The organism is Haloarcula sp. Atlit-7R, from assembly GCF_003666065.1.
Taxonomy (GTDB): Archaea; Halobacteriota; Halobacteria; order Halobacteriales; family Haloarculaceae; genus Haloarcula; species Haloarcula taiwanensis.
Window position 1 is genome coordinate 164,927 of the sequence record NZ_QXIK01000001.1, and the last position, 55,388, is coordinate 220,314.

Sequence of the window (55,388 nt, forward strand, 5' to 3'; positions counted from 1 at the left end):
ACCAGCGCGGCGTGGAATCGGTGTACCAGCCCGCGGAGGACTCGGACCTGCTGGCCCGGACGGCCCGCGAGCGAGTCGGGGCGGGCGATACCGTCCTCGACGTGGGGACGGGGTCGGGCTACGTCGCCGCGACGCTCGCCGAGGCCGGCGCGCGGGCGGTCGGGGTCGACGTGAGCCCGCTCGCGTGTCGGGAGGCCGCCGGCAACGGCGTCCCGGTCGTCCGCGGGGACCTCGTCGAACCGTTCCGGGCGGACGCCTTCGACCTCGTGGCGTTCAATCCCCCGTATCTGCCGACGCCGCCCGAGAAGGAGTGGGACGACTGGATGGAACACGCGCTTTCGGGCGGCGAGGACGGCCGCCGGCTGGTCGACCCGTTCCTCGAAACCGTCGAGCGCGTGCTGGCCCCGGGCGGCGAGGCGCTCGTGCTCGTTAGCAGCCTCACGGACCCGGATGCGGTGCGAGCGTACGCGAGCGACCACGGACTGGCAAGCGAACGCGTGGCGAGTGAGAAACATCCGTATGAAGTGCTCGTCGTCCTGCGGTTCTCCGCCGAGTAATTACCGTTGGGCATTTAATCGAATAGGAAATATTAAAGCCCGTCATTTCATAGCCCAGGGCAATGACACAGGTAATCGCCACGACACCTGGGCTCTTTCCGCTCCCGGACTGGGCCAAGGACGAACTGGCAGATCTGAAAGGTCATCAGAAGACCGACCTCATCTCGGGCGACGAGTCCGGTGAGGTCGTTGCGGCCTACGACGAGGCCCGCGAGGAAGTCATCGGCGTCCAGCAGGACGCCGGCCTTGACCGCGTTGTCGAGGGCCAGTTCCGCTGGGACGACATGCTCGCGCACCCGCTGGCCGTCCACGACAGCGTGGAGACGAAAGGCATCGTCCGCTACTACGACAACAACAACTTCTATCGGGAGCCAGTCGTGCAGGGCGACCTCTCCGCCGACGGCGGCGACGTGGCCGCGGACCTCGATGCCGCCGCCGACGTCGTCGACTCGGGCCTGCAGGCGGTCCTCCCCGGACCGTACTCGCTCGCGGACCTCGCCACGGACGAACACTACGGCGACGACGCCGAGTTCCTCGATGCGGTCGCCGACTTCCTCGTCGAGGAAGTGAAGTCGTTCCCCGAGGTAGAGACCCTGTTCCTGCTTGAACCGTCGCTGGTCGAGAACACGCCAGAGGACGGCGAGGACAAACGCGCCGCCGAGGCAATCGATGCCATCGCCTCGGCTGCCGACGCTGAAGTCGTCGCCCACACCTACTGGGGCGCAATCGAAGAGAAGGCCTACGCGCATCTGATGGACGCTGACGTGGATGCCATCGGCTTCGACCTCGTGGCGAACCACGATCAGACGGTCTACAACGTACAGGAGTACGGCACCAAGGACGACGTGGCACTTGGCGTCGTCGACGGCCAGAACACGCTCGTCGAGTCGCCCCAGACCATCCGCGACCGCATCGACTGGTTCGAACAGCAGACCAACACCGCCTACGACACCGTCTACGCGACGGCGAACACGGAAACGTTCTATCTCCCGGTGAACAAGTTCGAAGACAAGCTCGAAGCGCTCGCAAACGCCGCGGACCTGGAGGCGGCGGAGGCATAAGACGATGACAGGACCACGAGACCAGTTCAAACCGGCGGATCACCCGAACGACCACTTCCTGCTGACGACCGTCGTCGGCTCCTACCCTAAGCCCAAATGGCACGACCGCGCCCGCGAGCTGTTCGAGGACGAGGACGCCGACTTCGGCGAGGACGAGTGGGAAGAATCGAAAGACGACGCCTCGCGGCTCATCACCCACGAACACGAGCGTGCGGGCCTCGACGTCATCTGTGACGGCGAGATGCGCCGCAACGAGATGGTCGAGTACTTCGCCCACCGCATCGACGGCTACGAGTTCAACGGCCGCGTGAAGGTGTGGGGCCACAACTACTTCGACAAGCCCTCGGTCGCTGACGAGGTCGAGTACGGCGAGCAGTGGCTCGTCGAGGAGTTCGAGTTCACCGACGAGGTGGCCGAGCGACCGGTCAAGGTCCCGATCACCGGCCCGTACACGCTCGCCAACTGGTCGTTCAACGAGGTCTACGACAGCGAGGAGCAACTGGCCTACGAGCTGGCCGAACTCGTCAACGAGGAAATCGAGGCGCTGGTCGAGGCCGGCGCGCGCTACATCCAGATCGACGAGCCCGCCCTCGCCACGACGCCGGACGACCACGCCATCGTCGGCGAGTGTCTGGAACGCATCGTCGACGAGATCCCCGACGACGTGCGCCTCGGGCTACACGTCTGTTACGGCGACTACTCGCGTATCTACCCCGAAATTCTGGACTACCCCGTCCACGAGTACGACCTCGAACTGGCCAACGGCGACTACGACCAGCTCGACGTCTTCAAAGAGCACGAGTTCACGAAGGACTTCGCGATGGGCGTCGTCGACGCACACGTCGCCGAAGTCGAACCTGTCGAGGAAATCAAGGAGAACATCAAGAAGGGACTGGAGGTCGTCCCGCCGGAGCGACTCACCGTCTCCCCGGACTGTGGCGTGAAGCTCCTGCCGCGCGAGGTCGCCTACGGCAAGATGGAGAACATGGTGCAGGCGGCCCGCGAAATCGAAGAAGAGCTGGACGCCGGCGAGATCGATATTGTTGCGAGTGGTGCACAAGCGCACGCAGACGACTAAATCGGCGGGAAGACCCGGCCACGAGTTGTCAACCGTTTTTGTAGCGGACGAGTAGCGAGTATCCGAACGCAGCAAGGGGCTCTCGGATTGTGGTATGACTGACCGTATTTCGACGAGAGTTGGCTACGATTTCGTCAACTATCGAATTCTCTCGGGCGCACCGCACCCGAATCCGGCAAATGTCGCAGACAGGTACAGCGGCTATCCGGAACTGGAATCAGACGAGACCTGTGGAACCGCTGGCTAGCAGTATCTCGAACAGGCCATCACGAGGTTTCCTGAGCACAAAAGCTCCCGGCATAAAGTAATTAATTTTCTTATGTATCCTCGAATCCATCAGCTAAACTGGAAGCTATTTGCCAGTAGTTTGTTCGACAACTATCGAACCTAACATCGACCTAAGGGGAAAACAATTATTATTGAACTAATAATATAGGGGGATGCTGTATTCAGGTAAATATTCTATATTATGGATATAGAGCTCCTCATACTACTAATTTCCGCTTCCAGGTTCGTGTGGTGTGTTGGCACGCAAATCTGGGAAAGAGTTTTGAGGGTCTCTGGAGAAGCTAGCGATGAGAAAGCTATGACAGGGGACACACATCTTCGGGCGGAACTGTATCTTCGCGGAGATACCTACGGCACGTTCGACGCACAACAGCAGGTGCTCAATCGCGTGAAGCGGCTGGAGGCCAACGGCGTGTTCAGCGAGTCGATGGTCGCTGGTGAGTGGCAACGGATCAGGACGATGGCGGAGGACAAACGGTCGGAAGCCATCCAGACCTACGAGGAGTTCACGGGCTGGGCGGCCCGGAACTGTCACTCGCTCGAACCGGCATTCGAGCGACGGAACCGGAGCTACGTCGGGATGGACCGCATCGACGATGTGGTCGTGTTCCCGGTCGTCTCGCTGGCGATCTACGACGGCGACGACCTGGAAGGCGTGTTCCCGTGCTCGGACGAGGAACGGACTTACACGGTTGGCGACGCGCTAGAAGCCTTCGAGCGCGGCGACAAGGATTGGCTTGCACAGTTCGACTCGCTCTCGGTCGACCGGACCGACCCGCTGCTGGAACCGGGCGTCGACGCGACGATTTAACCGCGCAGCGCTTCGACCGGTTCCTCGCTCGCTGCTTTCCAGGCCGGATACAGCCCGCTGACGATGCTCGTCAGCACCCCAAAGGAGAACGCTGCACCGACGTACCAGGCGTTTGGCAGCCTGAAGACAGCCATGGCATCGCCGACGGCGTAGTGGTTTATCGCCAACCCGGCACCGAGACTCAGAATGACACCAGCGATGCCACCGAGGAAGCCGAGCAGCGTCGCTTCCATCAACATCACTTTGAGGACATCCCGCTTCTGGTAGCCCACCGCTCTGAGGACGCCAATCTCCTCCCGTCGTTCGACGGTGGACATCAGCATGACGTTGAGAATGGAGATGCCAGCCACGAGCAGCGAAATCGATGCGATGCCGGCGAGGACAGTGTTGATGATCTGGAACTGCTCTTCGATAGTGTCGACGAGCGAGCCGAGTTCCTGAACGAAGACTCGCTGCTCGCGGTCGTTGAGCGCGTCGCGGATCCCGATCGCCGTTTCATTGGCCTGTGTCCCGGTCGACTCGATAATGTACACTTCTGAGTAACCGCGCTGGTTGAACGAAGTAGCCGGCATGATGATTCGGTTATCGGGGTTTGTCGAGGAGAACGGGTCGCCTTCTTCGAGGACGGCCCGGACGCGGACGCTGGTCCCGTTGACGGTAATCTGGCTCCCGGGATGCAGTTCGTGCTCTTCCGCGACATCTGAACCGACGAGTGCACCAGACCGGAACGGCGATACCCGTCCCTCCTTGGCCTCGTACAACGCTGCAGGGTCTTCCACGCCGTAGATCGTTTCCCTGACCGCGTCCTCACGGTTGTACGACACCGGCTCTACGCGCGTCTTTACCGGCGACACAGTCGCTGTCGGACTTGCCTCTCTGCGAATCGTACGGATATCGCGTTCGGTGAGTTCAGTGATGTTTTCGCCGGAGTTCGGGTATACCGTGAGCTGGTTGCCGACGTTACCGAGGTTCTGGGTAAACGAGTACTGGAGTGCGACGCCGAACATTCCCAGTGAAGCGATGGCAACGACACCGATGACGATACCCAGCGACGCCAGCAATGACCGCATCTTCGTCCGCGTGAGGTTGCGCCGCGCCATCAGCGCGGCCGGGAAGAACCTACCCGCCATTCTTCCGCTCCCTCCCGATGGTGCCGTCGACCAGATGGACGGTTCGGTCGACGTACTCGTTGACGAGGTCGTCGTGGGTGACCGCGACGATTGCCACGTCGTCCTCGTCGGCGATGCGGCGGAACTCATCGAGTATCTGTCGGCCCGTCTCGCTGTCTAGGTTGCCCGTCGGCTCGTCGGCGAGAACGACCTTCGGGCTGTTGATGAGCGAGCGTGCGATAGCGACGCGCTGCTTCTGGCCGCCGGAGAGTTCGTCGGGCTTGTGATCCAGTCGGTCACCGAGCCCAAGCCGCTCCAGGAGCGCTCTGGCCCGCTTTTTGACTTTCGGATCACTGTCCAACAGCAGCGGTACCTCGACGTTCTCGACAGCAGTCAGTGTCGGCAGGAGATAGAAGTGCTGGAACACGAACCCGATTGTTTGCTTCCGGAGGCGCGTCCGCTTGCTGTCGCCGAGTCCGGTCACATCCTGTCCCTCCAGCAAGACGGTTCCCTCCGTCGGCGTATCCAGCAGCCCGAGGATGTTCAACAGAGTTGTCTTGCCACTGCCACTGGGGCCCATAATCGAGACGAACTCACCGGCTTCGAGTGCGAAGTCGATGCCCGCCAGTGCGTAGAGGGTCTGGCCGCCGGTCCGGTAGCGCTTGACCAGTCCCTGTGCGTCGATGACCGTCATACCTCGATATCGTCATCACTGCGGCGGTAGCGGCGTACGAGGACACCGACGACGACCAGTAGCGCCAGGCCGCCGGCGATGAACACCGGCAGCATACTGTTCTGGTTTCCACCCTCGCTGCCGCCGTCCTGCTCCGGCTGCTGTGCCGCACTGCCCATCTGGTTGATGTCCACGTCGAAGCGCTGTGTCTTGCGCGTGTCGTCGACGAGGTAGGTCACCTCCAGCGGCACCGACGTGACGTTCCCCGTCGTCCGGGCATACACGTCGAAGGAGACGAAGTCACTGGCCGGGACCGTGCCGACAAAGTAATCGCGGTTCGGAGTTGCCGGGGTGATGCGCTCGGTATCGACGACGCTGACGAGGACGCTGTCCGCATCCGTCGACCCGACGTTGCTCGCGCTCCCTGAAATCTGGAGGCGCCCACCCTGTCGGACCACGTCAAGACCGGTGAGGTCTATCGTTCCCGGGACGGATCGAAGCGTCGTTTCGGTTGTTGTCTGTTCCGTTTCAGTCCCGAGTTCGTAGGTGGCCGTGACAGTAACGTCAGCGCGGGGTTCGTTCATCGTGGCGTTCAGTCGCACCTGCCGGGTCGTGCTGGCTGAGATGTTCTCAAGCAGGACGCGCTGGAACGACGCGTTCTCCGACGTTGCACTGACCATGACATCCGAAAGCGGAGCGTTGGCCCCGTTAGAGACCGCGACCCGCAACGCGCGGTCAGTGCCGCTACCGACCGCAGTCGTATCGAGTTCCACGCTGTTTCGGAGCGGGTCCGACTCGATGACTTTTGACCGGGTTGTGGTGCGCGTGGTGTCACCAGCGACTGTGTAGCTGACCGTTGCGGTCAGCGAGTGTTCGCCGGCAGATTCAGGTCGGAACCGGAACGGTGCGGTTATTGACCCGTTCTGGGCGATGCTTGACCGTACCGTCCGGCTCTTTGTCATCTCGACGCCATCGCCCTCGACGACGACTTCGACGTTCGTTATCTGGGAATCGAGTCCGTTTGCGACGGTGACTTGGCCGGTCGATTCAACGCCGGCGACGGAGTCGTTAGCCGTGATATCCATCTGCGGGTGACGCTCTTCGACGTTTAGCTTCACCGGGTATCTGAGCTCGACGTTGTCGCCTGTGCCACGGTCACGGCCGTACACGATGACGCGGAGGTCCTTGCTTCCGGACGAATCAAACGAGGCGGTCAAGGGTACCTCCAGTGTGCTGCCCGGGGAAATCGAGCCCAGATTCGAAACGCGTTCGTACTCGGTGATTCCTCTCCCACCCGATTTCCGAATTGCAATGTCGTTGATTTCGAGCGGTGAATCGCTGCTCTGGAGATTCCGGACAGTCGTGTCGAACGTGACGGTTTCACCCGGTGCTGGTGATGACGGCGATACCTCGACGTTCGAGATCGACGCGTTGACGCTCGCGCCGGCGACTGACAGCGGAAGCGAGCCGATGACGACTAAGCAGGCCAGTACAGCCACACTGTGACGCATCAGGCGGTCACCTCTGGCTGTGGTACTCGTATGCCGGTCCGACAACTCATCGGGAGGACGCTATCGGGGACCGTTGCCATGTGCGCCGGTCCGTTCCGGTCAATGTTAAACATGCTGCATATATCTGAGTGGGAAACTGATATCATAGCGCCCCTCCCAGCGGTGGATATGCGCGTCATCTGTGCCGGCCACGTCAACTGGGACGTGACGCTCCACGTCGACCACCTCCCGGAACCCGACGGCGAGGGGCGTATCACCGACCGGTCACAGTCTAGCGGGGGGAGCGCATCGAACGCGGCCGTCGCGCTGGCCGGGCTCGATGCGGAGCCGCTAGTTCTCGGTAGCGTCGGGCGGGACGACCACGGAACCATGGCTCGGCGCGAACTGTCGGCCACCGGTGTCGAGACGGTGTTGATCGAATCGGACAAGCCGACGGCCGTGAAGTACCTCATCGTGGACGAGAGCGGCGACGTTGCAGTGCTTGGAAACGACGGGGCCAACGAGGCGTTTGGCGCGTCGGACCTCCCAGCCGAGGCCCTGGCCGAGGCGGACCATCTCCACCTGACCGGACAGGATCCGACGACGGCTACAGCGCTCGCACGCGATGCCACGGCTGCGGATGTTCCGGTGAGCTTCGACCCCGGCCGCCGGCTCCCGTACCGCGATTACTCGTCGGTACTCTCACATGCGGATATCCTGTTTTGCAACGACCGGGAGGCCGACCACGCCAGAGACAGCGGGCTCTTCGAAACAGTGCCGACAGTTGTTGTCAAACACGGGGACTGCGGCGCGACCGCACATGTCGGTGACCGAACAGTCACGAACGCCGGGTATCCGATAGACTCTGTGGACACTGCAGGCGCGGGCGACGCGTTCGCTGCCGGGTATCTGCTCGCCAGCGCACAGGAGAGCGGCCCAGAGCGCGCGCTCGCAGTCGCCAATGCCTGTGGCGCACTCGCGGCGCAGTCACCCGGCGCACAGACGACGCTCGACTGGGAGTCGGTGTGGGCCCTCGTCGACAGCGGGCACTCACCGGACCCAGTTTAGTTCGCCTGTATTTCTTCGACGAGCCGCTCAAACTGCTGGCGGTACTGGGCTTCGGCACGAGCGGTGGCGAGGCCGGACTCGTCAGCGAAGGCTGCCTCGAAGCCGGCCATCCGCCACAGGAGCGTCGAGAGCTGATAGAGGGGGCGTCGCTGCTCGTACCCCTCGTCGAACTCCATCGTGCGCATCTCTTGATACCCCTCGTGAAACACCGTCCGGAGCGAGTCGCGCAGTTCCGGGTCCTGAAACGACGAGTCGATAAAGAGAAACTCCGTCTGTGCGAGGTTGTACTCCGGCAGTGCCGCGAGCACATCCTGCCAGTCGAGGACCGCCGTGATCGGCGCGTCCGCCGTTTGCTCGAACATCAGATTCGCCGGCCTGAAATCGTCGTGAACCAGTCGCGGAACGCCGTCCTCGGGCACCATACTCAGTGCCGGTTCGATACAGTCCCACGCTCGGTCTGTCATGTCCTCGAAGGGCGTCCCGGCAAGGTGCGACAGATGTGATCTGGTGAGACTCTCGAAGTACTCCCGCCAGTTGCCCATCCAGTCACTCACGATGATCCGGTCGTCGTGGAGCGTGAGTCGGCCGAACGCCTCGAATCCGATCTCGGAGTGCATATCTCCGAGGATCCGACCGGACTGTGCCAGCACCCGCTGTCGGTCGTCAGTGGAAAGCCCGGCGAACTCCTCGGCGAGATTCTCGCCGTGGATGCGCTCGGTGACGAAATACGGCGGGACATCGGCGTCGGGGTTGTCCTCGTAGACAAGGATGCGTGGAACAGGGACATCGGTCCGGGCGGCGACGAAATCGTGGAGACAGGGTTCGACGGCGAACGGGACATCGCCCTGTGGCTTGAACTTCACGACGACCTCATACGCCTCACCGTTGTGGCGCAGCGTTACCATGTAGACATCGCTCTGGTGGCCCCCACCCGGAGTCTCGAACTGGAACCCCTCGTAGTCCGGGCCTGACTCTTTCAGCACGGCTTCGATGTCCTGTTCCGGGGTCTGCACTGCCATACCATCTAGTGGGCGAGCAAATAAATCTGTCAATCCCGCCACGGACAGCACTGGCACCCGGTTCAAGCGCCGTCGGTGGCCATCTCTACGCTACGAGGAGTGAAACGGTGAGACCGGTTTCGTCCCGTCGGTCACTTCGAATCGTGCGCCGCCGGCCCTGCTCTCGGTCACAGAGATGTCCCAGCCGTGGGCATCAGTGATCTGTGCGACGATAGACAGGCCGAGGCCGCTGTCACTGCCTGAGAGAGCGTCGACCGAGAGCAGGTCGTTCAGTTTGTCGGGCGGGATTCCTGGTCCGTCGTCGGCGACGTAGAAGCCGATTACTCGGCCTTCGTTCCGCGCATCCGCACTGCCTATGTCGGCTGCCCCGCTGTCGACAAGTGGGCCGACCCAGACGGTCACGTCGTCGCCCGCGTGGTCCGCCGCATTCCGAAAGAGATTCTCGAACACCTGTTTGAGGCGGTTCTGATCACCGAACACCGGGGCGGACCCTTCGATCTGCAACGTCGCGTCGGCTGTTCGGGCCATCTCCCATGTCTGTTCGACAATGGTGTCAAGCGATATGGCAGTGCGGTCTTCGACTGCATACCCCTCTTTGGCAAGTGTTAGCAAGTCGTTGATGAGTGATTCCATGCGAGCCACGCCTTCCGCCGCGTCGTCAAGGTGGGACAGGTCACCGCTCTCTCGGACGAGTTCAATGCGTCCCTCGACAACGTGAAGCGGGTTTCTGAGGTCGTGTGAGACGACACCGATGAACTGTTCCATCCGGTCGCGCTGGACGCGGAGGTCATGCTCGCGCTCGGCTTTCTGTAGTGCCGCCTGAACGTGCGTCGCGTACATCCTCGCGAGTCGAACCGTTTCATCGTCGAACGTAACGGGGGTTAGCGACCCAATGTTGATAACGCCGTACTCGGTAAGCGGGAGGATGATCTCGCTGCTGACGGGGGAGTTTTCGTTGTACTGGCGCTGCTCGTCGTCGAGTTCCGAGTACGTCCGCACTTCGTCCTGCTCGAACGCCTCCCACGAGAGGCTGTTGCCGGGTCGGTAGGTAACCGGCCAGTCGAACACCTCGTCCGCCCGCTCCGTCGACGCGGCCAGCTGTAGCTCCGTCGCGTCGCTGTCATACAGCCACAGTGCTCCGAGTGGCAGGTCAAACACAGACGAAATCTCCGACATTGCGATTTCGCAGATCTCTCGCTCGGACTCCGCAGCCATCAGCTGTCGTGTTACAGCCTCGAACGAATCGAGATCGAATGTAACGGTTAACTCCCCACCCATCCCGTACAAATCATGCAACTCAGTATATAAAACTCGGTGATTCTGTGTCAGTGATACGTTACACGGCGTCGCCAGTCCGCCGATGTCGCGGGACCTATGTATGCACAGTCCTCAGGAAGCAGTATGCGAACGGTCGAAATCGACGGCCTCCCGGTGGGTGATGGCCACCCAACGCGCGTCATGAGCGTGCTGAATATGAGTTCGAACTCCGGGTACAAACCGAGCGTGTATCTGGACCCAGCCGAAGCCGCCGACGCTATCGAGGAGAACCTCGTCCCCGCTGGGGCAGATATCATTGATGTCGGTCTTCAGTCGGCGAACCCCAAATACGAGTCCAAACCGGTCGAGATGGAGAAAGACCGGCTCGAAGAGGTCGCGCCGCTGGTCGACGAACTCGACGCCGATGTGCCGCTGTCGCTCGAAACGCGCTACGCTGAGGTGGCCGAAGAGGCCATCGGCCACGGTTTCGACCTCATCAACGACGTGTGTGGCTTCGCCGACCCGGAGATGAAAGGCGTCGTCGAGGACCACGATATGCCGGTCGTCAAGATGGCCAGCCCGCCGGACCTCTCCCGGCCCGGCGCACTGAAAACTATCGACGACATCTTCGAGGCGCTCCTGCGAGACGGGTTCACGGATAGAACCATCATCGACCCGGCCTTCGGCGGCTGGTACGACGGCAAGGAGTTCGAGGACAACTGGGAGATGTTCCGTCGGCTGCGGGAGTTCCGTGCCTTCGACCGGCCGATGCTCACCGCGACCAACCGTGAGGACTTCCTCGGCGATCTGGCCGACCAGCCCGAGACGGAGAACCAGCTCGCCGTTTCGCTGGCCGCAGCGACGATGGAAGTCGAACGCGGCGCACACATCATCCGAACACACGATACGCAAGAGACACATGACGTGGTCAAAGTGGCCGACGCGCTCGGTGACGAGCGGACGACGCGGGCTGAGACCGACTCCGGCCCCACCGTGTCGGAACTGACAGACGTGTCTCTGCGTGAGGTCGCGCGCCATCAGGCCCTCGGTGAGACGGTCGCCGGCGGCACCGACAACGGCGCGACGCTCACGTTCCTGCTCGGCGACCTGACCGACGACGCCCGCTCGAGTATCCGGGCTGTCGCCGAGGTGACTGACGTAGTGGTGGTCGAGAAAGACAGCGGCAGCCTCTACGTCGGTGGTGCCGCGGCTGCGCTGAAGGTCGTCACCGACAGCCTCGCCGAGGACGGACACCGGGAGCTTGCCGGCGAACTACGGGCCTCGCTGTCCCGGCGTGTGTAGGCACCGCGGCTGGTCCGTACTTGCAATGACGGGATTTTCACAGACTACTCCGGAGCGGTCCCACAGTGGCTGTCCGTGGAGACGAGCGAATTACGCGGAGCGGTCTGCGAGTCGAAAAAGTCACTAGCCGCGCATCAAATTCAAGACCTCATCGACGACATCAGGTTCAACCGCGATAACGTAGCGGCTTCCTGGCGTCAAGGTCGTGTCGGCACGGGCGATCCGCTCACCGTTATCGTCGGAAACAACCAGCGTCCCCTCGGGAAAGCGTACGTCTGTGAGTGCTTTTCCGGCGGCTGGAGCGCCGTCAGCGACGCGGACGAGCATGATATCGAGGTTGCCTGTCACGTCGGCAAGCGTCTGGACATCACTCCCAAGGATTTCGTTCGCTGCCACCCTCGCACCAGCCCGTTCGGGAAAGACCACCGCATCGACAAATCGGGTGTACGCTTTACCGGCTGTGCGGTCGATTCGTGCGACCGTCCGAATATCTGGTGTCAATTCCGACGCAGCTAAACACACCGCGAGGTTCAGCCCGGTTTCACCCGTGAGCGCGGCAATCGCGTCCGCTCGGTCGATGCCTGCCTGTTCGATGATCTCCGGATTCGTCGCGTCGCCTCGGATAACCGTCGCGACCCACTGATCGGCGATTTCCGAGACCATCTGTTCGTCCCGTTCGATGATCGTCACGTCGTGCCCGCGGTCGGCAAGTATCTCGGCTGTCTGGAAGCCGACGCGGCCACCGCCTGCGATGATAATGTCAAGTGTTCGGGTCATGAGTTAGTCTTCAGCCTCAGGTGTTATTTCGCTGGCGGCAGTCGCCTGCTCGCGGTCCGATTGCTGTTTTACCCGTTTGAGGGCGAAATACACGACTGCGCCGAGCACGATCCATGCGACGCTGAGTGCCAATGCCAGTGGGTCCGTCCGGAGCAGAAACTCTATCAGCACCCCGGTCAGAATTAGATTGAGTGCGATACCGATTATCGGTGGTGCCGGGTAGTATGGCATCTCATACGGCCGATTCATGTTCGGTCGTTCCCGGCGGAGCCTGATGACCGCGACGTTGACAATGATAAACGAGAGCAGGAAGAACAGGCTCGACATATTGCCGGCGCTCTGTGTCGGCAGTGCAACTGAGCCAAGCATCACGACGGCACTGGTGAGGATAGCAACGAAGGGCGTCCCGTAGCGGTGGTGTATCTGGCCAATCGAAGGGAGTAACTGCCCTTCGCGCCCCATCGAGAACGCGACGCGCGACGACGCGATGACGACGGCGTTGAGGGCGGTAAGCGTCGAGAACACAGCCCCGAAGACGATGAGTGCCCCACCGTTCTGAATAACCGGGAGCCCGGTCGGCATGAACGACGTCGCGGCCGCGGCGATACCGGCTTCGCCAGCGTCGGCGAGTCCCTCGGCTCCGAGCGTTCCGATAGCGACTGTCACAACTGCCAGATAGACGACGACAGTCACAGCGAGGCTAATAAAGATCGCTTTCGGGATGTTTTCCCGCGGGTTCTGTACTTCCTCCGTGACAGTGGTGATGAGGTCGTACCCCTCAAAGGCGATGAAGGTGAGCCCCATCGCCGGCAAGACGGCAGCCGCTCCGCTCCCCTCCGGGAACAGTGGCTGGAATTCGGCTCCCGAAAACATCGGTGACGCGAACCCGAACGCGACGAATACCACCAGAATAGACACTTTGATTATTGTGAAAATCGTCTCGACACTACCGCTGGCGGCCGTCGAGACGGCGTTGAGCGCCACGAGACCAAGAACTGCAATAAACGCCAGCAAAAAGGCCGGCGGGAGCGCTGTATCAATGACCGGAACTGCAACGGCGCCGACCTCGTCCGGTGACGGGACCACGCCGTAGACGTGCAACAGTTCGAGAAAGTTCGGCGCAAATCCCAGTGCATACAGCGCTCCCGCAATCATGTAGGCGAACCAGAGCATCCAGCCCATGATGAACGAGGCGAAGTCGTCGAATATCTCCCGCACGAACGCGTATCCACCGCCGCTCTTTGGAATCGAAGCGGCGAGTTCCGCGTACGAAAGTCCTGTGAACGCCGTCACGACGCCGTTCAGTGCGAAGACGAGAATCGCGGCTGGGCCAGCGATTTCGGCGGCCAGTCCCGTTAACACGAAAATACCGGCCCCAATCATCGCACCCATCCCGATCATCGTCGCGTCGAGGAGTCCGAGTTCAGCCTCGGGCGACCGCGTCTGGCTCTTGCTCATTGCGTTCTGGTTGTAACTGGCGCGCTGTCCATCGTACGCTGTATGTGCTTCGCTCGGTCCATTTGAGTACCGGGGGGAGTTCTCCTATTGTAAGAACTGTGATGGGATTTCATTAAGCCTTCTGCCGCGTGACCGCCGATTCAGCCAGTTGCGTTCCCGCTCGGTTAGAACTGGCGGGGCATTGAAGATAACACATCGATAACAGTACAACAATGGCCCGGACAAAGCGATTCGTCATCGCCGGCGGCGGCCGCGTCGGGAAACAAACCGCCGAAAACCTCGTTGAACAGGGGCACGACGTCCTACTGATCGAGGCCGATGCGGAACGCGTCGAGGCGCTATCGGATGCGTATATCGGCCCAGTTATCCACGGGGACGCCACGCGACCGTCAATTTTGGAACAGGCAGACCTGTCAGAGGCTGACGCTATCGCCGCACTCACTGACGAACCGGGCACGAATCTCGCCATCTGTATGGAGGCACAGCAGTACGCACCCTCGATTCGGACCATCGCGAGAGCAGAGACGGAGACGGACCAGGAGTACGGTGAAGTCGTCGACGCAACGCTACTTCCCGAATATCTCGGTGGAGACTACGCGGCCGATATACTGACCGGTGAGGATATCCGAACGCTCGTCTACCCAACCGCTGACCTCGATATCATCGAGGTGAGTGTTGCTCCGTCGGCCCCCGTTGCAGGGCGTCGTCTCGACGAGATCGCGCTTCCGGCTGGCAGTCTCCTGATTTCGACGGCCGATCGAACGGAACTCGCAGGCGCTGAAACGGTACTGGAGCCTGACGAGCAGTATATTCTCGCCGTCGAAACCGATGTCGTCGACGAAGTGTTGAATCTCATGCGCGGGTAACAGACCGAGTTGTCAGCCTGATAGTCAGCATCTCTTATTATTTATTCGTATGCGAGAAAACGGATACACACGCTTAACAGCGAGTAGGTTCTCCCACCACTATGACCAGTGAGCCCACGGACGAGGGTCTCCTCGGCCACGTACTTCTTCCCGTCACCGACGAGGATGACGCGCTGGCGACGGCGCAGGCGCTCGAACCGTACGAACCAAGGAGCGTGACCGCCTTGCATGTCGTGGAAAAGGGCGGTGGCGTTCCGGACAAGACACCGGTCGAACAGTCCGAAGAACTGGCCACAGAGGCGTACGCTGCCGTCCGGACAGTGTTCCCTGACGCCAGCGAACACACCGCGTACGGCCGAGATGTCGCGGAGACAATATTCGAGGCCGCTGCGGAAGTGGACGCCAGCGCTATTGCCTATCGGTCCCGTGGCGGGAACCGACTCATGCAGTTTCTCTCCGGTGACGTCTCCCTGAAACTGGTGACAAATTCGGACCGGCCCGTCATTGCACTCCCCCGAGAGGATGGAACATGAGCGAGGAAGACCTTGCCAAGGACCTCGGACCGCTGGCGGCGCTGACTATCGGCGTCGGGACGATGATCGGCGCGGGGATCTTCGTCCTCCCGGGCGAGGCCATCCTCAAGGCTGGGTCGCTGGCGTCCGTGGCGTTCATTCTGGGCGGCGTTATCGCCATGTTCACGGCGTTGTCGGCTAGCGAACTCGGCACAGCGATGCCGCGTTCGGGCGGGGCCTATTACTACGTCAACCACGCGCTCGGGCCGATGTTTGGCTCGGTCGCCGGCTGGGCCAACTGGCTCGGTCTGGCCTTCGCGAGCGCGTTCTACATGGTCGGGTTTGGCCGGTACATCGCCCGCATCTTCGGTCTCTCCGGCAGCGTCGGCGTCGATCCGATATCGCTCACCGTCGTGAAACTTATCGCACTCGTCGGCGGGGCCTTCTTCGTCCTCATCAACTACGTCGGCGCGAAGGAAACCGGGCGACTGCAGAACATCATCGTCGTCCTGCTTATCGCCATTCTCTCCGTGTTCACACTCCTCGGAACGCTCCGGGCCGAGCCGTCCAACCTGCCGGCCGCTACTGACGTGGTTACGACTCTGGAGACGACGGGACTCATCTTCGTCTCCTATCTCGGCTTCGTCCAGATTACGAGCGTGGCCGAGGAGATCAAAGACCCCGGAAAGAACCTTCCGCGTGCAGTTATCGGCAGCGTCGTCATCGTGACTGTCATCTACGCGCTCGTCCTCGTGATCATGAGCGCGGCCGTTCCGCAGGGGTTCATCGCGGACATCATCAGCTCCGACGCCGAGAACCCGATCGCCGTCGTCGAGGTCGGGAGCTACATTCAGGGGGCTGTAATGGGGGGTGCGCTCCTGTTCGGCGGCTTGCTCGCCACAGCGTCCAGCGCGAACGCCTCCATCCTCGCGTCGTCACGCATCAATTTCGCGATGGGCCGTGACCGGATCGTCACGCCGGCCCTCAACGAGATACATCCCCGCTACGGGACGCCGTACAGGGCAATCGGCATTACCGGCGGCCTGATTCTCCTGTTTATCATCATCGGGGACCTGACGCTGCTCTCGGGCGCTGCGTCGGGCCTGCATCTCATCATCTACGGATTACTCAACGTCGCACTCATCGTCATGCGGTACGTGAATCCGGAGGAGTACGCACCGGATTTCGTGGTGCCGTTGTATCCTCTACTGCCGATTCTGGGAGTCGTGCTCTCCTTTGCCCTACTGGTGTTCGTTGCCAGCGACGCCCTGTTGCTCTCCTTTGGCATCGCCGCCGCAGCGATACTGTGGTACGGGTTCTACGCTCGGTCGCGCACCGAAAAACAGGGCATCCTGTCGAAACACATCATCTCGCGGTCCGACGAAATGCCGGACGCGGCCGTCAGCGCGGCCGCCGGCGTCCAGCCCGATGGCGGGCAGTACCGCGTGATGGTCCCACTAGCCAATCCTGCACACGAACAGGACCTCATTACGCTCGCCAGCGCCATCGCCAAACAGCGCGGCGGAACCGTAATCGCGACCCACATCGTCACCGTCCCCGACCAGACGGCGCTTTCGGCTGCCGCCGACCGATCCGATGAGATCGACAAGAGCTCACAGCAACTGCTCGATAAAGCTCGCGAGGACGCCGAGACGTTCGGCGTCGATGTCGAAACACACACCGTCCTCTCGCACAAGTCCTACGAGGCTATCTTCGACGCCGCCCGCACGCAGACGGCGGACCTCGTCGTGATGGGATGGGGGCCAGACGCGCACGGCTCGCCCGGGCGGGCGGAGTCTGCCATGGACGAACTCACAGAGACAGTTCCCTGTGACTTCCTCGTGCTCCGTGACCGCGGGTTCGACCCCTCGCGTATCCTGCTTCCGACAGCCGGTGGGCCGGACTCCGAGCTGTCGGCCGCCATCGCGAAACTGTTACAGTCCGAATATGGTTCCGACGTGACGCTGCTTAACGTCGACGACGACCGCGAGGCAGGCAAGCAATTCTTGCGGGAATGGGCGGCCGAGCAGGGGCTTGAAGACGCGGAGCGCCTCGTCAAATCCGGCGATGTCGAGACCGCGATCCGGAACGCTGCCACCGATTCGACGCTGCTCCTCATCGGCGCGACCGAGGAGGGTCTACTTCGCCGGCTCGTCTCCAAGTCGCTCGTGCTGGACGTTGTCGACGACGTGGAGTGTTCCGTCCTGCTGGCGGAGAAACGCCGCGACCGCGGCCTGCTTGAGCGGCTGTTCTGAGTAGCTGGTACGTCTGCCCGCTGACTACCCGCTCTCCTGGCTCACTCGACGAACCCGCTACACCGGCACCGCTGCATACCGTTTCGACGCCTCACAGTAGTCTCTCGTGAAGGTCATAGAACGATCCGATGGTGAGATGGGGCTCGCCGGCGAACGAGTCCCAGGGGCCGTCATCGCGATTGACCCAGACGCCCTGCATCCCGGCGTGCATCGCCCCGTACACGTCGAAATACCCTGCAGTGACGTGGGCGATTTCCTCGATCTCAGTCGACGTCCGGTCCGATGCGTGACGGTACAGTTCCGCCGCCGGCTTGAACGTCTGGATCTCGTCGGCACTGACAGTGTCTTCGAGCAGGCCGCCGATACCGGCGAAATCAACCATGGAGTCGAGCATCTCGGGGTTCCCGTTCGAGACGACATAGAGGTCGTAGCCGGCGTCGTAGAGTTTGTTCATGCCGTCACGAACGTCGTCGAACACGTCGAGTTCGTGGTAGACGGCGAGAATCTCGTCGCGCTCCTCGGTAGTGATGTCGACGCCGTGGACATCGAGGGCGTACTGGAGCGCGTCGCGGTTCATCTCGTAGAACGGCTTGTAGGCGTCGATCTGGTTAGCGAGGAACGTGTACGCCAGTGAACGAGAGCGCCAGAGCCGGGATACCGGTTTGGGGTCATCTACCCGGTCGGCGAGGGCTTTCTGAGCCGCCTCAACGTCGACGATGGTGCTGTACGAGTCGAACGTAATCGTCGTTACGCGGTCCGGGTCGAACGGCATAGGCCCCCGTAGAACCGGGTGCCTCATATAGCCGGTCGCCGAGCCGGACGCACAGCTGTTCGGCACGGGCAGACTCACGACGCTGGGCGTGTTGTGGCCGGTTCCCGCTCAGTGCGCAGACGTCTCCGAGAGGACGGTGACACAGTACACGCCGATGATGATGCGCAATATCCCGACGGCACCGGGGAGGTCGATAGGCCGGTCGAACACGACAGTCCCGATCGCCACGACACCGACGATTCCCAGCGCGGCCCAGGTGCCGTAGACGACGCCGAGACGGGGAACGGGACGTGGGAACCCTTCTGAGAGTTTCAGCGACGTTGTCCCGAGCAGTTCGGACACAATCACGGCTCCGAGGAAGGCGTATGGGTTCACTCGTCGAGAATTGTGGACAGATACGATACATTTCGACTGTCGTCACCTCACCAGTCCCCTTTCCGAGACGCTCCCGGCCCAGTTGACCGTCCTGTGAATAAACCGCGGACAACGGGCGACACTCCCCCTCTCATGTGGCTTTATCTCCCGTGCGGCCGCACTGCGAGCCATGTTTCAGGTACATACGTTCCAGCCGACAGGAGTACGGCCGGTCGCCGCTCGACGCGTGGAGGGCGACAGATGACAGCGCGAGACGTGTATCTCCCGGTCGCAGCCCAGCCGTCGGTCGACACGCTTGTCGGGATGAGCCAGCAGGCCGAGGACAGCGGCTACGACCGGGTCTGGCTCCCGGAGACGTGGGGGCGGGACGCAGTGACGACGCTGACCAGCATCGCCGAACACACGTCGGCGGTCGGCCTCGGCTCATCGATTCTGAACGTGTACTCGCGGTCGCCGGCGCTGCTCGGCCAGACCGCAGCGACACTGCAGGAGGTCTCAGACGGCCGCTTCCGCGCTGGCGTCGGCCCGTCCGGGCCCATCGTCATCGAAGGCTGGCACGGCCGTGAGTTCGAGAGCCCCCTCAAGTACACCCGAGAGACAGTCGACATCATGAAACTGGTACTCTCCGGGGAGACCGTCGACTACGACGGAGACATCTTTTCGCTGTCCGGGTTCCGGCTGCGCTGTGAACCGCCCGAACCCGCGCCCCCCGTGGATGCCGGCGGTCTTGGACCGAAATCAGTCGAACTCGCCGGTCGCTTCGCCGACGGCTGGCATGCGCTCATGCTGACCGCTGACGGCCTTCGGGACCGGCTCGAAGACTTCGAGCACGGCGCGGACCTCGGCGACCGCGACCGCGCCGACCAGCGGGTAACGCTGTCGCTGACGTGCTGTGCGATGGACGACCGGGAGCAGGCCCGCGAACTGGCCCGTCAGCACGTCGCGTTCTACATCGGCGGGATGGGGACGTTCTACCGCGACGCGCTGGCCCGGCAGGGGTACGAGGACACCGCCTACGAGATCGCCGAGCAATGGGGGTCGGGCAACAAAGCGGCCGCCGTCGACGCGATCAGTGACGAGCTACTGGACAGCATTGCCGTTGCCGGGACACCTGAAGAATGTCGTGACCGTATCGCACAGTTCGAGGCTATCGATGGCGTGGACGCGATTAACATCTCGTTCCCCCGCGCTGCAGAACGGGACACTATCGACGCGACCATCGACGTGTTAGCACCCTGAAGTGGGGAGTGGCTTTCAGTCGGTCACTACCGGCTCGATGGCGTCGCGACGGCCATCGAGAACGTTGAAGCGCTCGCCACGGCGCTGTTCTAGCCAGCGAAGCAGGCGCTCGGCCCAGCGGAGCTTCTGCCGCTTTTCAGCAGTGACGGACGGATCCTCGAAGTCCCATCCGGGGAATACCAGCGAGGCAGCGCCGAAGTGGTCCGCGAGGAACGCGGCGCGGTCGCCGTCGGTGAAGCCGCCGTAGTTGCGGACCGGCGGGGCGGGTGTCGCCTGCGTCGTCGGTACAACGAACTCACTGTCGTAGGCCGGAATGTGTGTCTCCAGTGCGGGGATGTTGTCACCGTGGGCGTGGGCGACAACCGGCGTCCCGGCGGCAGTCAGTTTCCGCCCGGTATCGGCGTTCTTGTCCAGGTCCGTAACCATACAGTCGACGGCGACGCCTGCCGCCTGGAGACGGTCGGCAGCAGTGGACGCCGCGAGGACCACGTCGGCGTCGGCTGCACGGTCGGCCTCGGTTTCCAGTGACGGGCCGGCTCCGGCGATAGCCACCGATGCACCGTCGAGTCCGAGGGTCGTCGGGTCGTATGTGCTATCGTCGCCGAGCAGTTCGACGAAGCGGTCACAGGCGAGCTCGTCGCCGTCACGAGGGTACCCGAAGTCGTCGAGAATGTCCGAATACACTGGCTCCCAGGTGTGAAATTCCATCTGTTATCAGACGCCACGAAGTGGACATGCTTCTGTCTTGTTTCCCCGGTCAGTCACACTGCACGACGCTGTCACTGGCCCGGAGCGTTGCTGTCGCTACCGGATTCGTGGCCAGATAAACCGAGTTGAGCCGAAATGGCACGTCCGTGTACCCCTACCCGGGTGCCCTTTCGGCTTTCACCCCTTTCTTTCGAGGCCTCCGGTATAAGTTTTCTCTTACCGTCAGACACGAATGGCAGACCTCACGGGCAGCGATAACTTGTTCCACCCCGTAGCTACGCCAGCACTCCGCGACAGCCTCAAGACGGGGCAGTCCTTACGGAGGACAAATGGTCCCGGAACTGTCGGTGAGTGCGCAAGACGGTGCAGTTCCGGATTCGCTGGTGATCGTCTCGAACCGCGAACCGTATAGCCACGAGCGGGGCGACGACGGCGAGATACGGGTCCAGTCCGCCGCGGGTGGCCTGACGAGCGCACTCGACCCGGTGATGCAGTCACGGGGTGGCACCTGGGTCGCCTGGGGCAGCGGCGACGCCGATATGGCTGTCGCCCACGAAGGTATTGTCAAAGTGCCGCCGTCGGACCCGGCCTACGACCTGAAACGCGTCCCGCTCTCCGACGCGGCGGTCCAGGGCTACTACTACGGCTACGCCAATCAAGTGCTCTGGCCCCTCTGTCACGAGGATACGGGCCGGATGTGGGCCGAACCAGCCTACTGGGAGCAGTACCGCGCCGTCAACGAGCAGTTCGCCGAGGCCGTCGACACGGTCGCTGACGCGGGCCAGCCGGTCTGGTTCCAGGACTATCATCTGGCGCTCGCCCCTAAACTGCTCCGGGAGCGACGGCCGGAGGCAAGGCTACTGCAGTTCTGGCACATCCCCTGGCCCGCGCCGTCGGTGTTCCAGCACTGTCCCCACAGCGACGCGCTACTCGACGGACTGCTGGCGTGTGACGTCATCGGCTTTCACACAGCAGGGTACGCCGAGCAGTTCCTGCACTGCGTCGATAGTGCGTTCTCCGCGGCAACCATCGACACGGACACCGGGACAGTCACCCGGAACGACGAGCGGACGCGAGTCGTCGCGAACCCCCTAGGTATCGATGCCGAGGGGGTCCGGGACCGAGCGCGTGCTGCCGGCGTGGGCAGTGTCCGCGATACCGTGCTGGGCGGCAGTCGCTCGGACACGTCCATCCGCCTCGCGCTCGGCGTCGAACGGCTCGACTACTCGAAGGGCATCCCCGAGCGGATTGAGGCGCTGGCGCACCTCTGGGACCGGCGGCCGGACCTGCGAGGGGAGTTCACGTACGTGCAGAAGGCAAGTCGAACGCGGGAGGGGATTGCCGCCTACCGACGGTACCGAGCGGACGTCGTCGATGCCGTCGAACGCGTCAACGACCGCTTCGGGACCGATGACTGGCAGCCCATCGTCTACACCGAAGCCACCCTCGACAACGAGACGTTGGCCGGGCTGTACCGGGCTGCCGAGGTCATGGTCGTGACGCCACACCGCGACGGGATGAATCTCGTCGCCCACGAGTATCCGGTCGCCTGTGTTGATGGTGACGGCGCACTCGTACTGAGTGAACTGGCCGGCGCGGCGACCCATCTCGACGGCGCGCTAACAGTCAATCCGCACGATATCGGTGCGATTGCGGACACCATCGAGCGGGCGCTGGAACTGGAGGAAGCGGACAGAGCAGACCGGCTGGCGCGCTTGCAGCAAAGCGCCGAAGCGCTCGACAGTTCACAGTGGGTCGCCAGACAGTTCAGCCCCGGGCAGTCACCGTAGGGGGCCGTCAGTTACCGGCGCTACGCGTTCGACAGCCAGTCCGGCTCCGCGACGGTGGTATCGTCGACCTGCGAAACGGAAAGCGACAGCGTCACCGTCACCGGCTGGCCGTCCCGCTCAGTGGTCACCCGGTACTGGAACGACCGGATGACGCCATCCTCGTCAACAAGGACGGTTGCACTGGCCGAGTCCGTCGTCCCGTTGGCCGAGACGGTCGTCGAGACAGCGTCGTCGGCCGCGAAGCCAGTAACGTTACCCCCGGTCGCTTCGAACCGCGAGACCCTGTCACCGTCGACCGTCTCGGTACCGGCGTACGTCCAGTTGATGTCCGACCCCAGTGACTGGAGCAACGAGCGGTCGATGACACTGCTCTCGTTGACCGGCTGGACCGACCCGTCGTACGGCGGTGACGCAGCCCGGATCTCCGTCATCGCCTCCTCACCGCGGGTGAGGACACGGCGCTGTGTGGTGGTTCCATCGGCGGTGTACGTCGTTGTCACCAGCGTGTCGCCGCCGGCCTGAACCAGTTCGCCCTGCGCTAGCGACCGGTCGTTCGCACGGTCGATAGCAACGGTCCGGTTGATGAACACCGACCGGTTCTCGCCGTCGCGGACCGTCGAAAGTTGGAACGACAGCGACGTGGTAAACGACGAGTTCGACAGCCGCTCGAAGTGTCCGCGTTCGATAGCCGCCGCATCGAAGCCGGACGAGCCGGGTGCGGGGCCGTTGACGTCAGCCGAGGTCGATGTTATTTCGGTGTCTGTTCCAGCTGTACCCGATTCAGTGCCCAACAGCCCGCTACAGCCAGCGGACGCTATCAGTAGCACCGCAAGTGCAAGCGAGAGATGACGGCGTTCGAGAGACATATCGGTGCCACTGTATCAGTGGGTTAGTTCGTTATGGCCGTTCAGCTGTCAGATTCCGTCCGGCTTCAGGGTATACACGGACTCGATGACCGTCCCGCTGCCGTCGCGAGACTGCGGCGATGCCGGTCCCGTCCGACCCGCGTCAGACGCCCGTCATGCACGTCATGAGGGTTTAATACGAACGAAAACGCTATAGGAACCGTGCCACTCGGCTCCGACCCGCTGTCCGAACTCGACATTCCCGACGGAACAACCGTCGAGGAACACGACCTGGTGACCGACGGTGATGTCATCGTCGGCGGCCAGTCCACCGTGGAGTTCGGCGTGCGCGGGCGGACGGTCATCGCCGACGAGCGAGTCCGCTTTGGCGGCCACATCGAAGCCGAAGGTGACTGTCGGCTGGATATGTGGTGTGACGTGGCGGACAACGTGCTGGTCGGCGAGGACGCCTACATCGGCGAACGAGTACACATCGGCGGCGAACTCCGTGTCGCGGGCGACCTTGATATCGGCGACGACGTGGACATCGAGAACGGGTTCGAGGCGAACGGCTGGATCGTCATCCGCAATCCGATGCCGACCATCGTCTTCCTGTTCGTCTACCTCTCACAACTCCTCCGCATCGGCGAGGAAGACGCGGCCGAGGAAGTAATCGACGAGATGCTAGACGACGGCAGTGACGAGCACGACCCGGTTCTGATTCCACGCGGCGCGAGCGTCTCGGATGACGCCTGGCGCGTGTCGACGCCAGCGACGGTCGGCGACGACTGCCGGCTCCACGGAAATATCCGTGCAAAATCACTCGAAGTCGGCCGTGACACGGTTGTCTTCGGAAGCCTCCGCGCGAAAGCCGACATCGTGGTCGGCCGGGGCACAGAGATCAAAGGGGACGTAACGACCCGCAACGGGACCGTCCGCGTCGGCCCGGGCGCGAAGGTCTGGGGCGACATCTCGGGGACGACCGTCGAACTCCACGAGAACGCGACGGTCGACGGGACGATCCGGGCCAGCGAAGAGATGCGAATGCACACCGAAGCGGTTCTGGACCGGCCGGACGAGTCCGCTGCGGCGATGGCGGAAATGGCCGAATCGCTTGAAGCTGATACTGACACTACGGAGCCAGCCACCGAAGAGAGCGAGTCCAACGATACCGATCCGGCGGTTGATGTAACAGCGGACGATACCGCTGCCACTGCGGACAGCGCGGCAACCGACGGCGGCGATGGGACTGGCGCAACGACTGGCAGCGATGCTTCAGAAGCCGATTCCGACGTCGAAGAGGCGGCGGAGTCCGCAGAGTAACTGCCCGGACGCTATTTTGCGTGAGAACCGTCCCGCCACAGCATCAGCTCTGAGTCGCACCACTCACAGCCGCCGGCAGCGAAACTCCGTGGCCCGGCCCGTCGATATCGATGCCCGGACCGAACGCCATCGATGGCGGCGTTTCGTCGAGCAACAGGTGGCCATCTAGGTCGACGTAGTCGAAGGCACCGAGCCCAGCGGCGAGGTGAGCGCTCGTCGCAATCCCGGTCGCGCCTTCGAGCATACAGCCGAGCATACAATCGAGCGAGGCGGCCTCGGCGATTGTCGCAATTGCCGCTGCCCCGAGGAGCCCGGACTTCCCGAGTTTGACGTTGATCACGTCGGCAGCCCCGTCGCGAACCACGGTAGTTGCGTCCGCGGGCGTGAATACGGCCTCGTCCGCGGCGACGGGGACCGAGAGTCTGTCGCGGGTCCTCGCAAGACCGCGGACATCGTCCTTCGGCGTCGGCTGTTCGACCAGAGCGAGGTCGACCCCAGCCGTCGCCACCTCGTCGACAAACTGCTCTGTAGCCTTCGGCGTCCAGCCCTGGTTCGCGTCCACGGTAATCGTTGCGTTGGGTGCGGCGTCTGCGACCGCAACGGTTCGGGCCACGTCGTCGTCAATCGCGCCGCCGGTTTTGACCTTTATATGGTCGAAGCCCGCGGCCGCGGCACGGGTGGCTCGCTCGGCTGCCGCGTCGGGCGCGACTATCGGAACGGTAATATCGGTGGTAACTGGGGTCGGCGCTCCGCCGAACAGCTCCGAGAGCGGGATACCGCGGTCGCGACAGTACGCGTCGAGCAGCGCCGTCTCGACGGCGAACAGTGCCGTAACCGCTCCGGGTACTGCGGCCCGCACCTCACCGGCGAGTTCGCGGTAGTCGGCGAGGGACGCTCCCTCAAGCATCGACGTTACCGACCGGGCAGTCGCCACGGCAGCCGGCTGCGTCTCGCCGGTCACTGGCGGTAACGGGGACCCCTCCCCGTGGCCGACGACGCCCGAGTCCGTCTCGACCAGAACGACCAGATTCCGCGCTTTCTCACGAGTTCCGAGCGAGATCTCGAACGGCTCGCGGAGTTCGCGATCGAGCGATTCGACAGAGACACGGTCGATACGGGTCATAGCGCCTCCAGAACAGCTGTGAGGAGTGTCTCCGGGCCGTCATCGTCGTAGATGTTCGCCGCCGGAAGCCCTGTTCTGGCGGTTTCCGCCTCCGGGTCCCCCCAGGTCGAGAGGGCGGCGACTGTCGTCTCTGTGAGGGCGGTAATCGCGCGGCATTCGGCCTCGACACCGGCTACAGTGAGGTCATCGAAGTGGGACCGGGCCTCCCGAGAAGGGTCATCGGCCAGTACGACTGCGTCGGGGGCCGCTCCGTGGAGCAGTCCGAGCGTCACCCCGCCGTATGCGGTGTGCGTGAGGGCGGCCTGCCCTTCGACGAACACGATGTCGTGGTCCGTCGCAACGTCGAGCACCATGTCCTCGACGACGCCCGAGACGAAGTCAGCCGGGACCCGGTCGATGACGACGCCGCGGTCCGCGCCGACGAGGATGCCGGTCTGTCCCGTCGCGACCCAGCCGGCGTCGAGTCCGGCATCGGTCGCGGCCCGGTACAGTTCAAAGGTCGTCGTTCGCTTCCCGACTGCACAGTCAGTCCCCATCGTCAGGACGACGTCTGCGTCGGCCGCAGCCCCGCGGCCGTCACCGAGCGTCAGATCGGTGACGGCTGGAGGTTTCCGAACGTCAACGAGGTCGACACCGTGTTGCTGTGCGCGCTCGGTCCAGGCCGGGCGCTCGCTCAGAAAGACGTGCAAGCCGGAGACGATATCACAGCCCCGCTCCATCGCGTGCTTGATTGCCTCGGCCCATGACTCCGGGAGGTCACCACCAGCGGGCGCGACGCCGATGACAAGGACGGCCGCGTCCGGGGCCCGATCCAGCGCTTCGGTGACGGTTTCGACGACCGGGACGCTGTCGGCAGCAGGCCACTCAAGAGCCGCTCCGGCGTGAGGGCTCGGACACGTCGAGTCCACGACGGCCTGCGCGTCGAACAGCTCTCCGTGCATAACGATACCGTTGGCCGTCTTACCTTCCGGCTGTCCGAACTCCCCCTCTGCGAGCACAACGGCGGGCGTGCCTTCGTCGTATTTTCGCCGCAAGTCCATACTGAAGGACACTGCGGGCGTGACTGACAATCCAGAGCCTTACATGTGTGGCCTCCACTGAGAGTACTGGAGGACGACAACCGGTAATGAAAGCAAGAACAGGCGAGCGCTATCGCGTCACAGAACCCGGAGAGAACGATGGCCACTGACGGCTCCGATATGGCCGCGTCCCCGTCCAGCGGCGGTCTCCAGTTGACACTCAAACTGGAGCATCCCGACTGCTGGATGCGGGAAGTGACGGCGGCCACTGCAGCCAAACTGCTGGTCAACGCGGCGTATCTGGTCGACGGGAAGGTCAAAGCCCACGTCGTCGCATACGCTGAGTCGGCGGCCGCGGTCGAGGCGCTCGTTGCGGCGACCCGGGCATCCGACCACACCCATGCAGTCACAGAAATGGATACTCGTCGTAGCTTCGGCGGGATATCGGCACCGGTAAACAAAGCGACGCGCACGCTTCTCGTCGAATACGGCCCCGAAGAGAGCATCCACGACGCGCTGGTCTCACACGGGTTCATGAATCAAGAGCCGATCCGAATCCGCGACGGGACCGAGTACTGGACGGTCGCTATCGACGAATCGCGGACGACAATACAGGAGAAGCTCGACGCCGTGTGCGCACAGAAAGACGCGACGATCACCGTGACCCAGATTACGTCCGCGACCACCGGAAGCAGGGAGCGGGACGAACTGGCGGTCCGACAGCTTTCCGACAGACAGCGCGACGTGTTCGAACTGGCCCGCGAACGCGGCTATTACGACTACCCGAGAGAGGTAAGCGGGAGCGAGCTAGCCGACGAGCTCGGTATCGCGAAGACGACGTTTCACGAACACCTCCAGAAAGTCGAGGCCACGCTTCTCGGTCCGAGAGACGCCGACCGGGGCTGACGACAACACAGGGTCTCGGCTCACCGGCCAGTTGTCGTGTCTCCTGTCACAGAGCAGGTGGCAGCGTTCCAAGCTTGCGACGACAGGCGCGACAGAGCGCTACTGGGCTCCGAGTTCCGATTCCAGCTCCTCAACGACGTCTTGCAACATCGATGCGAGTTCCTCGTTCGGTGGGAGCCGATACAGTGGGCCGGAGATGTCGAGCGCGCCGAGGACGCCACCATGTGGGGCGGTAACCGGCACGCCGACCGAACGAAGCCCCTCGACTGCTTCCTGATCATTCACCGAGTAACCGCGCTCTTCCGTGCGTGCAATGTCGTCCAGAAGGGTTTCTCGGTCGGTGATTGTGTACTCCGTCTCAGCAGGCAATCCCCACCGGTCGAGAATTTCGTTGACTCTGGTTTCCGGCAACGCGGCGAGGATCGCCTTGCCGACTGCCGAGTTGTGCAGGTAGTAGTACCGACCCACCTGGAACCCTTTCGACGGGACGTTAGCGACGACGTTGAACAACGTTATCGCACGTCCGTACTCTTCGATGGCAAACGTGACTTCCTCACCACAGCTATCGGCAAGTTCGTGTGTTTTGCGACGGGCGACCTCGTACCACTCGTTTCGGGTCCGGGCGCCCTCTCCGAGGTGGAACAGCTTCATGCCGAGTCGGTACTGCTCACCCCGCTTGACCAGATACTCCTGATCCAGGAGTGTCCTGAGGTGAACGTGAATGGTGCTCGTCGAGAGGTCCAGCCGGTCCGCAAGCTCACTCATTCGCGCCTCCCCCAGCTCGTTTACCGCATCAATGATCGCGAGGGAGGTTTCGGTCGTCTGGAGACGACGACCGCTAGAGCTGTCCATACCACAGTGGACTCGACACCAGTATAAAAAAGTCCGGTCATAGTGGAACAGGTTCTGTCGATATTATACCATTCGCTGATATTATTCGGCCTAGTGATTGCCACGAGTTATATTTTTAGAGTATATGTCTGAAATTGTGTCCACTCAGTTCAATCTGGACGATATTCAGGGGTAATACACCACTCGAATTCCAATCCTAGCGGAGTTTTATATGTCTACAGCGACGGCGACGGGATGAGAATTTACCAGAGGCGGCTCCGATGATTTGTTACCGCTGAGTTAGCTATTATCATGAACTTTTGCGTGTGTATTTGACGAGGCACAGAATGCATGTCAGACACGGATAGCGGCGATGGGACTGAGATCGAGGAGATCTCTGGCCCAGATGTCGAAGCAATCGAGTTCTACGGCGGACGGTGGATGAGCGTTATTCCCATAGGGCTGTTTATCCTGTGGGCGATTGTCCAGAGTGGCCTGTTCGGAATCGGGGATACGACTGGTCTTGTCGCGGGAATGCTCGTGGCGCTCATCGTCGGGATGTTCTTCGCCAAAGGAGACTGGAAGAACTACGCGAACACCATCTTCGATGGGATGACGAAGCGAGTCGCCGCGACAGCAGTCGTCGCATGGCTCTGGGCAGGGATGTTCTCGAGCACGCTCCAGGCAGGCGGCTTCGTCGGCGGACTCGTCTGGGCAGCGAACGCGGCCGACGTCGGGGGCGCACTGTTCCCAGCCGCCACGTTCATCCTCGCAGCGCTGTTCACGACCGGGATCGGTACTGGTTACGGCGCGGCAGTCGCGTTCTCGGCGCTTTTCTTCCCGGCCGGCATCCTGCTCGGGGCGAATCCGGTGTTGCTGTTCGGAGCAATTCTCTCCGGGGCCGTCTTCGGGGACAACCTCGCGCCAGTCAGTGATACGACGATCGTGAGCGCAGTGACGCAGGACGCCGATATCGGCGGCGTCGTCGCGTCGCGGTTCAAGTACGCTGTTATCGCAGCGATACTGGCGCTTGCGGCGTACGTCTTCGCCGGAAACGCGATGGCCGGGCTGGACATCTCCCAGCAAGCACAGGACCTGTTCGTCCAGAACAGCGAACCAGCGGGACTGTTGCATCTCATCTCCATGCTCGTCGTCATCGTGACAGCGGTCATGGGCCGACACATTGTCGAGGCCATTTCGTGGGGACTCATCGTTGCGGTTGTGTTCAACGTCATCTTCGATCTCGCACCGCTGAGTGACGTGTTGCTGTTCAAAGTTCCCGAAACGTCAGCAGCCGCGAGCTGGGCCGGTGCGCTCCCTGTTGCCGAAGTGGTCGCGCCGCAAAACGCCGGCGTGACCGGCTCGATCTACAACGGTGCAGCCGGCTTCTTCCCGCTTATCGTGCTCGTGTTGCTCATCGTCGCCGGGTCGGAGATCATGATCCGTGGCGGTGGCTTCGAAGCGATACAGGAATGGCTTCTCGAAAATGTCGCAACGGGCGTCCGAAAAGCCGAGACGACGATGGTGGTTGGGACCGCCCTCGTCAACTCGATGATTACGATCAACACGGCAGCAGAGATCGCGATTGCGCCGTACATCGCTCGCATCGGCCAGCGGTACAACATCAATAGCTACCGACGGGCGAATATCCTCGACGCGAACACCTCGGCGCTCGGGTACATCTTCCCGTGGGGCGGCGGCGTTCTCATCGGCTTCGCGACGCTACAGGGCCTCCCGGAGCAGTACGAATGGTTCACCAGCGCGATGATTGTCAACCCCGTCCAGGTGTGGCCGTACGTCTTCCACGGCTGGTTCCTGTTCGGTGTGTTCCTCCTCTCCGCGCTGACCGGCTTCGGCCTTGAGTACACCACTGACCGCAAATCCAAGGATGTGACCCGTCTATGAGCATGCTCAGCAAGTTCCTCACCGGGATGTCCTTCAGGTCGACCACGCCGACGTTCGAGGCGGGCGAAGAAATAGAAGTGTACGTCACGGAACTCGACGAGAAATCCGGCGAGCTGGTCGCACAGGTCGGCGAGACCCGCCTCTACTTCGAAAACGGTGAGGCGGATATCGTCGGCTGTCGCGTGCTCGCAACGGTCGAGTCGTTCGACGACGCCGAGCACCGCGGCCGGGTCACTCACCGGAAGACGCTGTCGCAGGGGTCGTTCTAGCAGTGCCACAGAGTGCCGAACAGTGCAGCGAGCCAGTATAGCGCGACCGATAAAACCGATATAAGAGATTCACAGCATATGAGCAATTCACTCCATTCCACAGCACGACAGCACAACCAGACGACTATCGTTCCCAGTACGGACATCGAAGCGACCGTCGAGATGGCGGACCTCGTCCCGGCCATCGAGGCCGCATTCGCCGCATACGAAAACGACACGGCGCAGATGCCACCGAAGTCCTACATCGACCTGCCACAGCACAACGGGGACTTCCGGTCGATGCCGGCCTACCTCGAAACGGACGACTGGGAGGCGTCGGGCATCAAGTGGGTGAACGTGCACCCGGACAACCCCGACGAGTTCGACCTACCGACCGTGATGGGGACACTCGTATACACGGACCCCGAGAGCGGCTTCCCGCTTGCCGTGATGGACGCGACGACGCTGACGATGAAGCGAACCGGTGCGGCCGCCGCCGTGGCGACGGACCACCTCGCTATCGAGGGGGCATCTTCGCTGGGCATCATCGGTGCCGGCGTCCAGTCCTACACGCAACTGGAGGCCATCTCGCAGGTGCGACCGATCGAGTCCGTCGTCGTTAGCGACCTCGATGACGACCGGGTCCAGCGGTTTATCGACACGTTCGGCGACGAGTTCGACGTGCGCGCCGGCACGATTTCTGAGGCGGCCCAGTGTGACGTCCTGTCGACGGTCACGCCGGTCGAAGACCCCATCGTCACGCTTGAGGACCTCGGGGAGCACACCCACGTCAACGCCATGGGTGCCGACGCCGAAGGGAAGCAGGAACTCCACACCGATGTTATCCGCGAGGCGACACTTGTCATCGACGACTTCGAACAGACGACCCACTCCGGCGAGATAAACGTTCCATGGAGCACAGGCGATATCGACGAGTCGGATATTGACGCCGAACTCGGCGAGATTGTCGTCGAGAGCGCGTCGGGTCGCGAGGACCTGTCCGGGAATACCGTCTTTGACTCGACCGGCCTCGCGATTCAGGACATCGCTGCCGCACGTATCGTGTACGAATCGCTCGGTGACGACAGCGGACACCGCCTCGAAATGGTGTAAGTACGCCGGTCTACAGCACCGGTAGTCGCTCTACAGTGGTATCGAGCGACGCAGTGTCGATGTGGCACGCAGTTGTGGCCCGGTATCATTTGTATGTGCCATCCGACGAGGGGGTATGCGACGCGTCATCATCGACACGGATACCGCGGGCGACGACACACAGGCAATTTTGCTTTCCTGTCTCAGTGACCGGATTACTGTCGACGCAATCACGGTCGTCGCCGGCAACGTTCCATTCGACAGAGAAGTCGAGAACGCGAAGTATACGCTCGAACTCGCCGATTCACTCGACGTGCCCGTCTACGAAGGGGCGAGACAGCCGCTTCTCAAGGAGTTCGAACACGCGACGTACATTCACGGCGAGGACGGCCTCGGCGGGGACGTGTTCCCCGACACCGGCATCGAATCGGCGGCGGGGTTTGGCCCCGACGAGATCGTCGACCGCTGTCGGGCGGCCCCGGGTGAAATCACGCTGCTCTGTATCGGCCCGCTGACCAATCTGGCGCTGGCGTACGCCCGCGAGCCCGAGCTGCCAGACCTCGTCGATGAAGTGTGGGTAATGGGCGGGAACGTCAACTGTGCAGGGAACGTCACCCCCGCCGCGGAATTCAATCTGTGGGTCGATCCCGACGCCGCCAAGCGTGTGTTCGACGCCTTCGAGGTGACGCTCGTCGACTGGGGCGTGTGCCTTCGGGACGCAGTGTTCGGCACTCCCGAGTTCGAGGCGGTATCGGCGTTCGACACGGAACTGGCGTCGTTCTTCGAGTCGGTGACAGCGCAGGCCCGGGCGTTCAACAGTGAGGGCCCCGATGACCCCGGGTGGACGGCACTCCCGGACAGTGTCACCGCCGCGCTGTTTGCGTACCCGGAACTCCGCGAAGCGGTGTCGACGTATCACGTTGCGGTGGACGACCGCGAGGGACTCACCCGTGGGTACACCAGCGTCGATGTCAACGGTGTGACCGACAGCGACCCGAATACCCACGTCGTAGAGTCCGTCGATAGCGACGCCTTCCAGTCAGTCATGTACTCGCTGCTCCAGTCCCGAGACCCCGACAGCGGCATCACCGAGTGAGTCAGGAGCGGAGGCGAACACGAGAGTAACGGACGGTGTATCGTCGTTGCCGCTGTGTGAGACCTGTGGCACCAGTCCCGGTGCCGCGTGTTGTCCCTGGTTTTTACTGGGGGCCGGCGGCATGTCAGGGTATGACGCTTACAGACCGTCTCGACCGGTACCTCCGGACAGCGGGGCTCGAAGCCGTCTGGTTCGCCCGACCGAACTCCTTCGCGTGGCTCACCGGCGGTGGTGACAACGTCGTCGACCGGGAGGTCGGCGTTGGCGTCGCCGCCGCAGGTTACGACGGCGACAAGGTACGGGTCGTCACCGACAACATCGAAGCGCCGCGGCTCCGCGACGAGGAACTCGACAGCGACGTGGCCGTCGAGACATTCGACTGGCACGCACAGTCGCTGGCCGAAGCCGTCGCTGAAGCGAGTCCGACCCCGGCGGCGGCTGATTTCGATGTCCCCGGCTTCGAATCAGTTGACGCCGCGCGTCTCCGTCAGCCACTGACCGAGACCCAGATTGAGCAGTGCCGCGAACTCGCGCGAGACACGGCCGAAGCAGTCGAGGCTGTCGCGCGGAACGTCGAGCCGTCGCACACCGAGCTTGATGTGACCGCGGTGCTCCGACAGAAGCTCGAAGGCCGGGGCATCGCCACACCCGTCGTGCTCGTCGGCAGCGCCGAGCGAGCACAATCCTACCGACACTACACCCCGACAGACGCTGAACTCGGTGACTACGCGCTCATGTCGGTGACCGTCGAGCGGAACGGCCTCCACGTCAGCACCACCCGAGCGGTCGCGTTCGACCCGCCGGAGTGGCTCATGGAGCGCACCCGCAAGGCTGCCCGCGTCGAAACCACTGCGCTGGCTGCGACACAGGCTGCTGGCCGAGATGGCGGCACAGCGGGCGACGTATTCGGCGCGATACAGGACGCCTACGCCGAGGTCGGCTGGGAGGGCGAGTGGCAGAATCATCATCAGGGCGGTGCGACGGGCTTCGCCGGTCGCGAATGGATCGCCACGCCCGGACACGAGGGTGAGGTCGCGCTGCCACACGGGTACGCTTGGAATCCGACTATCGCCGGTACGAAGAGCGAGGACACGTATCTCGTCTCTGCAGACGACGTCGAACTGCTGTCCGGGACCGGCGACTGGCCGACTGAGACGGTCTCGGCGGTCGGCTACGACCTCGAACTGCCGCGGCACACGGTGCTTGAGCTGTAGCGGCGCTGGAACGCTGTTTCCGATTGTGGAGAGAGTGTTTACAACGGGTGTTGTATGAATCCGTGGGTTTAAGGAACGGCTCAGGCTACCCCTGTGTATGACCGCAGCGCGCGCCTGGTGGAAGGAAGCGGTCGTCTACCAGATCTACCCACAGAGCTTCAACGACAGCGACGGCGACGGCGTCGGCGACTTGCAGGGTATCATCGACCGACTGGATTACGTCGCTGACCTCGGCGTCGACGTCATCTGGCTCAACCCGGTGTATCAGTCACCACAGGTCGACAACGGCTACGACATCAGTGACTACCGCGCCATCCACGAGGCGTACGGCACGCTGGAAGACTGGGAGGAGCTACTCGAGGAGATTCACGCCCGGGACATGAAACTCGTCATGGACCTGGTCGTCAACCACACCTCCGACGACCACGAGTGGTTCCAGCGCTCGCGCCGAGACGAGGATGGCTACCGCAACTACTACATCTGGCGCGAGGGCGGCACCGACGAGGACGGTACCCCCGCGCCCCCGAACAACTGGACCACCGGCTTCGGCGGGTCGGCCTGGACCTACGACGAGCAGGTCGGGGCGCAGTACCTCCATCTGTTCCACGAGCGCCAGCCGGACCTGAACTGGGAGAACCCCGAGGTCCGCTCGGACATCTACGAGATGATCGACTGGTGGCTGGCGAAGGGCATCGACGGCTTCCGGATGGACGTCATCAACCTGATATCCAAGCCGGAAGGGTTGCCCGACGGCGACCCGGACACCGGATGGGTCGGTATCGAGCAGTTCGCTAACGGGCCTCGGACACAGGAGTTCCTCGAAGAAATGGCCGCCGAAACGTTCGACAACTACGACTCGATGACGGTCGGCGAGTGCGTCGATATCGACGTCGACACCGCCGGTGACTACGTCAGCGCCGACGGACCGCTGGACATGGTGTTTCACTTCGAGCACATGCTGCTGGACCAGCAGGAAGGGTGGTGGACTATCGAAGACTGGTCGCTGCCCGAGCTGAAGTCGGTGATGGCCGAGTGGCAGACCGAACTCGACGGCTGGAACACCGTCTACCTGGGCAACCACGACCAGCCACGAATCGTCTCCCGCTTCGGCGACGACGAGGCGTACCGCGAGGAGTCGGCCACGCTGCTGGCGACCTTCCTGCTCACACATCAGGGGACGCCGTTCCTGTTCCAGGGCGACGAGATCGGGATGACGAACTGCCCGTGGGAGTCAGTCGAGGAGATCCGGGACGCGGACGCGTCCAACCGCGTCGAACTCGCCCTGCAGTCGGGTGATATCGACGACTACGACGAGGCACGCGACGTTGTCGAGTTCCGCTCGCGGGACAACGCCCGGACGCCGATGCAGTGGGACGACTCCCGGAACGCCGGATTCACCGACGGTGACCCCTGGATAAAGGTCAATCCAAACTACGAGGAGGTGAACGTCGCTGCGGCCGAGGCGACCGAAGACGGTATTCTGTCGTACTACCGCGACCTCATCGACCTCCGGAGCGACCTGGACGTGCTCGTGTACGGCGAATACGATCTATTACTGCCCGACCACGAGACGGTGTACGCCTATCGGCGCACGCTCGACGACCCGGCGGTCGATGTCGACGACGTGCTGGTCGTCTTGAACGTCTCACCGACGGCCACACGCGTCTCGGTCCCGGTCGAGGCCGAGGCAACACCGCTGTTCGGGAACGAACTGGACGCGGCGGTCGAATCCAGCAGCCACGACGGCACAGACCTGGAACTGCAGCCCTACGAAGCGCGCCTCTACGAACTCTCAGAGCAACAATGATGTCATCGCAGATGCTTTCCGACGGCGAACTGGACCGCGAATGGTGGAAAGAAGCAGTCGTCTATCAGATTTACCCACGCAGTTTTAGCGATAGCGACGGCGACGGGGTCGGCGACCTGCAGGGCATCGTCGACCGACTGGACTACGTCGCCGACCTCGGCGTCGACGTTATCTGGCTCAATCCAGTCTACGACTCTCCACAGGAAGACAACGGCTACGACATCAGCGATTATCAGGCAATCTACGACGAGTTCGGAACGATGGCCGACTGGGAAGCGCTGCTCGCGGAAGTCCACGACCGAGATATGCGGCTCGTCATGGACCTCGTCGTCAATCACACGTCAGACCAACACGAGTGGTTCCAGAAGTCCCGACAGCGCGACCCGGAGTACGAGGACTACTACATCTGGCGCGAGGGCGGCACTGACGCGGACGGCGAGCCCGTGCCGCCGAACAACTGGGAGTCCTTTTTCGGGGGCTCCGCCTGGGAGTTCGACGAGGAGCGCGGCGAGTACTACCTCCACCTGTACGACACCTCACAGCCGGACCTGAACTGGCGCAACGACGCCGTCCGGCAGGACGTCTTCGACACCATCGAGTGGTGGCTGGAGCGGGGCATCGACGGCTTCCGGATGGACGTTATCAACCTTCTGTCGAAAGTCGAGGGGCTGCCCGACGGCGAGCCGGACAGCGAATGGATCGGCTCCGAGCATTTCATCAACGGGCCGGAGCTGTCGTCGTATCTGACGGCACTGGACGAGTCGGTGCTGTCGAACTACGACGTGATGACTGTCGGCGAGATGCCACAGCTCACTGTCGAGTCGGCCCGCAAGTACGCCGGCACGGACGGCCCGCTGGACATGGCGTTTCACTTCCAGCACACGAAGCTCGATTACGACGGCGGCGAGCGGTGGTCGGTCGGCGACTGGAGCCTGCCGGAGCTGAAAACCATCGTCGACCGCTGGCAGGACGGGCTGGCGGCGGACGGCTGGAACGCCCTGTACTGGGAGAACCACGACCAGCCGCGGAGCGTCTCCCGCTACGGCGACCCCGAGAACTACCGCCGGGAATCCGCGACGCTGCTCGGGACGTTCGTCCTTATGCTCCGTGGCACGCCCTACATCTACCAGGGGCAGGAACTCGGGATGACGAACGCCGACTGGGAGACGATGGACGACCTCCGTGACGTGGACGCCATCAACCACGCGCGGGAACTCCTCGGGCAAGACGATGTCGAGGACTACGAGGACGTGAGAGAGGTCGTCGGCTACCGGACCCGCGACAACGCCCGGACACCGATGCAGTGGGACGACTCCCGAAACGCCGGCTTCACCGACGGTGACCCCTGGATAAAGGTCAATCCGAACTACAGGGATATCAACGCCGCTACCCAGCGAACGGACGAAGACTCCGTTTACAACTACTACCGGCGACTCATCCAGTTGCGCTCCGACAGGGACGTGCTGGTGTACGGAGACTACACCGACTTGCTCCCCGACCACGAAACCGTCTTCGCGTTCACGCGGTCGCTGTCGACGGACGCGGGAACCGAGCGGGTTCTGGTCGTCTTGCACTTCGATGACGGGAGCGAAACCGTTGCACTCCCGGTCGAGTACGCCGATGCGACGCTGCTCGAGGGCAATTACGACCGCGACGACGCAGATCCGGAAACGGTGACGCTTGCACCGTATGAGGCCCGCGTCTACGAGCTATTCGACTGACAACCGTCGCCCTATGGCACTCCTACCGAAACGGTCGTCGCGAGGCACAGATTCAAGACGCGCCCGTCACCAGCAGTGGTATGTACCTTGCCGACGAGACTTGGCCGGACCTCGGTGACCATTTCGAGACGGAGTCGCTCGCGCTCGTGCCGCTGGGGTCGACTGAACAACACGGGCCGCATCTCCCGCTGGCGACGGACCACCTCATCGGGGAAGCCTTCGCCAGAGAAGCCGCCGACAGGACGGGCTATCTCTGTACTCCGACGATCAACGTGGGCGTGAGCCCCCATCACAGACAGTTCAACGGGACGATGTGGGTCGACGCGCCGGTGTTTCGCGACTACGTCGAGTCATTCACACGGAATCTGGCCTACCACGGCATCGACCGGGTCATTTACGTGAACGCTCACGGCGGGAACGTCGAGCACCTCCGTGAGGTCGGCCGTCGGCTCCGGGACGACGAAGTGCTGTACGCCATCGAGTGGATGTGGGACGAGAGCATCCCAGACCTCGTGGACGACCTGTTCGAACAGAACGGACCACACGGCGGCCCGAAAGAAACGGCCATGATTCAACACCTGCGCTCCGACCTAGTTCACGACGACCGCCTCGAAGACGCACGGGACGGTGGGATTCCGAGCGTTGCGGCAGCCGAGACAAAGAAGTACGGCTCGCGAACCTTCTACGACGCCGCTGATAACACCGACAACGGTGTTCTGGGCGACCAGACTGATGCCACGGCCGAAAAGGGCGCGGAGATGTTCGAGGCCGCGACCGAACAGCTCGTCAGGCTCTGTGAGTGGCTGGACGCGCAAGCGTTCGACGACCTCCTGCCGAAGCCACACGTCTGAACCGGACACCGCAGGAGCGAGTCCCCGGGCTCGCCTGGCAGGTGGCTTTTTGCGACAGGCGGATGTACGGCGGATATGGCCCTCCTCCTGTTTCCCGGTATGCCCGGGGCTATCGAACTGGTCATCCTCCTCATCATGATGGGGCTGTTTCTCGTTGTCCCCCTGGCGCTCATTGTCGCCGCGTACCTGTTTGGGAAGCGCCGCGGCAGAGCCGAAGTGAGCGACCGAACCGAATCCTGACCAATCGCCAGACAGCGGCCAATCGGCGTGTTACGGCCCTCTCGCCGCGAATCGACTCGTTTATCGGTCCCACCCTATGAGGGGAATGTGTGTCCCCACCGAGTCCCCACCCGGAGTCGCTTCGTAGCCGAGCGTTCGAAATAACGGTCGATGACGGACGAGAGACCTTCAACGCGCTCAGTATCGAGCACGCCGACTGTGAGACGGAGTGGATCATCTCCGATACTGTGTGTGCGCTCGAAAATATGCGATAGCTGGTCGCCAAGGCGTTGTGTCGCTACGGTAGCGGACTACGACGACCGCTGACCTGTCGTGACCAGCCAGACCAACTAGTGTGGCCATGCCTGGCCAGACAAAGATCCGCAATCCAGCTTACTCGGTCGGGACGGGGCCAGTCCCGATGACGTCTCGGACCGCGTTCTCGAACTCCTGCCGGTCGGCGAAATACGGCACGTCGACATCTTCGAGTACCGTTGCGAGTTCCTGCGGGCCGTCCGGCGTCCGTATCGTCGTGTCTCCCTCGCGGTCGACGATGGTGCTGTGTTCGATGCCCCAGGTGAGCCGGGCCGAGACACGGGCCAGTGGCGCACCAGCAACGTCTGGTCCGTCGCCGAGTTCGACAGCCGGCTCCTCCGCGTCCTCGCTTTCGTCGTCGCTCATACCCGAACAGTGCCCGTGGGTCCGATTAGTGCTTTCGGAACGGTTCGCGTGTCCGTTGGGCTGCGTACGCGCGTGCCCGCGTCATGCATCTGTCTGACGGGTAGTTTTATCGGATGTAGCAGTAGTGTACTGCATGACTAGTCTCACCGACGTGTACGAAGGGGAGGTTGGGCGCGTCGCATCGCGCCGCCAGCAACTCGTCGGGACAGCCCTGTTTCTCGTTGGTGTTGCCGGACTCGTCGGGGCAATCGCACTCGCAACGACCACCGTCGGCAACAGATACGGGCTGGACGCCTACGCAGCTAGACAAATCGCCGGCATCATCGCCGGCCTCGGGCTGCCGTCGGTTATCCTCGGCGTGTTCGCAGTGTTGCCGGCCAGTCGACGAATCCGGCTGACTGCCCTTGGCGGGACAGGCGTCGCTGCGGTCGGCGTCTGGCTGTTCCAGTCGCTGTATCCCTACAGCTGGACCAGCAGCGACCCGCTGCTGGCACTACTTACCGGCGTCGTCTACTTCGCCGGCATCGTGACGACGTTCTGGTGTCTGTTCGCGTCGCTCGCGACGTTCAAGACGCGAAACGACCCCGGTGAGACGGCACGCATGGAAGTGACCGAGGAAGGGACGATTCGCCTCGTCGAGGAAGCCCGAACGCTCCCGGGGCTGGGCGGCATCGGGTTTTTCGGACAGGACCCGGAGGGCACAGTCGAGACGCAGACGAATAGACCGGGAGCGAGCGGCGCTGTCAGCGACGGCGGGACCGGACAGCCCTCGGATGATGCGCGCACGGCCAACGGCCGCCACCACCAACCGTCGACCGACACGCAGTCTGACCGCAACACGCGGTCCCAGCGACGGTCGAACAGCGGCGCAGCGACGGAGTCGGGCCGCCAGGCAAACGCACGCTCGAACACCGGGCAGCAAAACACCGCGTCGCGTCGAAGGGACCAGAGTGGGCCCTCTGAGAACGCGCTCGACCCGAGGATAGCTGAGGCCGGCCCGGAAGCCTCGCCGTCGACCGATGGCGGCACGGCGACGACGGGGCACGACGCAATTACCGAGACGGCGGTCCATCAGGGCGAGCCAGACACCTACTGCGGGAACTGCCGACACTTCGAGTACGTGATGCAGGACGGCGACATCGAGCCGTACTGTTCGTTCCACGGTGAGGTCATGGATGACACGGAAGCCTGCTCGGCGTGGGTTCGCAACGACTGAGACGGTCGCCAGTCCGATTTTGCTGTTCGTCTCACAGCGTACGGCGACACGGAGAGACAGAGCGGTTCGGTCAAAACCGGGTATTTAACACGGTCGGCAGGCAAACGATGGTACTACAATGGAGTTTTGCGACGAATGCGGTTCAATGATGAAAACGGACGACGAGCGCTGGGTCTGTGGCAGTTGCGGCTACGAGAAGGCTCGAAACGCCGAGGCCGAACAGGAGATGGCCGTCACCACGCAGGGCCAGGAGGAGTCGGAAGTCGTCGACACCTCCGAGGTCGATGCCGAAGACATGGGGCCGACGACGGGCGCACGTTGTCCAGAGTGTGGCAACGAACGGGCCTTCTACGAGATGAAGCAGATACGCGCGGCCGACGAGTCTGAGACACGCTTTTTCACCTGTACCGAGTGCGAACACAAGTGGCGAGAGGACGACCACTGAGGCCAGCCCGTGCCCACTGACCCCGCGTACCCGGACGTACCCACTGATCAGTTGCGCGATGGCGGCTGGGAGCTCGTCGACGAGAGCGTCGAAACAGTCTTTCAACTACCGACGGCCCGCGTCGAGGGGGCGACGAAAGTGTACGACGCCGCCGAGACACGCGCGGCCGTCCGGGACGCAATCGGGCTCAACCACCAGTGGCGGTTCTTCTTCGCGACCGCACTGTCGTTTACCCCGCCGCTCGCGCCGGGCATCGGACCGGCGATGATTCTCCCGACAGTCCGCTCGGAGGCCCAGTCGGCTTTCGCCGATGAACTGGCCGACAGGGGGTTCGAGTCCATCGAACGCGGGCGGAGAGAACAGGTTCGCGTGGACAGCGGCGACCGGGCACGGCTCCGGACCTACAGCGCCGAACTCGACCTCGAACCGGTCGACGCGACGCTGTCGATTACTGGCTGGGTCGGCGTCTGGCACAGCGGCGGGTTCCGCATCGCCGCCGGAGCGTATCCCGACCGGTCGCTGGCAACACTTCTGAATGTGGAAAATCCGCCCGAACCGCTCCGGCGGACACCGTCGGACTACCGGACCGAACTGCTGGACCTCATTCGCGCCGTGGCGTAATCGCCAGAAGCATGCCGTCGAGGAACAGCTGAATCGGCCCGAGGCCGAGTCGGTTTGCAAGTGAACTCGGAACAGCGTCCGCACCGAGGCGGGCGACGGGCGCTCCGCGAACCCGGATTTCAGCCGTCAGTCCGGCAGCAGCCAGCGCCGCGGCGGCGTTCCTGCCCTCGACCAGTCGATCGCGCCAGAGATCGAGCGCCGCCCCGAACGACGGCAGGTCGACGGCGACGAGGTCGTCGTATCCCCTGACGGTGAACGCGACCCCGTCCCGCTCGACGGTCAGATCGGCGTCGACGAGGAGGTCCGGCTTTCGCTCGAGCAGGTCGAACAGATCACCGACCGCCTTCGTCGTGGTGGCCACTGTCAGTCGTTATCGCGTGTCGTGATAGTTAGCGTGCCGTCGACCCGCCAGCGAGCGTGTTCAGCGTCTTCGCCGGCCTTGCTCGGGACATCGACTTCCATGTCGTCGAAGTCGTACGTTATTTCGGCATTGCGTCCAGTCAGGCGGTCGTAGAGCCCGATTGCGAGGTCTGGCCAGGTTGTCGTCTCCATCGGCGTTTCTGATTCGCTCATGCAGTATTCCATACGTACTCAAACATGTTTAAAGCCGACCCCAACAACAGGGGGTTGGCAGACTGACAGGTGCAGTCAGGGACGCCGCGCGAACGTCAGATAGCCGGTGTGGCCGACGCCGCCGGTCGATGGGCGGGAGCCGCGGTCGTCGAAGTCCATCTCCCGCTGGATTGTGTCGAGCGTTTCGACGCCGTCGAGGCCGACCTCGGTGGCCGTCGCCACGACTTCGCGCGTGTTCTCCACGAACGGGGAGTACACCGCCAGCGAGCCGCCGCGGTCAAGCAGCGTGGGCGTCCGCTCGACCACAGTGGGGGCGTCCTCGGTGTCGAGGGTCAGCACGTCAAACCCCGAGAGGTCGTCGAGATCGTCGGTGATATCGCCGGTTCGGACCTCGACAGTGTCCGCGACGCCGGCGATCTCCATGTTCTGTCGCGCTACCTCGGCGAACTCGGGGTCCTGCTCGTAGGTCACCACGTCAGCGCCGATGCGGCCCATGTACGCGCTGAGGATTCCGGTCCCGGTGCCGGCATCGAGAACGCGGTCCGCCGCGGCGACGCCGGTCTTGCCGACGACCAGCCCCACGTCGCGGGGCATCATCGGCGCGCCAGTCCGTTCGAGGTGGGTGAACAGGTCCGGGCCGCGCAACCGACGGACGGTGAAGCCGGTGCCCAGATGGGTCTCGACGACATCGCCCGGTTCCACGTCCTCGGGGACCTCCAGAATACCGAGGTCGGACTCGAAGCGCTCGCCGGGGTCCAGCAGGTACTCGCGGTCTTCGTGGACGAAGAGGTACGCCACGTTACTCCAGTTCGTCGACCGCGTCCGCGAGGTCGCCGTCGTTGGCTTCGAGCGCCTCTCGCGCAGTGTCTTCGTCGACGCCGGCACGCATGGCGACGAGTTCGACGTCGTCCTCGTCGACGCCGGAGCTGCTGTCGCTCTCGTCCGAATCGCCCTCAGCCGCCGCAGCTGAGCCCTCATCGGAGCCGAGTTCGCGGCTTTCGGGTTCGCCGACGACCTGATACGTTTTCTGGCCCTGGGCTTCCATGAGCTGGACCTCCGCGTCGTCGAAGACGAGCTCCTCGTCGGGTGTGCGGATAATTACTTCCTGCGCATCGATGTCCTCCATGTCGATGCCCATCTGTTCCATCATCTGCTTCATCTTGCGCGGGTTCATCCCGCCGCCTCCGCCAAACATACGTAGGACTGGCGGGGCAGGGCAGAAAAGCGTAGCGACCCGGACCCGGACAGGTGTTCGTCACGGGACAGGCCGGCCGACTGGGCGAAACCGGCACACACCCACGGCTTCGTAACGATTCTAAGGCTCGCCCGTGCATCCCCGCCGTGTCACTGCTGTCTATCTTCGCCACGGCGATCCTCCCAGTCGTCGTCGCTGCGGCCGGCTTCGCGCTTGGCCGGCTGAAAGGCACCGACCCTGACGCACTCAACACCATCACGGTATACGTCCTCGCGCCCGCGCTGGTGGTCCACAGCCTGACCACGTCGACGCTGGCCGGCGGGACGATTCTGAGCGTCGTCCTCGCTGTCGTGCTGTTTACCACCGCGATGCTCCTCCTCGCGGAAGGCGTCGGCCGTCTGACCGGACACTCCGAACCGCTGCTGGGCGCGTTCGTCCTCGTTTCTATCTTCCCCAACACTGGGAACTACGGCATTCCCCTGGCGGATTTCGCCTTTGGTGCGACAGGACGGAGCACCGCCGTCCTCGTGACCGCGCTGCAGGGCGTGTTGCTCTACACCGTCGGCATCTACATCGCCGCCCGAGGCAGTGCGAGCAGTCCGCTGGCGGATATGCGTCGCGTGTTCGGTGTGCCGCTCGTCTACGCCGTCGTCGTCGCGCTCGGCCTCCGCTGGCTCGGCGCGGTCCCGCCGACGGAGTCGACGGTGATGCAGACGCTGGAACTGCTCGGCAACGCCTCGATTCCGGTGATGTTGCTCATCCTCGGGATACAGCTCTCGAACGTCGACGGGAACAGCGACTTCCAGTCCGTCGGTATCGCCAGCGCATTGAAACTCCTGTTAGCCCCGGTTCTCGCGTTCGCCGCAGTACTTGCCGTCGGGTTCCAGAACCAGACAGTCGCGCGGGTGGTCGTGCTCCTGCTCGCGACGCCAACCGGCGTGACGACCAGCATCCTCGTCGGTGCGTTCAGCCACGGGACCGGGGACCGTTCGCCGGGTGAGCTCGTCAGCGCGACGGTGTTCCTGACGACCGTCACCAGCGCGGTGACAGTCACGCTGCTGGTGTGGCTGCTGCAGTCCGGGCTCGTGTTGTGACTACTCCTCCCAGTATATCCTGATCTCGCCAGCGGTGATGTCAACGAAGTGGTTCGAGCCGCTGCTGACCGCAAACCGGCCGATAGTCCGTTCGAGAGTCCGGCTGGGACCGCCAGCAACCGCGACGGTAATCGTGTACGTCCCGGTCGAACCGATCATCGGGTCGTACTCGACCGAGTCGCCAGCAGCCAGCGTCTCCGTCTCATCGAGGAGCGTCGTTTCGTCGTGTGTGATGGTGAACGTGACGGTCTGCTCATTGCCCGTGTCGTTGTCGACGACAAACAGGATTGGGTCGTCAGGAGCGGGCGTTACTGTCGGTGTGTCCTGTGATGTTCCAGTCGTCGGTGCTGTCGACTGTGCTGTTGGCGTCGCTGTCGCTGTCGATGGCGTCGAGCCGTTCATCGCCGTGTCGTCACCGGGTGCGACACAGCCGGCGACTGGGGAGAGCGCGAGCGCGGCGAGGAGCGTACGGCGGCGCATATCGCTCGTCCCGACGGGAGCAGCAAATGCTTTCTGTCACACGAGACGGTGTCGAGCAGGGCCGGAGCGTGCCAACTCCAAGGTCGACACGTACCGGGAGGCGCTACAGACTCCGTCTCAGTCCGTTGCGCCCTGCCTGACCTTCACGGCCATCCCCGTCTCGAAGTCGTCCATGCCGCTGCCGGGCAGTTCCGCGCGGCCGACGGCAAGCAGAGAGCCGTCCTCGTGGACGACGAGGGCCTCGTCGCCCGGTCGGAGCGTCGGGTCGGCCGACTGGACGAACTTGGCGAAGGCGTTGCGGCCCTCGCGGATGAACGGCTCGCTCTCGTCGCCGACGACCACGCGGTGTCGCGGCGTGTCGAACGCACCGAGGAGCCGGGTCCCGCCGGCGAGCCCGAGTCGAAAGCGGCCGTCGGCACCGTACGTGGCGATGCGGCCGTCCGTGGCATGGACCTGTCGCGGACGGCCGGAGCTGGTGTGTGTTACGTCGAGGGCGTCAGGGCCTGCGAACAGCGCCGTCCCGCCGCCACCGCCGAACTGGTAGTCGGCCGCACGCCGGAGCCCCCGGAACTCGTCGTCACTCATTGCTCGTGTTCGATGCCGGGTCATAAACCGCCTTTCGGTTCTGTCTGCCCCACTATCCGGCGCAGTTCGAAATGAGATGTGTGCCCGACCGTGGCTGCCCGGACCACGGCCGGCAAAATCGTGTGGCAATGGGAATGCCACTCCCCCCGATCCGTTCCGAATCAACGGTCCAGCCCGACGGGTGACGGCCCCGAACCGGAATGCCATTGGTTCGCTCCGTCAGTCGCCCCGGCCCGAGTACACGGGGCGCGTGCCTCTGTATCCAATCCGTGGTCGGAGGACCGACTACGATGCCTGGAACTGCAGTGGGTCTCCGTCTCGCGCCTGGCCCGTGACGAGCAGCCGCGAGGTGTCTCGACTATCCTCAGCGCGTGGCAACATACCGTCTCTGTGACCCAACTGGTGGTGGGCACTACAAGGGGATGTGTTTGCTGCTTCAGTCATGAAGGTGGGCCGAAATTATCATGCTAGAGCGGCGGCGATATCGCAGAAAAGTGTGCATTGCTGCCTTGTGCCATACTTTCCTCCGTCGGTTTTGGGGAAATTTATACCGGATGACTTCTTAGAAACGGGTGATATGGCTACTGACACGCGAAAAGTGATGCTGGGTGCTGCACTGCTGGTGATCAGCACTGTGCTCATCCTTGGTACAGGGGCAATCGACATCGGCATCCCGGCCGCCGCCGGAGCGCTTGCTGCACTGGGACTGGCCGCCGGTGCCCTCCTCGTTGGAACGTCAGAAGACGGTCGCCCGGTCTAACCGCCGATTTTTCTCGATAACAACCCAAACACCGTAGCTGTGAGTCTGTCGAGCCACGGGAAGCCGCGGGAGGGCATGTCGCTCGTGGGTGAACCAGCAGTGGTCACAGCGGCAGCCCACATGCTGGCGTAGCTATAGCAGGAACCTGTCGGAATCGGCGCTCATGTCGATAAACCCATCAACGGCCGCTTTGAGGTCTTCGGAGGACGACTCCTCGAAGCCCATCGCTTCGACGCGACAGCCTTCGTGGCGGAGATACCGACAGACACGGGCGAAGTCCCCGTCACCGGTGCAGAGCACTACCGTATCGACGTGGTTCGCCAGCGAGACCGCGTCAAGGCTCATTCCGACATCCCAGTCCGCCTTCTTCGACCCGTCCTGAAATGTCTTGATGTCCTTGATGCGTGTCTCGAAGCCAATGTCGACGAGCGCTTCGAAAAACGTCTCTTCTTCGGGCGAGTCCGCCCGGATGACGTAGGCGATAGCACGAGTCAGTTCGCGGCCGTCAACGGCCTCTTCCAGTAGTGCCTCGTAGTCGATGTTCCGCGAGTAAAGACTCCGGGCAGTGTGGTAGAGGTTTTGCGCGTCGGCCAGTACGGCCACGCGCTGTCCCGGCTGGGAAACTGTCATATCAGGTATTGGCTATCGGCCCGAATATGCTTTCGGGATACAAACGTGAAACAGCGGCGCATTTATGCCCCAACTACCCAGTTGTTGTAGATTCAGCAGTTATACTCGCGGCCCGAATGTATCAATCTAGCGACCGGATATACGGTAGTGCAGCCGAACGATTTATTAGGTCAACCGTCTGTCAGTACGTATGATGACAATTCAACGAATGGTATTTCGTGAGCCAGAGGGGCGGCAGCAGGGTCTCCTCTTCTCACTCTTCTCGTTCATCTGCATCCTTGGGTGGGTGTATTTCGGGATTGTACTCGACGGCCCTCACAACATGCTCTTTTTAGGCATCGCGTTCGGACTCTCTGGATTCGCTGAGTTCCTGCCCTCGGACCGACGGCGTGCAGCGGGTGCGCTGCGAACCCTCGGTCTCGGCACCCTCGTTCTCTTCGTGATTCTCCTCGTCTCTGCTCCAGAATCAATCTGGGGTTGAACGCGAGTAATCGGGCTTCAGTAAGATACCTGCCCACTGACCGGTTGTTTCAGACAACAGTGAGATAACTAAACCGTAGTCGCTCCGTCAACGCCCCGATAGCACTTTAGCTGGACCGTGAACGGCGGCAGCGAGAACACAAAAGCTAAGTCGGTCACACGCGGTTACTCGACCATGCGACAACGCCTTCAGTCCGGAACCGCCTCATGGCTCACCGGTGAGGGCGTCGTCCGCGCAAAGCGCAAGCCAACGTTTTAGTGACTCGTGGCGGACGTGGCGACTCCGTCTCGGGTCAGGTCGTTTGACACACAACAGCCGGTGGTATCAGCCGGCCTTCGCACCGTTTCCGACCGGACAACCTAACCCACAGCGACACTCGACACACAGCAATGACAGCTATCGACTTCCGCGGCGTGTTCCCGGCGATGTGCACGCCGTTTCACCAGGACGGCAGTATTGACTTCGAAACACTCAGAGAGGACGCTCAGCGGCTCGAATCCGCTGGTGTCGACGGCCTCGTTCCTGTCGGCTCGACCGGCGAGTCGGCGACGCTCTCACACGACGAACACATTGAGGTCGTCGAGGCGGTCATCGACGCCGTCGACGACGTGCCAGTCATCGCCGGCTCGGGCTCGAACAACACCAAGGAAGCGCTGGAGCTATCCCGGCGCTCCGCTGAAGCCGGTGCTGATGCTCTGTTGCTTATCTCGCCGTACTACAACAAGCCTGAACAGCAGGGGTTCATCGACCACTACACGACGCTGGCCGACGCCGTCGACTTGCCACAGATCGTCTACAACGTCCCCTCGCGGACGGGCCAGAATATCGAACCCGAGACGGCGGTCGAGCTCGCGTCGCATCCGAACATCCGGGCGTACAAGGCCGCAAGCGGCGACATGAACCAGATTTCCGAGATTATCGAGTGCACCCGGGACGAGGACTTCGCGGTGCTGTCCGGTGACGACGGGATGACGCTGCCGATGCTGTCGGTCGGCGGCACCGGCTGTATCTCCGTCTCGGCCAATATCGAACCGGAGCGCACCTGCGCGATGGTCGGCGCAGCGCTGTCTGGCGACTTCGAGCGCGCCCGCCAGATCCACCACGAACTCGGTCCGCTGTTCCGCGCGATGTTCGTCGAGACCAACCCCATTCCGGTCAAGGAGGCCATGCGGATCCGGGGCTACGGCCCGGCACATCTCCGCTCGCCGCTGACTCGCCTCTCGGACGAACACCTCGACCACCTGCGTGACGTACTCGCCACGCTCGAAACCGAGGACCTCGAAGACGAGTACGCGGAGGCCGAGCGATGACGCGGGTGGCGGTCAACGGCGTCACCGGCCAGATGGGTGGCGCTGTCATCGAGGCCGCCACCGACAGCGAGGTCGTGGTCGGCTTCGCCACCAGCGAGACGGATGCCGTCGAGAGCGTCCCGGTCGTCGACCCGGCCGACGCCGCCACGGCGCTCCGGGAGTACGACGTGGACGTTGTCGTCGACTTCGCCGTCCCCGAGGGCGCGCTGACCGTCGCCGAGGCCTGCGCCGAAACAGGCGTGCCGATGGTCGTCGGGACCACCGGCTTCGACGAGGACGGACTGGCTCGCCTGCAAGACGCAAGCGAGGTGATTCCGCTGCTGAAGGCGACCAATTTCTCGCAGGGGATTCAGGTCCTCCAGCGCCTCGTCAGCGAGGCTGTCGACACGCTCGAGGACTACGACCTCGAACTCATGGAGACCCACCACAACCGTAAGGTCGACGCCCCGTCGGGAACAGCCACCAGTATCCTCGACGTGATTCAGGAAGAGCGCGACGTTGAGCCGGTGTACGGCCGGGAGGGACACGCCCCGCGCGAGGCGGACGAAATCGGCGTGTTCGCCCGCCGTGCCGGCGATATCCGCGGCGAGCACGAACTCGTGTTGGCCGGCAACGACGAAGTCCTCTCGCTCTCGCATCGGGCCGAAGACCGCGGCGTGTTCGCCGCCGGCGCACTCGATGCGGCGGCGTGGCTCGTCGGCCGTGATGCCGGCTGGTACGCCTTCGGCGACGTTGTAGACGCGTAATACGGGCTACGCTGCGCAGTACATATCCAATTATATGGACTAGTACACTGCGATAAATATTAGAAGCATACTTATATGTAGGTCTGTGCGACAATTTCGCATGGCTACGAACCAATCCGTTCGACTCCCCGCGTCTGACTGTCCCCGATGTGCAACCTCGTTCGAAGTAACGGCTCTGCGAATCAGTATGTGCCCGGAGTGCGGCTACATTCCCGGCCACGGGGCCGACTGAAGCGGGATTAGCTGGCGCCGAGGTCCTGGTACCTGGCCGCGAACTGGTTCGGTTGCACTGCTCGCGGTCGACCGCATCGAAACAGAACTGCGAACAGGACAATTACGTGTCGGCGGGCGGCGATACGAGGGTTACAGCTGTTCGAACGTCCACTTCTGGTTGTCACCACCGACGTAGCTGTACTGCTGAACGTTCGCGCCGTCAGACGTTGCGCCTGCCTCGACATCCAGCGCCTTTCCGCTGTGGCGTGCCAGCAGTCGGTAGGTACCGTCGGCGTTCTCCGTGATGGCCCACTGCTGATTCTCGCCGCCGCTGTACTCGTACTGGTGGACGTTCGCGCCATCGCCGGTCGCAGCCGCCTCGACGTCCAGCGCCTTCCCGCTGTGGACGGCTTCCAGTTTGTAGTAGCCGGTGCCGAGGTCAGTGACGACCCACTGCTGATTCTCACCGCCGCTGTACTCGTACTGGTGGACGTTCGTGCCGTCACTGGTCGAAGCGAACTCGACATCCAGCGCTTTCCCGCTGTTCTCGTTCCGGAGGACGTACGCTTCACCGGAGACGATGTCGTTCGTGTCACTGCCGTCGGACGGGACGATTCGCATCGCGGTCCCGCCGCTTGCGCCCATCGAGAGGGTCACGCTGTCACCCGCGGTCACGTCGTAGTCGCTGATGACGACCGCTGTCGGGTTGTTGTCAACGCCAGCCTCGGCAGCGTCGGCGTACTCGGTGACAGTCCAGCCGTCAGTCTGACTCGACAGGAAATCGAGTGAGACGGTCACGTCGCGGGCAGTTCCGTCGGTCATCGCGCCGAGATACCACTCGCTACCGCTGCGCTTGGCCGTGACAACGTAGTCCCCGATCTGGCCGTCGACAGCGACCGTCTCGTCCCAGCTCACGGGGACGGTCTCGATGAAGTCGAACTCCGGTTCGGTGTCGTAGTTCTCGGCGGCGGCGACGCTGTCGGTGAAGTCGGTGTAGGCAGCCGGGAACGGTGCACCGGCACCCTGCTCGGTGACACCGACGGTGTTGAGGTTGAAGCCACCGACATCGTTCGGCCCGAGTTTGATAGCGAGCCTGTTCGTGCCCGCATCGAGTTGGACCGAAACAGTATGGATGTCCCACGTATCCCAGTACGTGGTGAACGACGGCGTAAGTGTCTGTTCCGTACCGTTAACGACGAGGGCTGCTTCGGGACCCCCGTTGTTTTGAACCGCTGTCGAATTGTCTTCCTGGTCGGCGGCGTAGCGCAGGTGGAGGTCGTAGGTTCCGGCACTGGGGACATCTGTGACGGTGAAACGCACCGTCGCGCCCTCTGGCTCGCGGTTCGGATCGACTGGAACGTAGTGCGCGCCGAAGGCGTTGCGCCAGCGGTCGGCAGTAATCATGCCGTTCAGTGTGCCTGACTGGGCCTGAATGAACTCACCGACTCCGAACGACTCGTCGATATAGGCCTCCATCCGGTCGGCGGCCATCTGGATACCGCCCAGATAATTCGGGTACATCGCGAGCTGTTTGGCGCGCGTGGTCTGAATCTGGTCGCCTTCGCTGTCGTTGAACGTGATGTCGAAGATGCCGGGCTGGTAGCTCGTCGGACCGGCCAGCATCCGGGTAAAGGGGAGAAGGACGTGGTGGTCCCGACCGACGTTCGCACCCAGCGAGTCGAACCCGTCGTACTCCTGAGCCTTGACGACTTCGCGGGCCGCGACGTTCGGGTAGGTCCGGATTTCCCCCGTTGGCTTGAGACCTTCATGGATCTCCAGCATCTGTCGGTTCGCGGCCGCCTGCTGGATGACAAAGCGGTGGTGGTTGACCGAGGTCTGACAGTGCTGGTTGTGCGACGGGGTCGAGCCGTCGCCATCGAAGCCCAGTCCGGGGTCCGAGACGTAGCCGTTCTTGATAGACCGGATGCCGGCGTTCTCGTAGCCCGAAAAGATGTTGTCGGTGTTGATTTCGTCCTCGTAGGTGACGATGTTTCCGGCCGTCTCGTTGTGCATCGTCATCTCGACGGGGTTCGAGCGGCTTGCACCGTAGTCGGTGACCTCCTGAACGTCGAAATCCGGATAGGATTCGTTGACGGCCATCTCTAACCCAGTGCCGTCCCCAGGGTAGGTGTCCCACCCCTGATTCCACCCTTCGGCGAGCACACTGTCGATGCCGTGCTCGTCGGCGAACTTCATGTACCGTTTCATCCGCTCGGTCCGCGCTCCGTGGACGTATTCGGCAGGGTTGTTGCCGTTGCTCTCGATTTCGCTGTCGCTTTTGTACTCCCAGTTGGCGCTGCCTGCGATCATCGTCCACCAGATACCGGTGTACTTCCGGCCACTTTCCAGCCAACCGGTGTCGGCTGTACCGTCCGAATTCGTCGGGAACACGCTCTCATCCAGCGGGTCAGCGAGCAGTGGCACCAGCTGTGATTCGACGAGATCGCCGGGCGAGGTCCCGATCTGGACAGTCCGCCAAGGCGTGACGTGCGGTGCCGACGCCGACACCTTGTTTCCGTCCGGGAGCGGGGCCAGGTCGACGGCCATCTCCTTGCTCCCGCTGTCGGACTGGGAGGCGAGTGCCATCGACGCGTAGTCGTCGAGGTTCGACTCGTGAACGCTGAGATACGTCCCGTCGCCGGCCGCCATCGTCAGCGGGGTGTGTGCACCGGCTCGGACGACGTTGTCGTTGGGACGAATCGTCTTATTCCCGGCCGGAATGTCGCTGAGCGAGCTTTCGGTGTACTCCTGCTCAAAGCGGGGATTGACGTACTCGTTCTCGATCCACCACGCGGTGTAATCGCCGCTGAAATTGAACTCCGTCGTCTCGCTGCTGATGGTGAAGTCGCCGAAGTCGTCGTCGAACGCGACGCGGAAGCCGAGGCCGTCGTTGAACACACGCACTTCGATGTTCGCCGACCGGCCGGGGCTCGCCGTTTCTTCCAGGCCGACCCGGAGATAGCTGTACTCCTCGGAGACTGTCGCGAAATCACCCCATTCCGGCTCCCACGTCTCTGTGGTGGTTCCGCTCTCGCTTCCCGTGACAGTGATGTCCGGTCCAGACCCGCTGACGGCTGTGCCAAAGGCCGCCTGGTCCGCGAACTCGAACCCGATCGGGGACGGAGCGATGTACGTCGTCCCGCCGAACGCAACCTCGTACTGCGGGACGCCCGAGGAGACATCGATAGTCACCGTAATAGTGCTATCTGGAGATGTCACCTGCTGGGTATCGGAAGCGTCACCAGCGGTTACCTGCGCTGCCACCGCATCGGGGACCTCCTTGGAGTACGCTGCGGCTGCCACCAGCCCTGAAAGACCGCTGAGGAAGTCACGCCGATTCACCGAACGATCGTGCCAATCGTCGTCAGTCATCCGGGTTGTAAATTTACAATAATCTTAATAAACTTTTTTCCAGGTCAGCTGACAGTCGTGCATCCTGGCGGTTATGTTACATTAAAACCATTTTCCGACCCCGGCAGTACTGTGCAGAAGCGGTCGCCCCGAGTCGAAACCCCGACAAGTAATACCATCCGAGAAATAGTGACTCTCATGAGCCTCAAAGCCGATATCGACGACCTCTGGCAACGGAAACAGGACGGCCTCTCAGCGGCCGACGCGACCGACGACCACCTCGCCATCCTCGACGAGTTCCTCGCGGCCCTGGAAGCCGGCGAGGTCCGCGCCGCGGAGAAGTCCGGCGGCGAGTGGGAAGCAAACGCCTGGGTCAAGCAGGGTATTCTGCTGAACTTCGGCCTCCGCGAGACGGTGGCCCGCGAGTACGGCGGCGTCGACTACCACGACGTACTGCCGCTGCGCGAGACCGCGGACCTCGGCGAGCGCGGGACCCGCAACACGCCGGACGGGACCGCCATCCGCCGGGGCGCGTACCTCGGCGAGGACTGCATCATGATGTCGCCCTCCTTCGTCAACATCGGGGCCTACGTCGGCGACGGCACGCTCGTCGACTCCTGTGACACCGTCGGTTCCTGCGCCCAGATCGGCGAGAACGTCAAGCTCGGCGCAAACACGCTCATCGGCGGCGTCCTCGAACCGGTCGAGAACGCGCCGGTCATCGTCGAGGACGAAGTATCGCTGGGTGCTGGCTGTCGCGTCACCAGCGGCTTTGTCGTCGGTGAGGGCTCGATTGTCGGCGAGAACACGCTCCTGACGCCGCGGATTCCCGTCTACGACCTCGTCGAGGACGAGGTGCTGTACGGCGAACTGCCGCCGGAGCGACGCGCCTTCCAGCGGTTCGTCGACTCCTCCGTCGGCGAGAACGACCTCATCCCCGGGGGCGCGTACAAGCCCGCTGTCGTGGCGACTGACGTGGAGGAGGAGACGCTGGAAGCGACGGAGCGAGAGGACGCGCTTCGGGAGTAGCGAGGCGCGCGAACGCAGTGAGCGGGCCTCGACGGAACGGTGAGCGAAGCGAACCGTGGAGTAACGGGATGAACGGCGAAGCCGTGAGGCGCGACCGTCGGGAGCGGTTCTCGGTAGACGACGGGCGACCATCGTGAGCCGTGACGTGCCGTATCTGGGTGAGGATGGGTACCCTCACCGGGCGTGCTGCTGTGGCCATGCGAACAAGCACCGGTTACCGCGGCGTGAACAATCGTCTGTATATTTGGTTCCATATTACAAACTTTGTCGCATGAGCCAGGGACACACCGTCTCTCGCGTCTCGGCGGTGGCGAGGTACAGATGGGTCGCTGGCAGTGCAAGCGGGCTGGTCGCCGGCGTCGGCATGGGGTCGTGTTCCACGCGGGGCGAACCTCATGCCGTTCGTCGGGGCGCTGTACGGCTGGCCGACCGTCGTCGGCGGGTGGGTCGTCCACCTGCTGCACAGCGTCTTCGCGGGCCTGTTGTTCGCGTTCGTCGTCTCCCGGCCGGTGTTTCACGGCCAGATTGCATCCGTCGGTGAGAGCGTCGCGGCCGGCGTCGCCTTCGCCGCCGCCATCGGCCTGCTCTCGACGGGACTCCTGCTTCCGGTGTCGATGAGCGCGCTGGGGGTCCAGTCGTTCACCGAGCCGCTGGTCCCGCTGCCGGGCCTGCTCGGGAACTTCCTCGTCGTGGCGTCGCCCATCTCGTGTACGGCCTGCTGCTCGGCTAGACCTACACCGCGGTCAGGGCGCGCGACGACCCGGAGCGCGTGGCGAGCGGGGCCTGACAGTGGCCGACGTGCCGTCGGCCGACGGGCACGAAGCCGGCGCGTCGCCGCTTTCGTCGCCGCTGGCCGGCGTCGTTGGGTCTCGAAACGGAACCCTTGTTAGCCGCCGACACCGTTGTTTCCTCAATGACCCACGACTCGCCGCCAGTCCGCCGTCTCGCGGACTGGGACCACGAGCGCCTGGAGGTAGTCGCCGCCGAGTACGGCACGCCGCTGTACGTCGTCGACCTCGACCGGGTCGCAGCAAACTACAAGCGGTTCGCTGCGGCGTTTCCCGACGCCCACGTAATGTACGCCGCGAAGGCCCACACTGGGCAGGCCGTCCTCTCGAAACTGCTCGAAGCCGGGGCCGACATCGAGTGTGCCGCCTGGGGCGAACTCCAGCGGGCCATCGACGCCGGCGCGGACCCGAATACGCTCCAGTACACGGCTGTCAACCCGCCGGATCGCGACCTCGACCGTGCCGTCGAGCTGGCCACCGAGAATCCCGGGCTGACGATTACAGGAGGTGCGCGGGACACCTTCG

At 63.0% G+C, this 55,388-nt stretch carries 59 protein-coding genes (2 of these 59 running past the window's edge); 35 read left to right on the plus strand and 24 right to left on the minus strand.

Annotated features, from left to right (window positions below):
- The 5 genes from D3D01_RS00895 to D3D01_RS00910 form a co-directional block, all read left to right on the plus strand.
- Window positions 1–557, plus strand: the 3' portion of a protein-coding gene (locus tag D3D01_RS00895; protein ID WP_121510938.1) for a HemK2/MTQ2 family protein methyltransferase. The gene continues 64 nt to the left of window position 1, outside the view; only the last 557 of its 621 coding nucleotides appear in the window; its start codon lies beyond the left edge, outside the window; the stop codon is at window positions 555–557.
- 62 nt (window positions 558–619) lie between these two features.
- On the plus strand, window positions 620–1,618 hold the full coding sequence (locus D3D01_RS00900; protein ID WP_121510939.1) for a 5-methyltetrahydropteroyltriglutamate--homocysteine methyltransferase: 999 nt from the start codon (window positions 620–622) through the stop codon (window positions 1,616–1,618).
- 4 nt (window positions 1,619–1,622) lie between these two features.
- Window positions 1,623–2,696 (plus strand): methionine synthase, encoded by a 1,074-nt coding sequence (locus D3D01_RS00905; protein WP_101349647.1) that lies wholly within the window; start codon window positions 1,623–1,625, stop codon window positions 2,694–2,696.
- 94 nt (window positions 2,697–2,790) lie between these two features.
- The gene (locus D3D01_RS23610; protein WP_158600421.1) at window positions 2,791–2,943 is read left to right on the plus strand and encodes a hypothetical protein; all 153 of its coding nucleotides are present in this window, start codon (window positions 2,791–2,793) and stop codon (window positions 2,941–2,943) included.
- A gap of 339 nt (window positions 2,944–3,282) precedes the next feature.
- Window positions 3,283–3,795, plus strand: coding sequence for an HTH domain-containing protein (locus D3D01_RS00910; protein ID WP_121510940.1), 513 nt, complete (start codon window positions 3,283–3,285; stop codon window positions 3,793–3,795).
- On the opposite strand, the gene D3D01_RS00915 is transcribed toward D3D01_RS00910, so the two are convergent.
- From D3D01_RS00915 to D3D01_RS00925, 3 genes are read right to left on the minus strand one after another with little or no spacing between them, the layout of a single operon-like run.
- A complete protein-coding gene (locus D3D01_RS00915; RefSeq protein WP_121510941.1) occupies window positions 3,792–4,925 on the minus strand; it encodes an ABC transporter permease in 1,134 nt (377 codons plus the stop codon). The genes D3D01_RS00910 and D3D01_RS00915 overlap by 4 nt on opposite strands.
- On the minus strand, window positions 4,915–5,598 hold the full coding sequence (locus D3D01_RS00920; RefSeq protein ID WP_101349644.1) for an ABC transporter ATP-binding protein: 684 nt from the start codon (window positions 5,596–5,598) through the stop codon (window positions 4,915–4,917). The genes D3D01_RS00915 and D3D01_RS00920 overlap by 11 nt, the downstream gene beginning before the upstream one ends.
- Window positions 5,595–7,088, minus strand: coding sequence for a hypothetical protein (locus tag D3D01_RS00925; RefSeq protein ID WP_121510942.1), 1,494 nt, complete (start codon window positions 7,086–7,088; stop codon window positions 5,595–5,597). The genes D3D01_RS00920 and D3D01_RS00925 overlap by 4 nt, the downstream gene beginning before the upstream one ends.
- Before the next feature lie 168 nt (window positions 7,089–7,256).
- On the opposite strand from D3D01_RS00925, the gene D3D01_RS00930 reads away from it, so the two are divergent.
- Window positions 7,257–8,135, plus strand: coding sequence for a carbohydrate kinase family protein (locus D3D01_RS00930; protein ID WP_121510943.1), 879 nt, complete (start codon window positions 7,257–7,259; stop codon window positions 8,133–8,135).
- On the opposite strand, the gene D3D01_RS00935 is transcribed toward D3D01_RS00930, so the two are convergent.
- Window positions 8,132–9,148 (minus strand): phosphotransferase family protein, encoded by a 1,017-nt coding sequence (locus D3D01_RS00935; protein ID WP_121511308.1) that lies wholly within the window; start codon window positions 9,146–9,148, stop codon window positions 8,132–8,134. The two genes, D3D01_RS00930 and D3D01_RS00935, sit on opposite strands and share 4 nt — an antisense overlap.
- A gap of 96 nt (window positions 9,149–9,244) precedes the next feature.
- Window positions 9,245–10,432: a HAMP domain-containing sensor histidine kinase gene (locus D3D01_RS00940; RefSeq protein ID WP_101349641.1), complete on the minus strand. Its 1,188-nt coding sequence runs from the start codon at window positions 10,430–10,432 to the stop codon at window positions 9,245–9,247.
- A gap of 123 nt (window positions 10,433–10,555) precedes the next feature.
- Between D3D01_RS00940 and D3D01_RS00945 the strand changes: the two genes are divergently transcribed.
- The gene (locus D3D01_RS00945; RefSeq protein WP_121510944.1) at window positions 10,556–11,713 is read left to right on the plus strand and encodes a dihydropteroate synthase; all 1,158 of its coding nucleotides are present in this window, start codon (window positions 10,556–10,558) and stop codon (window positions 11,711–11,713) included.
- A 123-nt stretch (window positions 11,714–11,836) separates the two neighbouring features.
- Here the strand turns inward: D3D01_RS00945 and D3D01_RS00950 are convergent, their stop codons facing one another.
- The gene (locus D3D01_RS00950; protein ID WP_121510945.1) at window positions 11,837–12,490 is read right to left on the minus strand and encodes a TrkA family potassium uptake protein; all 654 of its coding nucleotides are present in this window, start codon (window positions 12,488–12,490) and stop codon (window positions 11,837–11,839) included.
- Window positions 12,491–12,493: 3 nt separating this feature from the next.
- Entirely contained in the window at window positions 12,494–13,948 is a 1,455-nt protein-coding gene (locus D3D01_RS00955) for an APC family permease (protein ID WP_101349638.1), read from the minus strand.
- 212 nt (window positions 13,949–14,160) lie between these two features.
- Between D3D01_RS00955 and D3D01_RS00960 the strand changes: the two genes are divergently transcribed.
- The 3 genes from D3D01_RS00960 (at window position 14,161) to D3D01_RS00970 (ending at window position 17,581) form a co-directional block, all read left to right on the plus strand.
- Window positions 14,161–14,814, plus strand: coding sequence for a TrkA family potassium uptake protein (locus tag D3D01_RS00960; RefSeq protein ID WP_121510946.1), 654 nt, complete (start codon window positions 14,161–14,163; stop codon window positions 14,812–14,814).
- Window positions 14,815–14,915: 101 nt separating this feature from the next.
- Window positions 14,916–15,347, plus strand: coding sequence for a universal stress protein (locus D3D01_RS00965; protein ID WP_121510947.1), 432 nt, complete (start codon window positions 14,916–14,918; stop codon window positions 15,345–15,347).
- The gene (locus D3D01_RS00970) at window positions 15,344–17,581 is read left to right on the plus strand and encodes an amino acid permease (protein ID WP_121510948.1); all 2,238 of its coding nucleotides are present in this window, start codon (window positions 15,344–15,346) and stop codon (window positions 17,579–17,581) included. Before D3D01_RS00965 ends, D3D01_RS00970 begins: the two co-directional genes overlap by 4 nt.
- Window positions 17,582–17,672: 91 nt before the next feature.
- Here the strand turns inward: D3D01_RS00970 and D3D01_RS00975 are convergent, their stop codons facing one another.
- Together D3D01_RS00975 and D3D01_RS00980 are read right to left on the minus strand one after the other, a co-directional pair.
- Window positions 17,673–18,353, minus strand: a complete 681-nt coding sequence (locus D3D01_RS00975; protein ID WP_121510949.1) for a haloacid dehalogenase type II — start codon at window positions 18,351–18,353, stop codon at window positions 17,673–17,675.
- Window positions 18,354–18,461: 108 nt separating this feature from the next.
- Window positions 18,462–18,728: a multidrug efflux SMR transporter gene (locus D3D01_RS00980; RefSeq protein ID WP_101349633.1), complete on the minus strand. Its 267-nt coding sequence runs from the start codon at window positions 18,726–18,728 to the stop codon at window positions 18,462–18,464.
- 240 nt (window positions 18,729–18,968) lie between these two features.
- Here D3D01_RS00980 and D3D01_RS00985 point away from each other — a divergent pair, with 240 nt between their 5' ends.
- Complete coding sequence (locus tag D3D01_RS00985) at window positions 18,969–19,967, plus strand: TIGR04024 family LLM class F420-dependent oxidoreductase (protein ID WP_121510950.1); 999 nt, start codon at window positions 18,969–18,971, stop codon at window positions 19,965–19,967.
- A gap of 15 nt (window positions 19,968–19,982) precedes the next feature.
- On the opposite strand, the gene D3D01_RS00990 is transcribed toward D3D01_RS00985, so the two are convergent.
- Complete coding sequence (locus D3D01_RS00990) at window positions 19,983–20,675, minus strand: 6-hydroxymethylpterin diphosphokinase MptE-like protein (protein ID WP_121510951.1); 693 nt, start codon at window positions 20,673–20,675, stop codon at window positions 19,983–19,985.
- A gap of 329 nt (window positions 20,676–21,004) precedes the next feature.
- Here D3D01_RS00990 and D3D01_RS00995 point away from each other — a divergent pair, with 329 nt between their 5' ends.
- Window positions 21,005–22,465 carry a trehalose-6-phosphate synthase gene (locus D3D01_RS00995; protein ID WP_121510952.1) on the plus strand — a complete coding sequence of 487 codons (1,461 nt, stop codon included), beginning with the start codon at window positions 21,005–21,007 and terminating at the stop codon, window positions 22,463–22,465.
- Window positions 22,466–22,485: 20 nt separating this feature from the next.
- Here D3D01_RS00995 and D3D01_RS01000 read toward each other — a convergent pair whose 3' ends face one another.
- Window positions 22,486–23,331, minus strand: coding sequence for a hypothetical protein (locus D3D01_RS01000; RefSeq protein ID WP_121510953.1), 846 nt, complete (start codon window positions 23,329–23,331; stop codon window positions 22,486–22,488).
- A 201-nt stretch (window positions 23,332–23,532) separates the two neighbouring features.
- Between D3D01_RS01000 and D3D01_RS01005 the strand changes: the two genes are divergently transcribed.
- Complete coding sequence (locus tag D3D01_RS01005; protein WP_101349628.1) at window positions 23,533–24,633, plus strand: polymer-forming cytoskeletal protein; 1,101 nt, start codon at window positions 23,533–23,535, stop codon at window positions 24,631–24,633.
- Window positions 24,634–24,676: 43 nt separating this feature from the next.
- On the opposite strand, the gene D3D01_RS01010 is transcribed toward D3D01_RS01005, so the two are convergent.
- Window positions 24,677–25,756, minus strand: coding sequence for a dipeptide epimerase (locus D3D01_RS01010; protein ID WP_121510954.1), 1,080 nt, complete (start codon window positions 25,754–25,756; stop codon window positions 24,677–24,679).
- Window positions 25,753–26,796 carry a DUF1611 domain-containing protein gene (locus D3D01_RS01015; protein ID WP_101349626.1) on the minus strand — a complete coding sequence of 348 codons (1,044 nt, stop codon included), beginning with the start codon at window positions 26,794–26,796 and terminating at the stop codon, window positions 25,753–25,755. The genes D3D01_RS01010 and D3D01_RS01015 overlap by 4 nt, the downstream gene beginning before the upstream one ends.
- A gap of 138 nt (window positions 26,797–26,934) precedes the next feature.
- On the opposite strand from D3D01_RS01015, the gene D3D01_RS01020 reads away from it, so the two are divergent.
- Complete coding sequence (locus tag D3D01_RS01020; protein WP_121510955.1) at window positions 26,935–27,681, plus strand: helix-turn-helix domain-containing protein; 747 nt, start codon at window positions 26,935–26,937, stop codon at window positions 27,679–27,681.
- Between the two features lie 99 nt (window positions 27,682–27,780).
- On the opposite strand, the gene D3D01_RS01025 is transcribed toward D3D01_RS01020, so the two are convergent.
- Window positions 27,781–28,533: an IclR family transcriptional regulator gene (locus D3D01_RS01025; RefSeq protein WP_121510956.1), complete on the minus strand. Its 753-nt coding sequence runs from the start codon at window positions 28,531–28,533 to the stop codon at window positions 27,781–27,783.
- 330 nt (window positions 28,534–28,863) lie between these two features.
- Between D3D01_RS01025 and D3D01_RS01030 the strand changes: the two genes are divergently transcribed.
- From D3D01_RS01030 to D3D01_RS23920, 10 genes are all read left to right on the plus strand, one after another.
- Window positions 28,864–30,417 carry a Na+/H+ antiporter NhaC family protein gene (locus D3D01_RS01030; protein ID WP_121510957.1) on the plus strand — a complete coding sequence of 518 codons (1,554 nt, stop codon included), beginning with the start codon at window positions 28,864–28,866 and terminating at the stop codon, window positions 30,415–30,417.
- On the plus strand, window positions 30,414–30,686 hold the full coding sequence (locus D3D01_RS01035; RefSeq protein ID WP_101349622.1) for a hypothetical protein: 273 nt from the start codon (window positions 30,414–30,416) through the stop codon (window positions 30,684–30,686). Before D3D01_RS01030 ends, D3D01_RS01035 begins: the two co-directional genes overlap by 4 nt.
- A 78-nt stretch (window positions 30,687–30,764) precedes the next feature.
- Complete coding sequence (locus D3D01_RS01040; RefSeq protein ID WP_121510958.1) at window positions 30,765–31,778, plus strand: ornithine cyclodeaminase family protein; 1,014 nt, start codon at window positions 30,765–30,767, stop codon at window positions 31,776–31,778.
- A 115-nt stretch (window positions 31,779–31,893) separates the two neighbouring features.
- Complete coding sequence (locus tag D3D01_RS01045) at window positions 31,894–32,853, plus strand: nucleoside hydrolase (protein ID WP_121510959.1); 960 nt, start codon at window positions 31,894–31,896, stop codon at window positions 32,851–32,853.
- A 131-nt stretch (window positions 32,854–32,984) separates the two neighbouring features.
- Window positions 32,985–34,067, plus strand: a complete 1,083-nt coding sequence (locus tag D3D01_RS01050; protein WP_121510960.1) for a Xaa-Pro peptidase family protein — start codon at window positions 32,985–32,987, stop codon at window positions 34,065–34,067.
- Between the two features lie 97 nt (window positions 34,068–34,164).
- Window positions 34,165–35,874, plus strand: coding sequence for an alpha-glucosidase (locus tag D3D01_RS01055; RefSeq protein ID WP_121510961.1), 1,710 nt, complete (start codon window positions 34,165–34,167; stop codon window positions 35,872–35,874).
- Entirely contained in the window at window positions 35,871–37,595 is a 1,725-nt protein-coding gene (locus tag D3D01_RS01060; protein ID WP_233563188.1) for an alpha-glucosidase, read from the plus strand. Before D3D01_RS01055 ends, D3D01_RS01060 begins: the two co-directional genes overlap by 4 nt.
- Window positions 37,596–37,675: 80 nt before the next feature.
- Complete coding sequence (locus tag D3D01_RS01065) at window positions 37,676–38,446, plus strand: creatininase family protein (protein ID WP_121510962.1); 771 nt, start codon at window positions 37,676–37,678, stop codon at window positions 38,444–38,446.
- A 75-nt stretch (window positions 38,447–38,521) separates the two neighbouring features.
- Window positions 38,522–38,686 (plus strand): hypothetical protein, encoded by a 165-nt coding sequence (locus D3D01_RS23915; RefSeq protein WP_158598762.1) that lies wholly within the window; start codon window positions 38,522–38,524, stop codon window positions 38,684–38,686.
- 89 nt (window positions 38,687–38,775) lie between these two features.
- Window positions 38,776–38,940, plus strand: a complete 165-nt coding sequence (locus D3D01_RS23920) for a hypothetical protein (RefSeq protein WP_004962921.1) — start codon at window positions 38,776–38,778, stop codon at window positions 38,938–38,940.
- 118 nt (window positions 38,941–39,058) lie between these two features.
- Here D3D01_RS23920 and D3D01_RS01070 read toward each other — a convergent pair whose 3' ends face one another.
- Entirely contained in the window at window positions 39,059–39,346 is a 288-nt protein-coding gene (locus D3D01_RS01070; protein ID WP_121510963.1) for a DUF5789 family protein, read from the minus strand.
- A 133-nt stretch (window positions 39,347–39,479) separates the two neighbouring features.
- Here D3D01_RS01070 and D3D01_RS01075 point away from each other — a divergent pair, with 133 nt between their 5' ends.
- From D3D01_RS01075 to D3D01_RS01085, 3 genes are all read left to right on the plus strand, one after another.
- The gene (locus tag D3D01_RS01075) at window positions 39,480–40,562 is read left to right on the plus strand and encodes a hypothetical protein (protein WP_121510964.1); all 1,083 of its coding nucleotides are present in this window, start codon (window positions 39,480–39,482) and stop codon (window positions 40,560–40,562) included.
- Between the two features lie 118 nt (window positions 40,563–40,680).
- The gene (locus D3D01_RS01080; protein ID WP_011222897.1) at window positions 40,681–41,007 is read left to right on the plus strand and encodes a transcription factor S; all 327 of its coding nucleotides are present in this window, start codon (window positions 40,681–40,683) and stop codon (window positions 41,005–41,007) included.
- 9 nt (window positions 41,008–41,016) lie between these two features.
- Window positions 41,017–41,628, plus strand: coding sequence for a hypothetical protein (locus D3D01_RS01085; protein WP_121510965.1), 612 nt, complete (start codon window positions 41,017–41,019; stop codon window positions 41,626–41,628).
- Here the strand turns inward: D3D01_RS01085 and D3D01_RS01090 are convergent.
- The 4 genes from D3D01_RS01090 to D3D01_RS01105 all read right to left on the minus strand — a co-directional run bounded on the left by D3D01_RS01090 (window position 41,609) and on the right by D3D01_RS01105 (window position 43,396).
- Window positions 41,609–41,989 carry a hypothetical protein gene (locus D3D01_RS01090; RefSeq protein ID WP_121510966.1) on the minus strand — a complete coding sequence of 127 codons (381 nt, stop codon included), beginning with the start codon at window positions 41,987–41,989 and terminating at the stop codon, window positions 41,609–41,611. The two genes, D3D01_RS01085 and D3D01_RS01090, sit on opposite strands and share 20 nt — an antisense overlap.
- A gap of 2 nt (window positions 41,990–41,991) precedes the next feature.
- On the minus strand, window positions 41,992–42,201 hold the full coding sequence (locus D3D01_RS01095; RefSeq protein WP_004962941.1) for a hypothetical protein: 210 nt from the start codon (window positions 42,199–42,201) through the stop codon (window positions 41,992–41,994).
- A 75-nt stretch (window positions 42,202–42,276) separates the two neighbouring features.
- The gene (locus D3D01_RS01100) at window positions 42,277–42,999 is read right to left on the minus strand and encodes a methyltransferase domain-containing protein (RefSeq protein WP_004962944.1); all 723 of its coding nucleotides are present in this window, start codon (window positions 42,997–42,999) and stop codon (window positions 42,277–42,279) included.
- A gap of 1 nt (window position 43,000) precedes the next feature.
- Entirely contained in the window at window positions 43,001–43,396 is a 396-nt protein-coding gene (locus D3D01_RS01105) for a nascent polypeptide-associated complex protein (RefSeq protein WP_121510967.1), read from the minus strand.
- Between the two features lie 146 nt (window positions 43,397–43,542).
- Between D3D01_RS01105 and D3D01_RS01110 the strand changes: the two genes are divergently transcribed.
- Window positions 43,543–44,490, plus strand: a complete 948-nt coding sequence (locus D3D01_RS01110) for an AEC family transporter (protein ID WP_121510968.1) — start codon at window positions 43,543–43,545, stop codon at window positions 44,488–44,490.
- On the opposite strand, the gene D3D01_RS01115 is transcribed toward D3D01_RS01110, so the two are convergent.
- Together D3D01_RS01115 and D3D01_RS01120 are read right to left on the minus strand one after the other, a co-directional pair.
- Complete coding sequence (locus D3D01_RS01115) at window positions 44,491–44,970, minus strand: hypothetical protein (RefSeq protein WP_121510969.1); 480 nt, start codon at window positions 44,968–44,970, stop codon at window positions 44,491–44,493. It abuts the gene before it with no gap.
- Between the two features lie 117 nt (window positions 44,971–45,087).
- A complete protein-coding gene (locus tag D3D01_RS01120) occupies window positions 45,088–45,555 on the minus strand; it encodes a PUA domain-containing protein (RefSeq protein WP_121510970.1) in 468 nt (155 codons plus the stop codon).
- Window positions 45,556–46,132: 577 nt separating this feature from the next.
- On the opposite strand from D3D01_RS01120, the gene D3D01_RS01125 reads away from it, so the two are divergent.
- The gene (locus D3D01_RS01125; RefSeq protein WP_053968535.1) at window positions 46,133–46,315 is read left to right on the plus strand and encodes a hypothetical protein; all 183 of its coding nucleotides are present in this window, start codon (window positions 46,133–46,135) and stop codon (window positions 46,313–46,315) included.
- A gap of 132 nt (window positions 46,316–46,447) precedes the next feature.
- Here the strand turns inward: D3D01_RS01125 and D3D01_RS01130 are convergent, their stop codons facing one another.
- On the minus strand, window positions 46,448–46,945 hold the full coding sequence (locus tag D3D01_RS01130) for an NYN domain-containing protein (protein WP_053968536.1): 498 nt from the start codon (window positions 46,943–46,945) through the stop codon (window positions 46,448–46,450).
- Between the two features lie 190 nt (window positions 46,946–47,135).
- On the opposite strand from D3D01_RS01130, the gene D3D01_RS01135 reads away from it, so the two are divergent.
- The 3 genes from D3D01_RS01135 (at window position 47,136) to dapB (ending at window position 49,482) form a co-directional block, all read left to right on the plus strand.
- Window positions 47,136–47,426, plus strand: a complete 291-nt coding sequence (locus D3D01_RS01135; protein WP_233563190.1) for a hypothetical protein — start codon at window positions 47,136–47,138, stop codon at window positions 47,424–47,426.
- A gap of 389 nt (window positions 47,427–47,815) precedes the next feature.
- Window positions 47,816–48,736 (plus strand): 4-hydroxy-tetrahydrodipicolinate synthase, encoded by a 921-nt coding sequence (gene dapA, locus D3D01_RS01140; RefSeq protein ID WP_121510971.1) that lies wholly within the window; start codon window positions 47,816–47,818, stop codon window positions 48,734–48,736.
- The gene (gene dapB / locus D3D01_RS01145; RefSeq protein ID WP_121510972.1) at window positions 48,733–49,482 is read left to right on the plus strand and encodes a 4-hydroxy-tetrahydrodipicolinate reductase; all 750 of its coding nucleotides are present in this window, start codon (window positions 48,733–48,735) and stop codon (window positions 49,480–49,482) included. Before dapA ends, dapB begins: the two co-directional genes overlap by 4 nt.
- 363 nt (window positions 49,483–49,845) lie before the next feature.
- On the opposite strand, the gene D3D01_RS01150 is transcribed toward dapB, so the two are convergent.
- Complete coding sequence (locus D3D01_RS01150; RefSeq protein WP_121510973.1) at window positions 49,846–53,067, minus strand: glycoside hydrolase family 97 catalytic domain-containing protein; 3,222 nt, start codon at window positions 53,065–53,067, stop codon at window positions 49,846–49,848.
- A gap of 177 nt (window positions 53,068–53,244) precedes the next feature.
- On the opposite strand from D3D01_RS01150, the gene D3D01_RS01155 reads away from it, so the two are divergent.
- Complete coding sequence (locus D3D01_RS01155; RefSeq protein ID WP_101349603.1) at window positions 53,245–54,075, plus strand: 2,3,4,5-tetrahydropyridine-2,6-dicarboxylate N-succinyltransferase; 831 nt, start codon at window positions 53,245–53,247, stop codon at window positions 54,073–54,075.
- 255 nt (window positions 54,076–54,330) lie between these two features.
- Here the strand turns inward: D3D01_RS01155 and D3D01_RS24760 are convergent, their stop codons facing one another.
- Complete coding sequence (locus tag D3D01_RS24760; protein WP_255410215.1) at window positions 54,331–54,456, minus strand: hypothetical protein; 126 nt, start codon at window positions 54,454–54,456, stop codon at window positions 54,331–54,333.
- Window positions 54,457–54,470: 14 nt separating this feature from the next.
- Between D3D01_RS24760 and D3D01_RS01160 the strand changes: the two genes are divergently transcribed.
- Window positions 54,471–54,965 carry a hypothetical protein gene (locus D3D01_RS01160; RefSeq protein ID WP_233563191.1) on the plus strand — a complete coding sequence of 165 codons (495 nt, stop codon included), beginning with the start codon at window positions 54,471–54,473 and terminating at the stop codon, window positions 54,963–54,965.
- Window positions 54,966–54,988: 23 nt separating this feature from the next.
- Window positions 54,989–55,388 carry the start of a diaminopimelate decarboxylase gene (gene lysA / locus D3D01_RS01165; RefSeq protein ID WP_121510974.1) on the plus strand. 836 nt of this gene lie beyond the right edge of the window, so the window shows 400 of its 1,236 coding nt (coding positions 1–400); its start codon is at window positions 54,989–54,991; its stop codon lies beyond the right edge, outside the window.

Excerpts from the sequence above, each read along its gene's own strand:
- D3D01_RS00940 (WP_101349641.1), bottom strand. The coding sequence starts at position 10,432 with ATGGGTGGGGAGTTAACCGTTACATTCGATCTCGATTCGTTCGAGGCT.
- D3D01_RS01080 (WP_011222897.1), top strand. The coding sequence starts at position 40,681 with ATGGAGTTTTGCGACGAATGCGGTTCAATGATGAAAACGGACGACGAG.
- D3D01_RS01160 (WP_233563191.1), top strand. The coding sequence starts at position 54,471 with ATGCCGTTCGTCGGGGCGCTGTACGGCTGGCCGACCGTCGTCGGCGGG.
- D3D01_RS01135 (WP_233563190.1), top strand. The coding sequence starts at position 47,136 with ATGATGACAATTCAACGAATGGTATTTCGTGAGCCAGAGGGGCGGCAG.
- D3D01_RS00975 (WP_121510949.1), bottom strand. The coding sequence starts at position 18,353 with ATGCCGTTCGACCCGGACCGCGTAACGACGATTACGTTCGACTCGTAC.
- D3D01_RS00930 (WP_121510943.1), top strand. The coding sequence starts at position 7,257 with ATGCGCGTCATCTGTGCCGGCCACGTCAACTGGGACGTGACGCTCCAC.
- D3D01_RS00950 (WP_121510945.1), bottom strand. The coding sequence starts at position 12,490 with ATGACCCGAACACTTGACATTATCATCGCAGGCGGTGGCCGCGTCGGC.
- D3D01_RS00915 (WP_121510941.1), bottom strand. The coding sequence starts at position 4,925 with ATGGCGGGTAGGTTCTTCCCGGCCGCGCTGATGGCGCGGCGCAACCTC.
- D3D01_RS01095 (WP_004962941.1), bottom strand. The coding sequence starts at position 42,201 with ATGAGCGAATCAGAAACGCCGATGGAGACGACAACCTGGCCAGACCTC.
- D3D01_RS00985 (WP_121510950.1), top strand. The coding sequence starts at position 18,969 with ATGACAGCGCGAGACGTGTATCTCCCGGTCGCAGCCCAGCCGTCGGTC.
- D3D01_RS00970 (WP_121510948.1), top strand. The coding sequence starts at position 15,344 with ATGAGCGAGGAAGACCTTGCCAAGGACCTCGGACCGCTGGCGGCGCTG.
- dapA (WP_121510971.1), top strand. The coding sequence starts at position 47,816 with ATGACAGCTATCGACTTCCGCGGCGTGTTCCCGGCGATGTGCACGCCG.
- D3D01_RS01130 (WP_053968536.1), bottom strand. The coding sequence starts at position 46,945 with ATGACAGTTTCCCAGCCGGGACAGCGCGTGGCCGTACTGGCCGACGCG.
- D3D01_RS00960 (WP_121510946.1), top strand. The coding sequence starts at position 14,161 with ATGGCCCGGACAAAGCGATTCGTCATCGCCGGCGGCGGCCGCGTCGGG.
- D3D01_RS01010 (WP_121510954.1), bottom strand. The coding sequence starts at position 25,756 with ATGACCCGTATCGACCGTGTCTCTGTCGAATCGCTCGATCGCGAACTC.
- D3D01_RS00905 (WP_101349647.1), top strand. The coding sequence starts at position 1,623 with ATGACAGGACCACGAGACCAGTTCAAACCGGCGGATCACCCGAACGAC.
- D3D01_RS01105 (WP_121510967.1), bottom strand. The coding sequence starts at position 43,396 with ATGTTTGGCGGAGGCGGCGGGATGAACCCGCGCAAGATGAAGCAGATG.
- D3D01_RS00965 (WP_121510947.1), top strand. The coding sequence starts at position 14,916 with ATGACCAGTGAGCCCACGGACGAGGGTCTCCTCGGCCACGTACTTCTT.
- D3D01_RS01050 (WP_121510960.1), top strand. The coding sequence starts at position 32,985 with ATGACGCTTACAGACCGTCTCGACCGGTACCTCCGGACAGCGGGGCTC.
- D3D01_RS01155 (WP_101349603.1), top strand. The coding sequence starts at position 53,245 with ATGAGCCTCAAAGCCGATATCGACGACCTCTGGCAACGGAAACAGGAC.
- D3D01_RS00920 (WP_101349644.1), bottom strand. The coding sequence starts at position 5,598 with ATGACGGTCATCGACGCACAGGGACTGGTCAAGCGCTACCGGACCGGC.
- D3D01_RS00955 (WP_101349638.1), bottom strand. The coding sequence starts at position 13,948 with ATGAGCAAGAGCCAGACGCGGTCGCCCGAGGCTGAACTCGGACTCCTC.
- D3D01_RS01020 (WP_121510955.1), top strand. The coding sequence starts at position 26,935 with ATGGCCACTGACGGCTCCGATATGGCCGCGTCCCCGTCCAGCGGCGGT.
- D3D01_RS00900 (WP_121510939.1), top strand. The coding sequence starts at position 620 with ATGACACAGGTAATCGCCACGACACCTGGGCTCTTTCCGCTCCCGGAC.
- D3D01_RS01150 (WP_121510973.1), bottom strand. The coding sequence starts at position 53,067 with ATGACTGACGACGATTGGCACGATCGTTCGGTGAATCGGCGTGACTTC.
- D3D01_RS01055 (WP_121510961.1), top strand. The coding sequence starts at position 34,165 with ATGACCGCAGCGCGCGCCTGGTGGAAGGAAGCGGTCGTCTACCAGATC.
- D3D01_RS01025 (WP_121510956.1), bottom strand. The coding sequence starts at position 28,533 with ATGGACAGCTCTAGCGGTCGTCGTCTCCAGACGACCGAAACCTCCCTC.
- D3D01_RS01045 (WP_121510959.1), top strand. The coding sequence starts at position 31,894 with ATGCGACGCGTCATCATCGACACGGATACCGCGGGCGACGACACACAG.
- D3D01_RS01115 (WP_121510969.1), bottom strand. The coding sequence starts at position 44,970 with ATGCGCCGCCGTACGCTCCTCGCCGCGCTCGCGCTCTCCCCAGTCGCC.
- D3D01_RS01065 (WP_121510962.1), top strand. The coding sequence starts at position 37,676 with ATGTACCTTGCCGACGAGACTTGGCCGGACCTCGGTGACCATTTCGAG.
- D3D01_RS00910 (WP_121510940.1), top strand. The coding sequence starts at position 3,283 with ATGACAGGGGACACACATCTTCGGGCGGAACTGTATCTTCGCGGAGAT.
- D3D01_RS00925 (WP_121510942.1), bottom strand. The coding sequence starts at position 7,088 with ATGCGTCACAGTGTGGCTGTACTGGCCTGCTTAGTCGTCATCGGCTCG.
- D3D01_RS01125 (WP_053968535.1), top strand. The coding sequence starts at position 46,133 with ATGGCTACTGACACGCGAAAAGTGATGCTGGGTGCTGCACTGCTGGTG.
- D3D01_RS23915 (WP_158598762.1), top strand. The coding sequence starts at position 38,522 with ATGGCCCTCCTCCTGTTTCCCGGTATGCCCGGGGCTATCGAACTGGTC.
- D3D01_RS01060 (WP_233563188.1), top strand. The coding sequence starts at position 35,871 with ATGATGTCATCGCAGATGCTTTCCGACGGCGAACTGGACCGCGAATGG.
- D3D01_RS01075 (WP_121510964.1), top strand. The coding sequence starts at position 39,480 with ATGACTAGTCTCACCGACGTGTACGAAGGGGAGGTTGGGCGCGTCGCA.
- D3D01_RS00995 (WP_121510952.1), top strand. The coding sequence starts at position 21,005 with ATGGTCCCGGAACTGTCGGTGAGTGCGCAAGACGGTGCAGTTCCGGAT.
- D3D01_RS23610 (WP_158600421.1), top strand. The coding sequence starts at position 2,791 with ATGACTGACCGTATTTCGACGAGAGTTGGCTACGATTTCGTCAACTAT.
- D3D01_RS01070 (WP_121510963.1), bottom strand. The coding sequence starts at position 39,346 with ATGAGCGACGACGAAAGCGAGGACGCGGAGGAGCCGGCTGTCGAACTC.
- D3D01_RS01030 (WP_121510957.1), top strand. The coding sequence starts at position 28,864 with ATGTCAGACACGGATAGCGGCGATGGGACTGAGATCGAGGAGATCTCT.
- D3D01_RS00945 (WP_121510944.1), top strand. The coding sequence starts at position 10,556 with ATGCGAACGGTCGAAATCGACGGCCTCCCGGTGGGTGATGGCCACCCA.
- D3D01_RS01035 (WP_101349622.1), top strand. The coding sequence starts at position 30,414 with ATGAGCATGCTCAGCAAGTTCCTCACCGGGATGTCCTTCAGGTCGACC.
- dapB (WP_121510972.1), top strand. The coding sequence starts at position 48,733 with ATGACGCGGGTGGCGGTCAACGGCGTCACCGGCCAGATGGGTGGCGCT.
- D3D01_RS01040 (WP_121510958.1), top strand. The coding sequence starts at position 30,765 with ATGAGCAATTCACTCCATTCCACAGCACGACAGCACAACCAGACGACT.
- D3D01_RS01120 (WP_121510970.1), bottom strand. The coding sequence starts at position 45,555 with ATGAGTGACGACGAGTTCCGGGGGCTCCGGCGTGCGGCCGACTACCAG.
- D3D01_RS01015 (WP_101349626.1), bottom strand. The coding sequence starts at position 26,796 with ATGGACTTGCGGCGAAAATACGACGAAGGCACGCCCGCCGTTGTGCTC.
- D3D01_RS01000 (WP_121510953.1), bottom strand. The coding sequence starts at position 23,331 with ATGTCTCTCGAACGCCGTCATCTCTCGCTTGCACTTGCGGTGCTACTG.
- D3D01_RS00990 (WP_121510951.1), bottom strand. The coding sequence starts at position 20,675 with ATGGAATTTCACACCTGGGAGCCAGTGTATTCGGACATTCTCGACGAC.